Below are 56,945 nucleotides of genomic sequence, written 5' to 3' on the forward strand. Positions count from 1 at the left end.
AGGGCCATGTGGAGAGCCAGGCCGACAGGGGCGCTGGCCGACCCGTTCATCATGGCGTCATCGCCCTTGACCAGCGTGGAGATCACGAGCAACGGCGTGTTGGCGGGCTTGCCGATGCTGGTGGTGAACCACATCGTGGCGCCAGCGAACAGCATCCCGGCCCCGAGACCGCCGACCGCCGACCGCCGACCGCCGACCGCCGACCGCCGACCGCCGACCGCCGACCGCCGACCGCCCTGCGTACCAGCTCGCCGGCACCGATTCGGATCCGCAGCGCGGAGTGGCTTGCATGCCTGGACATCAAACGCTCCTCGTCGTCTGTACCGGCCCGGCAGCGTGGTACCGGATCCGGCCCGTGGGCTTCGTGCACCTCACCTCCACGTTGGCTCTCCCGCTGCTCCGCGCGCATGGACACTTTCGGTGAGGCGACAATGTCCACGCTCCCACCGGGGTCGGCGCCTACGGTTGCGGTCACGACGGCATGGTCCCGCGGACGAGGGAGCGGCGATGAGCGAGCAGCAGACGGACGTGGTGGTGATCGGCCTGGGCCCGGGCGGTGAATGCGTCGCCGGTCGCCTCGCGGAGGCCGGGCTCGACGTGGTGGGCGTCGAGGCGGAACTGGTGGGCGGGGAAATTCGTACTGGGGCTGCGTCCCGAGCAAGATGACGATCCGCGCCGGGCACCTTCCCCCAGCCTTCGGCCGGGAGGTGCCCCCATGCCGAAGCGCGGCGCGTGCCCGCCGTGGCCGGGTGCTCGGAGGTGCTGTCCGACTGGGCGCCGGTCGCCGCCCGCATCCGCGACGAGGCTCCGACGACTGGGACGACCAGGTGGCGGTCGACCGGCTCACCGGCAAGCTCGCGAACTCGGCCGAGCCGTATTGCGGACCCCTGTCCGAGTGGAAGATCACGCCGTCGACCCGGCCGCCTCGGGCAGCCACCGCGGCCTCCAGAGCGTCGGCGACCAGCCGGGTACGCGTGTGGTCCGCGATGGTGTCCCGCCGAGTGGTGTAGCAGGGATCTTGGTGCAACTCCCGGGCCATGAAGGAGCCATCGCGCAACTCTCGGAGTAGGAAGGCTCGTTGAGTGAGAGGTGCGCGATGGCCTTGTCCCAGTCTGACTACTCCGCCTCATGGAGTCACTGCGTACGGCGCCCTCGCCCAGCGGATCCTGCAGGAGCTGATCGAGGCCGAGGCCACCGCCCGGATCGGCGCCGAACCCGGCGAGCGCACCGATGCCCGCACCACCTGGCGCAACGGCCACCGCGACAAAACGCTCACCACGCAGGCCGGCGACCTGGAGCTGGCCATCCCCAAGGTCCGCACCGGCAGCTTCTTGCCCAGCCTCCTGGAGCGCCGGCGCCGCATCGACCAGGCCCTCTACGCGGTCATCATGGAGGCCTACGTCCTGGGTGTGTCCACCCGCTCGGTCGACGACCTGGTCAAGGCCCTCGGCGCGGACACCGGCATCTCCAAGAGCGAGGTCTCCCGGATCTGCGCCGACCTGGACGAACAGCTCACCGCCTTCCGCACCCGGCCGCTCGATCACACCCGCTTCCCCTACGTCTACCTGGACGCCACCTACTGCAAGGCGCGGGTGAACCACCAGATCGTCTCCCGGGCAGTTGTCGTCGCGACCGGGATCACCGAGGACGGCGGCCGCGAGGTCCTCGGCGTGATGGTGGGCGACAGCGAGACCGAGGTGTTCTGGGCCGAGTTCCTGCGGTCCCTGCGCGAGCGCGGCCTGACCGGCGTCCGCCTCGTCATCGGCGACCACCCCAGCGGACTGGTCAAGGCGATCCGCAAGGTCATGCTCGGTGCCGCCTACCAGCGCTGCCGCGTTCACTTCCTGAAGAACGCCTTCGCGATCATCCCGAAGGAGGCGGCCGAGATGGTCGCCGCGACCATCCGCACGATCTTCGCCCAGCCGGCCGAGGCCGCGGTCCGAGCCCAGCTGGACACCGTCGCCGACATGCTCGGCAAGCAGTTCCCCAAGGTCAAAGCGATGCTGCTGGAGGCCAAGGACGACCTGACCGCCTTCACGGCCTTCCCCGAGCGACAGTCGAGTCGGCACGGAGCGCAGTGCCGGGATCGCTCCCGGTCCGTCTCTCCGGGCCGCTCGCCGAACCCGCCGTGCGCCTCTCGACGCAACGGGTTCTCCACGAAGACTGCCGTCAATCGGTCTGCGGCGCCCAGGGGGTGGGGATGCGAGCGCCTCGCCATCGGTAGCGGGTCACGGTGACCTTGCCCATGTCGAACAGCTCGATCCCGTCCGCCGCGATCGGCAGCCATCGCCCGGTGGGGGGCGGTGAACCTGCGGCGGACGTCCTTCCACTTCCAGCGGTGGCGGGTGCGGAGCATCCGGAACAGCCGCCACCAGATGAAGCTGGCCAGCGCGCTGAACTGGTTCTTCGCCACCGCGTGCCGGAAGTAGGCGGACCATCCGCGTGTGATCTGGTTGATCCGGATCAGCACGGACCTGAGGTCCTGTTGCGACGTCCTGTGCGTCAGCGCACGGATCTTCGCCTTCAGCTGCCGGACGGGCCGGGCGGCGATGAAGGTGTAGACGTGCCACTTGTCCGTGCCCCTCTTGCGGCGCCACTGGACGTGGAACCCCAGGAAGTCAACGCCGTCGGCCAGGTACACCACCTGGGTCGTTCCAGCCGCCCACGGAGGCGTTCCGGTACACGCTCGCGCGAATACCCGCCGTCAGGGAACCCTGGCTGCGGGCGATCCAGGACCGAGCACGCTGATCCGTCGGGCGGCGCCGGGCGGGGAGGTCAGCTGCCCTGCTGGACCACACCGCGGGTGGAGAAGGTGACGGGGTCGCCGCTGGTGAAGTCACCCGGCGGGATGCCGGGGTGGTGGCCCTCGCCGGGGTGGGGCTGGTCGTCGCGGGCGGCGAGGGCGAGGCGGGAGACGATGCGGTAGCGGTCGCCGCGGTAGAGCGAGTGGGCGTACTCGACCGCTCGGCCGCGGGTGTCGGTGGTGAGGCGTTCGAAGAGCAGGGCGGGGGAGAGTTCGGGGACTTCGAGGAGGTCGGCCTCGGCGCGGGTGACGACGGTGGGTTCGATCGACTGGACCGCCTGGTTGACGTGGACGCCGTGCCGGTCGCGCAGGTGCTCGTAGAGGTCGCCCTGCTCCAGTTCGCCACTGGTCAGGCCAGGGGCGAGGTCGGCCCGGACGTGCAGGTGCTCGATCGCCATCGGGATGCCGTCGACCAGGCGCAGCCGGGCGACGTAGAAGATCTCGGCGGCTGGGGAGACGCGGAGCTTGCGGCTGACGCGGGCGCCGGCCGGCTGGGTGCTGAACTCCAGCAGCCTGCTGGTCCACACCCCGCCGGCGCGCGGGAGGCTGAAGGCGTTCCGGTCGGAGACCAGCTCCTGGGTGATCTTCTCCACGGCCACGAACATGCCCCGCCCGTGCTCGCGGACGAGCATTCCCGCGACGACCAGTTCGTCGACCGCCGCCCGCAGCGTAGGGCGTGAGACCCCGAGCCGGGAGCAGAGGGCACGCTCGGACGGGATGGCGTCGCCGGGGTGTCTCGCCTCGATGAGTTCCAGGATCGCGTCGCGGACCCGCTCGCGCTTCAGCATCGCGCCGGAGGCAGCCGAGTCGATCTCCATGCAGGGCTCTCGTTCGTCGTCGGTACGTTCGCGTTCGCTGGTCAACTATAACTGGTCAGCTGGTCAGGTTGCGCCAACATTGCGCCAGCTCCGAGGTTGTCCGACCCCTCCATCGCACCGACCGGCGAAAAGTCCGTCGCTGCGGGAGGGGTTGACGGCATCAGTGGTCTATGCCACCTTCATCCCGCGCCAACTGGTAAATACTTGACGGCCAATTGGTCAGGTCGAGATCTACCTCTCGTTCTCATGCTCCCCAGAGGTGAACCATGAAGCACCGCCCTCTTGCCCTGCTCGGCGCCGCCCTGCTGAGCGCCGGACTCGTCTCCTGTTCCTCGTCCGGCGCCGACACCGGCCAGAAGGCCGGCGGCCCGACCGTCCTCGACGTCTGGCTGATGCGCGACAGCGCCTCGGAGGCCTTCCAGAAGGAGTTCGAGGCAGGCTTCGAGAAGGACCACCCAGAGATCGACCTCAAGATCCAGATCCAGGAGTGGGAGGGCATCGGGGAGAAGGTCACCGCCGCCCTGGCGAGCAACGACGCCCCCGACGTCATCGAGGTGGGCAACACCCACGTCGCCCAGTACGCCCAGAGCGGCGGCCTGACCGACCTCGGCGGAAAGGTTGCCGACCTCGGCGGCGCGAGCTGGCTCAAGGGCCTCGCGCAGCCCGGCGCCTGGGAGGGCAAGCAGTACGGCATCCCGTACTACGCCGCCAACCGGGTGGTCATCTACCGCACCGACCTGTTCCAGGCCGCGGGCATCGACGCCACCCAGATCAAGACGCGCGAGCAGTGGCTCGCCGCGACCGAGAAGCTCAACAAGGACGGCGTGCAGGGTATCTACCTGCCCGGTCAGAACTGGTTCGCCCTGGCCGGCTTCGTCTGGGACGAGGGCGGCGACCTCGCCGTCCGGGAAGGCGGCAAGTGGAAGGGCGGCCTGGACAGCCCCGAGGCGCTGCGGGCGGTGGAGTTCTACCGACAGCTCCAGGCGCTCGGCAAGGGCCCCAAGGACTCGGACGAGTCCCGGCCGCTGCAGGCCGAGGTGGTGGCCAAGGGGCAGGTCGCCCAGGTGATCGCCACCCCGGGCGGGGCGAGCGTGATCGCGCAGAAGAACCCCGAACTCAAGGGCAAGCTCGGCTTCTTCCCCATCCCTGGCAAAACCGCCGACACTCCGGGCGCCGTCTTCACCGGCGGCTCCGACCTGATCGTGCCCTCCGTCTCCAAGCGCCAGAAGGAGGCGTACACCTTCATCAAGGAGCTCGCTGGTGACGCCTGGCAGAAGAAGCTCGCCCTCGCGATGAGCTACGTCCCGAACAAGACCACCCTGGCCGTTTCCGTCGCCTCCGACCCGGGCGCCGCGGCGATGGCAGTCGGCGCCGCCAACGGACACGCCACGCCCAACACCCCGCAGTGGGCGGCGGTCGAGGCCAAGAACCCGATCAAGGACTACATGACGGCCGTGCTCATCGGACGCGACCCGAAGGCGGAGGCGGCCAAGGCCTCCCAGTCCATCACCACCACTCTCAACAGCGGCTCCTGACTGATGACCACCGAGCACTCCCGGCGCCTGCCCCGCAGGCGCCGCCCCTCCCTCGGCCCGTACCTGCTGATCGCACCGGCGGTCCTGGGCATGCTCTACCTCCTGCTCTACCCCTTCGGCCGGGCCCTGCTGATCTCCTTCCAGGACTTCCGGCTGCGCGAACTGATCAGGGGCGACGCCGAGTTCGTGGGGCTGCGCAACTACCAGACCCTGCTGGCCGACCCGAGGTTCTGGGACGTCGTGCGCCGCACGTTCCTGTTCATGGCCGTCAACGTCGTCCTCATCATGGTCCTCGCCACGCTGGTCGCGCTGATGATCGAACGCCTAGGCAGGATCGGCAGGGCCGTGGTGATCAGCTCGCTGGTGCTGGTGTGGGCGGTCCCCGTGGTGGCCGCCACCACCGTCTTCCAGTGGTTGTTCCAGTCCGAGTTCGGCATCGTCAACGAGATCCTCACCGACCTCGGCTTCACCTCCTTCGAGGGCTACACCTGGTTCGCCAACGGCCACGCAGCCTTCACGATCCTCGTCGTCCTCGTCGTGTGGCAGTCGGTGCCGTTCGCCGCCATCACCCTCTACTCGGCCCTCACCACCGTGCCCGAGGAGCTCTACGAATCCGCGTGCCTCGACGGCGCCGGCGGCCTGAGGATCTTCCGCTCCGTCACCTTCCCGCTGGTGCGGCCGATCTTCATGCTCGTGCTCTCGCTGGAGGTGATCTGGACCTTCAAGGCCTTCGTCCAGATCTGGGTGATGACCCGGGGCGGACCGGGCGACGCGACCACCATCCTGCCGGTGTACGCCGCCCAGACCGCGCTCGCCAACCAGCGCTACGACCTCGGAGCGGCCGCCTCCATGGTCACGGTCCTGCTGATGAGCGGTGTCCTCGTCCTCTACTTCCGCCAAGTGTTCCGCCAGGAAGGGGAGCACCTGTGACCACGACCCGCAGGCCCGCTCCGCGGCGCGCGCTGCGCCGGCTCCCGCTGTACACGGCGGCCGCCCTGACGGTGGCGATCTGCCTCTTCCCCGTCTACTGGATGGTCGCGACCGCGTTCAAACCGTCCCGGGACATCCAGTCCTACGAACCCCGCCTGATCCCGCGGGAGTGGACCTTCGACCACTTCCGTACCGCGATCCAGGCCGACAACTTCGCCCTGTTCTGGCGCAACAGCATCCTGGTCACCCTCGGTGCCGTACTCCTGGCACTGGTGGTCGCGCTCGGCGCCGCGTACGCCGTGGCACGGCTGCGGTGGCGCGGCCGCCGGCAGTTCATGGTGGCGGTGTTCATCGCCCAGATGGCGCCGTGGGAATCGCTGATCATCCCGATCTACATCATCTCCCGCGACACGAACATGCTGGACCGGTTGCCCACGCTCACCCTGGTCTACTTCATGATCACGCTGCCGTTCACCGTGGTCGTGCTCCGGGGCTTCATCGCCGGCATCCCGCCCGAACTGGAGGAGGCGGCGCAGGTCGACGGCTGCACCCGGGTCGGGGCCTTCCGCCGGGTCGCGTTCCCGCTGCTGGCCCCCGGCCTGATGGCCACCTCGCTCTTCGGCTTCATCACCGCCTGGAACGAGTTCACCTACGCCAACTTCCTCATCATCAAGCAGCAGGACAGCCGCACCCTGCCGGTCTGGCTCTCCTCCTTCCAGACCACGTTCGGCACGGACTGGGGGGCCACCATGGCGGCCTCCACCCTCTTCGCGCTGCCCGCGCTGATCGTCTTCCTCGCTCTCCAGCGCCATGTGACCTCCGGCCTCACCGCCGGAGGGGTCAAGGGCTAGACCCGCACTCGACAACCCGCTTTCCGTGCCCCGCCGAACACCGGAGACAGACACCCCGTGGATCCGCTGAGCCCCACGCCCCCACCCCCCGACCTCTCCCTCGTCCCACGCCCGAGCCGGCTCACCCCGCGCCCCGGCCGGTACCGCCTCGACGACACCACCCGGCTGCGCGTCGCCCCCGGCACGGAAGGAGCGGCCGACCTCCTGCGCGGCTACCTCGTTCCCGCCACCGGACTTCGCCTGGAGCACGCCGAGGACGGCGCCTTCGTCCTCGCCCTCGACCCCGCCCTCACCGAACTCGGCGAGGAGGGGTACAGGCTGACCATCGGCCCCGACGGCGTCCTGCTGCGCGCCGCCGGTCCGACCGGACTGCTGCGCAGCGTCCAGACGATCCGCCAACTCCTGCCGTACGAAGGCCTGTCGGCACCGTCCGGGACCGGGGTCGAGCTGCCGGGCCTGGAGATCACGGACGTGCCCGCCCACCCCTGGCGCGGCATGCTGCTCGACGTCGCTCGCCACTTCCAGCCGGTGTCCTACCTGCGCCGCTTCGTCGACCTCCTCGCCCTGCACAAGCTGAACGTCTTCCAGTTGCACCTCACCGACGACCAGGGCTGGCGGATGCCGGTGGACGCCTACCCCCGGCTCACCGGGATCGGCGGTCACCGCAGCCAGTCGATGGTCGGCCCCGCCGGCAGCACCCGCTTCGACGGCCGCCCGCACGGCGGCTCGTACACCCGCGCCGAGCTCACCGACCTCATCGCCTACGCGGCCGCCCGCGGCGTGACCGTGGTCCCGGAGGTCGGGGTGCCGGGGCACGTGAGGTCCGCGCTCGCCGCCCACCCCGAACTGGGCAACCACCCGGACGCGCGCCTCGATGTGTGGACGCACTGGGGGGTGTGCCCGAACGTCCTCGGCGTCGGCGACCACGTCCTCGACTTCTTCCGCACGGTCCTGGACGAGGTGATGGACCTCTTCCCCTCCACCTACGTTCACATCGGGGGCGACGAGGTCCCCACCCAGGAGTGGGAGGCCAGCCCAGCCGCGATCGCCCGGGCCGCGCAGGAAGGGCTGTCGGGCCCGCGGGAACTGCACGGCTGGTTCATGGCCCGGATGGCCGACCACGTCGTACGGGCGGGCCGGCGCCCGATCGCGTGGGCCGAGAACGGCACCACCCTGCCCCTGTCCTGCACGGTGATGAGCTGGCGCACGCCGCAGCACGCCTGGGCGGCCGCCCGGCGGGGGCACGACGTCATCCACACCGACCACCGCTCGACCTACTTCGACTACGCACGCGACCCCGGCCCCGCCGAACCCCCCGGCCAGCCGGGCCACTCCATCGACCTGCGGACCGTGTACGGCGTCGACCTGCTGCCACCGCCCGGCGAACCGCTGCTCGCCGGGAAGGTCCTGGGCACCCAGGGACAGCTGTGGACCGAGTTCGTCCCGACGCCCGAGCACATCGAATACCTCACCTACCCCCGCCTGTGCGCACTCGCCGAGCGGGTGTGGGACTCCACCGACGACTGGCAGGACTTCCGGACCCGGCTGGAGGGGCACCGGGCGCGACTGGCCGCGCTCGGCGTGCCCCAAGACACCCTCCAGGCCCGGATGGCACCCGTCCCCGCGTGACGTCGTCGCGGCTCCATCCCGCACACCCCCACGCACCCTCCCGCAGACGGCGGGAGCGAACGAAAGGCAACTGTCGGAATGAGTACCCGAAGCACCGACCGCAGCACCCGCGTGGCCCTCGCCCTGGCCACCCTGGTGGGCAGCGCGGCCCTGGCCACCATGCCCCTCGACACCGCGTCCGCCTCCGCGGGTGACGGCCTGGCCGTCCAGTACCGCACCAGCGCCGGCGGCGCCACCGCCGACCAGACCGAGCCCTGGCTCAAGCTGCGCAACACCGGCACCACCACCGTCCAGCTGAGCCAGGTCAAGATCCGCTACTACTTCAAGGCGGACTCCCCGACCGCCTCCTACCGGTTCGCCTGTTCCTGGGCGGTCAAGGGCTGCTCGGTCATCACCGGCACCTTCGGCACGCTCGCCAACCCGACCGCGACGGCCGACCGCTACCTGGAGATCGGCTTCACCCCCGGGGCCGGCTCGCTCGCCCCCGGTGCCGACACCGGCGACATGCAGCTGCGCTTCTACCAGTCCAACTGGCGGAGTCTGACCCAGAGCGACGACTACTCCTTCAGCGGGACCCAGACCGGCTACGCGGACTGGATCAAGGTCACCGCGCAGATCGCCGGCGCCACCGTGTGGGGCACGGCCCCCGCCGGGAACGAGCCGACCGACCCGCCGACCCCCACCGACCCGCCGGCCGGCAGCGGCAAGATCCTGTTCGACGACTTCTCCTACACCTCGCACACCGACCCGGCCCTGGCCGGCCACGGCTGGATTGTGCGCTCCAACGCCGGCGGCCCGGGCGTCCCCGGCGCCACCTGGGACCCGTCGAAGGTCACCTTCGTCAACCAGAGCGGCAACACGGTGATGAACCTGGAGACCTCCTCCGCCGGCACCGGTGCCACCACCACCCACACCGAGGTCCTCACCAAGGCCACGAAGTTCAAGAACGGCACCTACGCCGCCCGCGTGAAGTTCTCCGACGCGCCCAAGTACGGCCCCGACGGCGACCGCATCGTCCAGACCTTCTTCACCATCAACGACCTCAAGTCCCCGATGGCCGACGACTACGCCGAGTACGACTTCGAGTACCTGCCCAACGGCGGCTGGGGCGAGCAGGGCAACATCCTCTACACGACCTCCTGGGAGACCTACAACCCCGACCCGTGGCAGGCCGTCAACCAGCACAGCGAGAGCCGTGCGAGCTTCGCGGGCTGGCACGACCTCGTCGTCACCATCGACAACAGCAAGATCGCCTACTACATCGACGGCCAGCACTTCGGCACCCACGACGCCGCGTACCTGCCCGAGCGCCCGATGTCGATCAACTTCAACCAGTGGCTGATCGACCTCAACGGCCAGACCTCCACCACCCCGCGCGCCTACGACCAGCAGGTCGACTACGTCCTCCACGTCAAGGACCAGGTCCTCACCCCGGCCCAGGTCACGGCGAAGCTCGCCGCCCTGCGCAGCGCCGGCACGACCTTCGTCGACGAGGTCCCGGCCTCCTGACCCGCGGGGTCGCGAAGCGGCGGGGCAGGACGGGATCCACGGCGGTCGCCATCCCGCCCCGCCCCGCCCCGCCGGATCCAGGTAGCGCTCAGACCCGGTGGGTGGGGACGCGCCGCGCCTGACGAACAACCTGGACAACCGCTGGCATCGGGTGTGTCCAGCGACTGGTGTATCTCGTGTTGTGTGAGTTAGCGGCGGCCGATGGAGAGTCGGCCGTCGAAGGCGATGTCGAAGGCCTGGAGCGCGGGCTTCCAGCGCATGGTCCAGCGTTTGCGTCCCTGGCCGGTGGGGTCCAGGCTCATGACGGCCATGTAGACGCACTTGAGCGCGGCGGCCTCGTTCGGGAAGTGCCCCCGGGCGCGGACGGCCTTGCGTATGCGGGCGTTCACGCTCTCGATCGCGTTGGTCGTGCAGACGACCCGGCGGATCTCGGCGTCGAACTGGAGGAACGGCACGAACTCGGCCCAGGCGTTCGACCAGAGCCGAACGATCGCCGGATACTTGGCGCCCCATTCCTCCTGGAACTCCAGGAAGCGTTCCTCGGCGGCGTCGGCGGTCGGCGCGGTGTAGATCGGCTTGAGCGCGCGGGAGATCTTGTCCCAGTCCTGGCGGGCCGCGTAGCGGAACGATGCCCGCATGAGGTGGACCACGCAGGTCTGGGTGATGGCCTGCGGCCAGACCGCCCCGATGGCGTCCGGCAGGCCCTTGAGGCCGTCGCAGACGACCATGCACACGTCTTCGACGCCGCGGTTCTTGATCTCGGTCAGGACCTGGAGCCAGTACTTGGCGCCCTCGCCGCCGTCGCCGGCCCACAGTCCGAGGATGTCGCGGGTGCCGTCCACGGTGACGGCCAGAGCGACGTAGATCGGCCGGTTGGCGACCTGCCCGTCGCGGACCTTCACGTGGATGCAGTCGATGAAGATCACCGGGTAGATCGCGTCGAGCGGGCGGTTCTGCCATTCGGCCATCCCGTCCATGACCTTGTCGGTGATGGTGGAGATGGTCGACTTGGACACGCTCGCCCCGTAGACCTCGGCCAGGTGCGCGGAGATGTCACCGTGTGTCAGGCCCCGGGCGGACAGGGAAAGCACCATCTCGTCGACGCCGGTCAACCGCCGCTGGCGCTTCTTGACGATCTGCGGCTCGAAGCTGCCCTCGCGATCTCGGGGCACCTCGATCTCGACCGGTCCGACGTCCGTCAACACGGTCTTCGCCCGCACACCGTTGCGGCTGTTGCCGCTGCCCGCACCGGCCCGGTCGTGCTTCTCATAGCCGAGGTGGTCGGTGATCTCGCCTTCCAGGGCGGACTCCAGCACCCGCTTGGTCAGCTGCTGCAGCAGCCCGCCCTCGCCGGTCAACTGGAGCCCGCTCGCGCGGGCCCGGTCGACCAGCTGCCCGATCAACTGCTCGTCCAGCAGGTCCGCCGACAGCTCGACCGGCCGGACCTCTTCAACCGCCTCAACCGAGGCGATCACGTCGCTCATCAGGTGCTCTTCCTTGATCGGGAGATACACCGGTCACCGTACAGACCCGGATCAGACGCGCAGGGAGAACGGCGTGCGGTTCACCACCGTATTGAAGGCACTGGTCGGATGCGGGGAGGCAGCGCCGGAGGACGCCTGGTTCGAGGAAGAGTCCCAGGTCATCGTGGTCGCGGTGCGTCTGCGGGGTCGGGCGCGTCGCCGCTGCGGGGTCTGCGGCAGGCGCTGCCCCCGCTTCGATGCCGGGGACGGCCGGCGCCGCTGGCGGCACCTGGACGCGGCCGGCCTGAAACTCTTCCTGGAGGCTGACGCTCCGCGGGTGTCGTGCACGCGGCACGGTGTGGTGGTCGCGGCGGTGCCCTGGGCCCGTCACGGAGCCGGGCATACCCGTGACTTCGACCAGCAGGTCGCCTGGCTGGCCACCGAGTGCTCCAAGTCGGCAACCGCGCAGTTGATGCGGGTCGCCTGGCGCACTGTCGGCGCGATCCTGACCCGCTACCGGCGCGACGCCGACGTCGGGATCGACCGCCTCGCCGGGCTGCGGCGGATCGGCGTCGACGAGATCTCCTACCGCAAGGGGCAGAAGTACATGACCGTGGTCGTGGACCACGACACCCGGCACGTGGTGTGGATGGCCGACGGCCACGGCAAGGAGGTCCTGCGCCGCTTCTTCGACGCTCTCGGCGAGCAACGGGCCCATCGGCTGACGCATATCAGCGCGGACGGCGCGGAGTGGATCGCGGACGTCGTGGCCGAGCGCGCCCCGAACGCGATCCGGGCGATGGACCCGTTCCACGTCGTCGCCTGGGCCACCGACGCCCTCGACGAGGAACGCCGCGCGAGCTGGAACCGGGCCCGGCGCCAGGCCGCCGACCCCGACCTGGCCCGCCGGCTGAAGCACTCGCGCCACGCGCTGTGGAAGAACCCGGAAGACCTGACCGAGCGCCAGAGCGCGAAGCTGGCCTGGATCGCCGCCAACGACCCCCGTCTGCACCGCGCCTACCTCTTGAAGGAGGGCCTGCGCATGGTCTACCGGATCGCGAAGGCCGAGGGCATGGCGGCTGCCGTCGCCGCGCTGGACCGCTGGCTGGCCTGGGCCCAGCGCTGCCGCATCCCCGCCTTCCTGGACCTGCGCCGGAAGATCAAACGGCACCGCGAGGCCATCACGGCCGCGATCGCCGAGCAATTGTCCAACGGGCTGATCGAGTCGACCAACACCAAGACCCGTCTGATCATCCGCCGAGGCTTCGGCTTCCGCACCGCCGACGCCGTCATCGCCCTCGTCATGCTCACCCTCGACGGCAACCGACCCACCCTGCCCCGCCGCCAACTCACCTGATCGCGCCCACGGATCCAGCAGAAGAGCCCCTTTTCGCCAGTGGGAACGCCAGATAGGGCGTGAACTCGATCCACGTAGCCCGCAAGGTCCGCACCACCGGGCGGCGAGCGCCCAGGTCGGAGGCGGCGACCTCCTCCAGGGCTTGCTCAGCGTCCTACTCGGTCGGCGCGATGTAGACCGCCTTCAGCGCCGGCGCCAGCATGGAGTGGTCCCGGCTGGAGGCCCGCCACAGCGAGGAGCGGATCAGGTGGATCACGCAAACCGCTCCACGATCCACCGCCTGGGCAGCACGACGAAGCCGCGCATGTCGTCACCGCGCTTGACGATCGCCAGGACCAAGGCGAGGACGGTGAGACCGTACTCGGCGAGGGCGCCGCGAAGCCGCTGCTGTCGCACCGGCAGCTTGGTGACGAGCGGGGGCGCCTGGCGGAGCCCTTGCCGCATGCCACCGAGCGCCGCGGCCGTCACGTTCTGCTGGCGGACAGCCCGTGGCACTGGGTTTGGGCGATCCGCCAGGGACGGACCTCACAGCACCTGCCGGGACGACCTTGAGTGGAATTGTAAGATATTTCCGGCAAATCCTTCCAATGAATTCCCAATTGGCGGCTAGTTGGCATTTAGGAAGTCCGCACCATCGCCTGGGTCCGCCCCCGCCGGAGAGAGGTGTTCGTGCACGTTATATGTGAGCCCCGCGCACCAATTGTGGAGAATCCGTGAACATCGCGAGCGATGCCGAGAGGGCACTCCGACCGGCCGACGAGGCACCCAGCTCGATCCACAAACCCGAAGCCTTGCTGTACTGCAGTTCATTCACAGGCTGCTGCCGCCCGCAGCGCCATAATGCGCGGCCCATTCGCTGGACTGACACCGCAATCCTTCGGGCGGCAGGGTCCTAGGTCAAGCGTTCGCAAGGCTGTCGGCTCTGACTCTCCGGGTGCAGATGTGCACGGTGTGTTAAGTTGATGTTTCGTTAGCGGGTGCCAAATTCCGGTCTCCCGTGCAGCATGTTTCGTTTGCGGCTTCGGGGGGAAGCGCTTTGGCGGAGTTCCATGTTCCTCTTGTCGATCGGGAGCAGGAATCGAAGGAATTCGAGCTTCTGCTGGCCGAGTTGGGTTCCGGGCGCTCGGCGGTGGCCGTCGTCGACGGCCGGCCGGGCATCGGGAAGACCGCCATTCTGGACGCCCTCGATCGAGGGGCGCACTCACAGGGGGCGGCTGTTCTCAGAGCGCGCTGCAGCGCGATCGAGCGGGACTTCCCGTTCGGTGTGGTTCGTCAGCTGTTGGCCCCGGCGCTCGCGGTGCACGATCCCGACGGGATGGACCTGACTGGGCTACTGGAGGAGGCGAGCGGCTTCGGAGGAACCCCGGCGGCGTTCGACGTGCTGGAGGGGCTCTGCGCATCGGTTCTACGCCTGGCGGAGCGTCAGGTGGTTGCGCTCGTGGTGGACGACGTCCAGTGGGCGGACGAGCAGTCTGCGTCCTGGCTGGCCTTTCTGGCTCGCCGGTTGGGAGAGGTCCCCGTTCTCCTGGCGGTCGGATCACGCGGCCTGGCGCCGACCACCGGGTACGACCTCGCCGGTGAGCTGATGCTGCATCCGGCGTGTCGAGTGATCCAGCCCGCCGCCCTGACCGTCGTAGGCGTCTCTCAACTGCTGAACGACGTTCTCGGAGACCGTCCCGACGACCCGTTCAGCACGGCCTGCCACGCGCTGAGCGGGGGGAATCCGGCTGTCCTGGCGCAACTGGTCCGCGAGCTGGCACGAGCCGGGGTGGCGCCACACGCGGCAGAGCTGGCAGGGCTGGCCGCCATCGGATCGCTGGTGCTGCCGGTCGCACTGCGCAATGTGCTGCGCCGGGAGTCGCCAGAGGTCCTTCAGACCCGAATCCGCAGGTAGTGGCCGACGGCCTGTCAGTTGATCTCTTTGGCTGGTCGTCGGCTGGAGTGTGGGGTATGTGGGTAGGCCAATGGCCCGGCTGGCGCGTCGGGTGGGCGGCTTTCCAAGGCGGTGGCGGGTGATTCTGGACCGGTCGGGGCGGTCGGTCAGGCGGACTGGAGGCGGCGGTGGGCTCGGATGCGGGCCAGTGTCTGGCCGATCAGGCTGGCCGCTGCGGCGGTGAACCGGAGCCGACGGCGGCGACCGGTGCTGGTCAACCGGGCGGCGCGGGCGATGAGCAGGCGACGGACGGTGGCGATGCGACGGCGTGCGGTGCCGATGGGTGCGAGCATCTGCAGCCAGGCGGAGAGGTTGTAGGCCAGCAGCGCGCCCCACATCCACATGGCGTTGACGGCGTGGGACGCGGAGGGCAGGTGGTTCAGGCCGGCGCCGTGGGCGGTGTCGCGGAACAGTTCCTCGACCTCGGTGCGGCGACGGAACTCCCACTCCGCGAGCGCGATCTCCTCGTCCAGGTCCAGCACCTCGTTGGTCGTGAAGAACGAGTAGGCGAACGCCTGATCGGCGATGCCGTCCAGCACCAGGGCGAGCTGGTCCCTGCCGACGGTCCGCGAGCGACGCGAGCGCGCGTCGGCCGAGAGGTCGGCCGCGTCGTAGCGGACTCGTCGGGCGATCACCCGGGTGCCTTCCGGCCAGCCGGCCGGTGCGTGGTCCAGCAGGGCGGCCTGCGCGTCGGGATAGTCGAGGGCGTCGATCCAGTCGTCCTCGTGCACGCGGGCGACCGCTCGCCACAGCGCCGTGCTGCGTGGGACGCCGAGCCGGAACAACGCGCCACGGGCCACGATCTTCTCGGCGACCCTGCCCGCGAAGTAGCCGGTGTCCCCCTGGAACAGGACCTGTCCTGTGGCGTTGGCCGCGCGGACGGCGTCCACGGCCCGGTCGATCTGGCCGAGGGCGTGGGTGCGGCCGTCGGAGCGGCCGTCCAGCAGGTCCGCGACCAGTACCACGCCGGCCTGGGCCCAGTGCGCGGCGTGCACCCGTGCGGAGATCTCGCCCTTGTAGGAGCGGACCACCTGTTCCTTGCGGGTGGAGAACACCTCGACGTCCTTCGCGTCCAGGTCGACGGTCACCCGCCCGGACAGGATCCGGGCCCGCTCGGTGACCGGCAGCGCTGCCAGCGCCCGCCCGGTCAGCTTCGCGCACGCGGTCTCCACGCCCTCCCGCTGCGGCTGCCCGAACCGGGCCGCGAGCGTGGCGGCTGTGGTAGCAGCCGGGACCGGTGCGGGCAGCAGCCCTTCGCCGACCGCATCCGCGCGCAGACGGTCGAAGCCGACCAGGTGGTCCTCTCCGGTCAGCTGCACCACCGCGCAGGCCAGCGCGAACTCGCCCCCGGACAGGCCCCGGTCGCGCTCCTTGACCGGGCCGATCCCCGCGTCCAGCGCGGCGGTGACCCCCAGCACCCGGTCCAGCTCGGCAACCAGCAGCAGGCCGCCGTTCTCGGTCAGCGACCCGTCCACCCCGCCCACCTGGGCGTTCAGACGGGTCCAGCGACCACCGGGAGTACGGGAGGCGGTACGGCGACGCGATATCGTCTTCACCAGACAGGTGCACTTTCACGTTCGAGTCGATTAGGCGTAGGAACCTCAATCTTCTCAAACCGAAGGCGCACCTGTCGTCGTATCAGCTACCAGCCTCCGCCACTACCTGCGGATTCGGGTCAGACCGCAGCCCTGATGGGCACACTGGGCGCCGACACCCCCCTGGACATCCTCCAGGCGGCGAGCCGAACGGAACGCTCGTCCATCAACCACGCGGTCACCGTGCTGATCGGCAGCGGACTCCTCCTGGCCGGACCACCACGTCGTTTCCCGCACTCCCTGGTGGCGGAGTCACTGGCCGGAACACTCTCCGCCGACAACCAGGCAGCGGCCCACGCCGCAGCCGCCCACGCACTGTACGAGTCTCAAGCCGACTCAGAGCGGCTCTCCCGGCACATCGCCGCGAGCTCCGGCACCGAAGAGCCCTGGCGGATCGACGCGTTGCGCGTCGGCGCCCGCGGCGCGTCCGAGCGCGGCGAGGTGACGGCCGCTACCCGCCTTCTCCGGCACGCCCTCGGAGAGGCCTCGTCGCAGGACACACGGCAGCAGCTACTCGTGGAGCTGGGGACCACCGAGGCCGCTACCGACACGGCGGCGTGCGTGCGGCATCTCGGCGAGGCCGAACAGCTGATCCGGGACTCGGCGGCACGCGCGGGATTCGTCCCGCTCCTCGCACAGGCGCTCGTCCAACTGCAGCAGCCGCAGCGTGCCCTCGCGCTGCTCGACCGCGCCGTCGCCGAGACACCCGACAACGAACCGCTGCTCACGCGAATCCTCAGCGGGCGTGCCCTGCTCACCGACGCTGGCGCGCCCGAGAGCCTCGACCTCCCCTTCGGGCACGAACACGACAGCGACGCGGCAAGCAGGACACCCGAGAAGAGCGCACTGCTCGCCGCACTCGCGGTGCGTTCCACCGTTGCTCCAGGTGGTGCGGACCGTGCCGCGCTCCTGGCCGGAGAGGCGCTGCAGGGGGCCATTGCGGAGACCGACTTGACCGCGATCAACGCCGTCGCGGCCCTGCTGACCGCGGACCGGCTGGAGGCAGCTCGCTGCTGGTCCGGCGGGCTCCGGGAGAGCAGCGTCGACGGACAGCCCCCCGCGGTGCGCGCGGCGGTCGCGGCGCTGCGCGCCAGGATCCTCCACCGGACCGGGCAGCTCCCTCAGGCCCGTCAGCAGATGGAGTACGCCCTCAGCCTCGCCGACGAGACCCATCCCTACTGGGGCTCTTCGACCGCATGTGTGGGTGCTCTGAGCTGGGCTGATACGCGAAACACGCCGTCTCCTGCGTATGGTTCTTGGTCTCTGAGGTCAAGATCCACATGCAGGAAGACGGCGTGTCTGCGAACAGGATATGGAAGAAGCTGCTGACGGTCGAACGGGCCGTGGTCGAGCAGGTCGAGATCGACCAGGACTCCGGCGTGCTGGTCGCCCGGGTGCGCCCGACGACCCGGGAGCGGGGTCGGTGCGGGGTCTGCCGCCGTCCCGGGCGTGGCTACGACCAGGGGCGGGGGCGGCGGCGCTGGCGGTGCCTGGACGCCGGGACCACCCAGGTGTTCCTGGAGGCCGATGCGCCCCGGGTGGCCTGCCGCGAGCACGGGGTGGTCACGGCCGCCGTGCCCTGGGCCCGGCACGGCGCCGGCCACACCCGTGCCTTCGACCAGCAGGCGGCCTGGATGGCCACGGAGTGCTCCAAGTCCGCGGTCGCGCAGCTGATGCGCACTTCCTGGCGTACGGTCGGAGCGATCGTGGAGCGGTTCGTGGCCGACCGCGATGCCGGTCTCGACCGGCTGGCGGGCCTGCGCCGGATCGGCGTCGACGAGATCTCCTACCGCAAGGGGCAGCGGTACATGACCGTGGTGGTCGACCACCACACCCGGCAGGTGGTGTGGATGGCCGACGGACACGGCCGCGCCGTCCTGGAGGCCTTCTTCACCGCGCTCGGCCCGAAGCGGGCCGCGAGGCTGACGCACGTCTCCGCCGACGGCGCGCAGTGGATCGCGGACACCGTCGCCGCGCACGCACCGCAGGCGGTACGCGCGATGGATCCGTTCCACGTGGTCGCCTGGGCCACCGAGGCGCTGGACGCCGAGCGCCGCGCGGCGTGGAACCGGGCCCGCCGCCAGGCCCGGGACGCCGCCACCGCCCGGGCGTTGAAGGACTCCCGCTTCGCCCTGTGGAAGAACCCGGAGGACCTCACCGACCGCCAGCAGGCCAAACTGACCTGGATCGCCACCTCCGACCCTCGGCTGCACCGCGCCTACCTGCTCAAGGAGGGCCTGCGCACGGTCTTCGCCATCGCTCGCGAGCAGGACGCCGGCGCGGCCGTCGACGCCCTGGACCGGTGGCTGTCGTGGGCGCAGCGCAGCCGCATCGAGGTGTTCGTCGAGCTCGGCCGCAGAGTCCGCCGCCACCGCGAGGCCATCGTCAACGCCCTGGTCGAGAGGCTGTCGAACGGGCTGATCGAGTCCACCAACACCAAAACGAGACTGATCATCCGCCGGGGCTTCGGCTTCCGCACCGCCGACGCGGTCATCGCCCTCGTCATGCTCACCCTCGGCGGCGAACGCCCGACACTGCCAGGACGCCAACCCGCTCCAGCATGATCCACACATCAGGCAGAAGAGCCCCTACTGGCCCTGCATCGCCGCGTCAGCTGTTCACCTGCAGCTGGAGTGCGAGAACGTCGATGCCGCGGAGCTGATCGGTCGTCGGTTCGCCGCAGCGCCGAATCCGGAGAACCGGTTCTGGCCATGCCTCCTGGAGGCCAGGGCATCGCTTCTCGCCGTCCAGGGACGGTGGCAGGAGGCCCTGAGGGACCTCGAGGCGTGCGGCCGTCTGCAGCACGACCGGTGGGGCGACAATCCCGGCCGCATCGCGTGGCGCTCCAAGGCGGCGCTCATCGAGCACCGGCTCGGGCGACCGGAGACGGCCCGGGAGTACGCCGCGCAGGAACTGCGACAGGCCCGAACCTGGGGCGCTCCGGTCACCACCGCGCGGGCACTGCGGGTGTCTGCACTGGTCGGCCCGCCCAGTGCGGCGCAAGCACAGTTGGAGGAGTCGGTCGCACTGCTGGAGAGCGCCTCCGACCCCGTCGAACTCGCTTCTTCTCTCACCGCTCTTGGAAAGCTGCTGTCCCGAAGCGGCGACAAGGAGGTCGGGCGCGAGCACCTGCGTCGCGCGCTGGGCATCGCTCAGGCAGCCTCCGCTGCGCGGACGATGCGGAAGGCGCACCAGGGGCTGCTGGCCGCGGGGGCCCGCCCACGCCGTCTCTCCCAGACCGGTCCCGCCTCACTGACTCCCCGCCAACGACGTGTCGCCGCCATGGCGGCGGAGGGACTGGACAGCGGGGCGATCGCCAGCCGTCTCGGCATCACCCGTCGCACGGTGGAGTTCCACCTGACTCACGTCTACCGGAAGCTGCAGATCAGTGGGCGGAACGATCTCGGCGCGGCGCTGAGCGGAGGATCCGGTGCGCCCGGACTGCGCATGCCCTGAAGCCGCTCGCCGGATCACCGGCCGTTCGGTCCCTCGGCCACCGGCAGGCCACGTCGGCGCAGGACACGACGTTCGATCGGACGGAAGACGACAGCTTCGGCCGCGACACCGACGGCGAGGATGACGAAGGTCACCGCCAGGGTCAGACTCAGGTTCCCCGTCCTTCGTCCGGTATCGAGCAACTGACCGATTCCCGGGAGGGTGCTGGTGATGAGCTCTGCCGTCATGAGCGCTCGCCAGCCGAACGTCCAGCCCTGCTTGAGGGCGGCGACGACGCCCGGCATCGCGGCGGGGAACAGGATGCGACGTGCCAAGGTGAGGCGCGTCGCACCCATCGACCGGCCGGCCCGTACGAACAGCGGGGGGACCTGGTCGAGGGCGGAGACTATCCCGACCGCGATCGACGGGACGGCGCCCAGCAGAGCGACGCAGTAGACGGCGCTCTCCGAAGCGCCGAAGCAGATGACGGCTGCCGGTACCAGTGCGGCGGCAGGCAGCGACTGGATGGCGCCGAGGACGGGGCCGACGGCCCGGCGTAGGACGGTGAACCGGAACAGAAGCAGGGCGACGGGCATTCCGACACCCACCGAGCACAGGAAGGAGAGGAGGCATCGCCGAAGGCTGTGCAGGAGTGCCGGCCCCAGGGTTCCGCTCACCCACGCGTCGGCGATGTCACGCCCGACTGCGGCGGGTGCGGGAAGGACGGCTGACCAGTGCAGCGTGCAGGCCGTCTGCCAGGTGGCGAGCCCAACGATGAGGGTCACCAGCGGTGCGGCCACCTTGACCGACAGGGCCCGAAGGCGAAGCACGGCGGCTCGTGCGATGCGGACAGCCTGAGTGTGGCCGGCCGTGGCGGGGGCGTCGGCCCATGCGGGCGGCCCCGGGGACGGCACCGTGCTCGGGGCGTCCGGCCGGACGACGTCGTCACGGACGGGCATGGCGTCCGGCCTCCTCCTGCAGGCGAGCGGTGATGTCCAGCGTGAGCGTCCTGACGGCCGGATCCTCGGACCGCCGGGGATAGGAGAGGCCCACAGACCACTCCCGAGCGACCCGGCCGGGATGCGAGGACAACTGCACGACACGGCTACCGAGTCCAACGGCCTCGTGGACGTCGTGCGTCACGAACAGAACGGTGAGCCGCTGATCGGTCCAGATGCGGATCAGTTCTGCGTGGAGAAGACTGCGGGTGGTCGCGTCCAGCGCGGTGAAGGGCTCGTCCATGAGGAGGATGTCGGAACCCTGCGCCAGTGCACGGGCCAGTGCCACGCGCTGGCGCATCCCACCGGACAGCTCGTGGACCCGGCGCCCGGACATGCCCTCGAGGCGTACGAGTCGCAGCAGCCTGTCCACCTCGGCCGCCCGATCGACCTTCGCCCTCCCGCGCAGGCGCAGGGCCAGTTCGACGTTCTCGCCGGCGTTCAGCCAAGGGAACAACGCGTGGTCCTGGAAGAGCATCGCCGGACCGGCCCCGTGGACCTGTACCTCGCCCGAGGACGGCCGGTCGAGGCCCGCCACCAGATTGAGCAGCGTCGACTTGCCGGAGCCCGACCGGCCGAGCAGGCAGACGAAGTCCCCTGCAGCGACTCGCAGGTCGAGACCGTCGATCACCGGCGGACCGCAGTCGGCCGATCCGTAGGCCTTCGACACCGCTCGGAGCTCGATCGCGATTCTGCTCGCCGTCATGCCGGAGTGCACCCGTCGCCGGAGCGGACGACGCGGATGGACGACGCGCCCGCCATGCCGGCGGTGAGGGTGGTGCCGTCGGCCGGGTCGATCAGCAGGAACGATCCGGTACGGCGGTTGTCGGTGTAGGTGTCGAGCGCCAGCGGCTCGGCGGTGCGCAGCTTCACGTGGCCGATGTCGTTGACGTTCAACCCCTCGGCGCCGGAGCGCTGCTCCAGCGTGTCGATGTCTATCCGGTAGGAGATCTCCTTGACGAGCGCGCGCACCGTGCGGGTGGTGTGCTTGAGGAGCACCTTGTCCCCGGCGCGCAGCGGGCGTTCGTTGAGGTGGCTGACGGTGGCCTCGATGTCCTTGGTGGGGGCGGGGGTCGCTCCGGCGGTGATGAGGTCGCCGCGGGAGATGTCGAGGTCGTCGGCGAGGCGGACGGTGACCGACTGAAAGGCCCAGGCGAGGTCGGCCGGGCGGCCGAGGGCGTCGATGGCGGCGACGGTGGTGGTGAGCCCGGAGGGCAGCACGGTGACGGGGTCGCCGACGCGCAGCACGCCGGAGGCCAGCTGGCCCGCGTAGCCGCGGTAGTCGGGGTGCTGCTCGGTCTGGGGGCGGATCACGTACTGGACCGGGAAGCGGGCGGGCTCGGCGCTGGGGTCGCTGCCGACCGGGACGGTCTCCAGGTGTTCCAGCAGGGTCGGGCCGCCGTACCAGTCCATGTGCGCGGAGGGTTCGACGACGTTGTCGCCGGCGAGGGCGGAGATCGGCACCGCTACCACGTCGTTGATGCCGAGGGAGGCGGCGTAGGCGGTGAACTCGGCGGCGATGGCGGCGAAGACGGGCTCGGCGTAGTCGACCAGGTCCATCTTGTTGACGGCCAGCACCACGTGCGGCACGCGCAGCAGGGCGGCGACGGCGGCGTGCCGGCGGGTCTGCTCGACGACGCCGTTGCGGGCGTCGACGAGGATGACGGCGAGTTCGGCGGTGGAGGCGCCGGTGACCATGTTGCGGGTGTACTGCACGTGCCCGGGGGTGTCGGCGAGGATGAACCGGCGCCGGGGGGTGGCGAAGTAGCGGTAGGCGACGTCGATGGTGATGCCCTGCTCGCGTTCGGCGCGCAGGCCGTCGGTGAGCAGTGCGAGGTCGGGCGTGTCCTGGCCGCGGCTGCGGGAGGCGTGCTCGACGGCCTCCAGCTGGTCGGCGAGCACCGACTTGGAGTCGTGCAGCAGGCGGCCGACCAGGGTGGACTTGCCGTCGTCGACGGAGCCGGCGGTGGCGAAGCGCAGCAGCGAGGCGGCGGTTGCGTCCTGAGTGATCGTCATGGCTAGAAGTACCCCTCGCGCTTGCGGTCTTCCATCGCGGCCTCGGACAGCTTGTCGTCGGCGCGGGTGGCGCCGCGCTCGGTGAGGCGGCTGGCGGCGATCTCGGCGATCACGGCCTCGATGGTGGTGGCATCGGAGTCGACGGCGCCGGTGCAGGACATGTCGCCGACGGTGCGGTAGCGCACCAGGCGCCGCTCGACGGGCTCGGTGTCCTTGGGGCCGCCCCACTCGCCGGCGGTCAGCCACATGCCGCCGCGGGCGAAGACGTCCCGCTCGTGGGCGTAGTAGATCTCGGGCAGGTCGATGCCCTCGCGCTCGATGTACTGCCAGACGTCCAGCTCGGTCCAGTTGGACAGCGGGAAGACCCGGACGTGCTCGCCGACGGCGTGGCGGCCGTTGTAGAGCGACCACAGCTCGGGGCGCTGGCGGCGCGGGTCCCAGGCGCCGAACTCGTCGCGCAGGGAGAAGACGCGCTCCTTGGCGCGGGCCTTCTCCTCGTCGCGGCGCCCGCCGCCGAACACCGCGTCGAAACGGTTGCTCTCGATGGCGTCGAGCAGCGGCACGGTCTGCAGCGGGTTGCGGGTGCCGTCCGGGCGCTCGCGCAGCCGGCCGTCGTCGATGAAGTCCTGGACGTGGGCGACGTGCAGGCGCAGGTTGTGCTCGGCGACGGTCCGGTCGCGGTAGGCGATGACCTCGGGGAAGTTGTGCCCGGTGTCGACGTGCAGGAGGGAGAAGGGCACCGGTGCGGGGGCGAAGGCTTTGAGCGCCAGGTGCAGCATCAGGATGGAGTCCTTGCCGCCGGAGAACAGGATCACCGGGCGCTCGAACTCCCCCGCGACCTCGCGGAAGATGTGCACCGACTCGGCCTCCAGCGCGTCCAGGTGGGACAGCGCGAAAGGGGAGTCGTCGTGGGTGCGGACCGGGCTGTCGGTCGCGGTGGTCATGCCAGACCCCTCTCGGTCAGGAAGGCGTGCAGCTCGGCGGCGGACTCGGCGACCGCGCGGCCCTGCGTCTGCAGGCGCAACTCCGGTGCGGCCGGGGCCTCGTACGGGTCGTCCACGCCGGTCAGGCCGGAGATCTCGCCGGCCGCCTGCTTGGCGTACAGGCCCTTGACGTCCCGTTCGGCACAGACTTCCATCGGTGTCGCGACATGCACCTCCAGGTACGCGGTTCCTTCCCGCCGATGGTGGTCGCGGACCACCTCGCGGCCGGCGACATGCGGGGCGATCACGGGCACGAGGACCGTCACCCCGTGGGAGGCCAGCAGTTCAGCGACGAAGCCGATCCGGGTCACGTTGGTGTGCCGGTCCTCGCGGGAGAAGCCGAGGCCCTTGGAGAGGAACTGGCGGATCTCGTCGCCGTCCAGGACCTCCACCGCGCGGCCCTCGGCGCGCAGCCGCTCTGCCAGCGCGAAGGCCAGCGTGGTCTTGCCCGCACTGGGCAGCCCGGTCAGCCACACCGTGCCTCCCGGAGCCGGGTTCGGGTAGGCGGTGTGTGTCATCGGTCGCGCTCCTGAGGCGTCGGGGGAACGCGCAGCCCGAGTTCCGTCGCCAGGAAGGCCAGCATGTCGGCGGTGTGCGAGAGCTCGGCCGTCCGCGTTCGCAGACCGTGACCCAGCTCGTCCTCCTCGCGCAGGATGATCCGGGCACCGGAGGACGTCGCCCGCTGCATCGCCGCGCACATCTTGCGGGCGTGGGCCGGGTCGACTCGGTCGTCGCCGTTGAACACCGAGAACAGCACCGCCGGGTAGGCGGTTCCCTGGGTCACCTGGTGGTAGGGCGAGTAGGACAGCAGCCACGACAATTCCTCGGGCACCGAGGCACTGCCGTACTCCGAACTCCACGTGGCACCACGACCCAGCCGCTCGTACCGCACCATGTCCAGCAGCGGGGCGGCACACACCGCGGCCCGGAACAGGCCGGGCTGCTGTACCAGGACCGCCCCGACGGTCAGACCGCCATTGGAGGCGCCGTGCAGACCCAACTGTGCCTTCGTGCACCAGCCCTGTGCGACGAGGTACCGGCCTGCCGCGATCACGTCGTCGAAGGTGTTCTGCTTGTTCTCCCGTCGGCCCGACCGATGCCAGGACACCCCGTTCTCGCCGCCACCGCGGACGCCCGCGATCGCGAAGACGCCACCCGCCTCCACCCAGGCACGGATACCCGGCGCGTACTCCGGTGCCTGGGTGACACCGAAGCCGCCGTAGACACTCAGAACGGTCGGCGCCGACGTACGGGGTCTGCCCACCCGAGACACGATGCGCAGCGGAACGGCCGTGCCGTCCGACGACGTGTACTCGACGTGCGTGGTCATGACGGTCGAGTTGCCGTCGAGCCAGTCGGTGCCCGGTTCGAGCACCGAGGGCCGCGGCCGGCCGGGCACGTAGTGCAGGGTCCGGACCGAGGAGGCGTGGTCGGAGTACTCCAGAGCCGCGATCGGCTCCGTCGTGTTCCGCAGGTTGCGCACGTCCCCGTAGCCGGGCAGCGGAATCTCCTGCACGTGTTCACCGCTGTCCAGTCGGTGCAGAGCGAGACGGGAGGCCGCATGCCGTCGGCGGTGGACGAGCAGGGCTGCAGGAGACCGGTCCGGGGGCTGGAGCACCACGAAGTCCTCCAGGATCTCCTCGGGCGACTCGGGGACGATCTCGCGCCAGGCCGTCGGGTCGGCCACCGACCGCTCGGAGCGCACGTCGGCCACGTGGATGCTGCCGTTCGGCGCGCTGTGCGTGGTGAGGATGTAGATCCCGTCCTCGCGCACCGCCCGGATCTGAGCGTCGGGCAGCGCCACCCGGCGCAGGGCGGGCTCCACCGGGTCCCCGGCCAGGTCAGCGAGCCACGTCCAGCGCCGGTCGGGCCGGTCCGCGTCGGCCGATGTCACGACGAGCCAGCGATCGCCCACCGTCGGGGCGACCGAGTAGGGACCGGCCGCGTGCGGCGCAGCGGGTCGCACGACCGTGTCGGCACTCTGCGGTGTGCCGACCCGATGACGCATCACGGCCCTTTCACTCCCGGGCATCGATGCCGTAGAGGGCAAAGGCTGGCCCACGTAGTAGAAGGTGCTCCCCCCGGGAGCCCAGGCGACGCCCGAGTTCCTGATCCCGGTCAGCGCCTTGTCGACGACCTGGCCGGTCGCGACGTCGATCACGCACAGCATGCCCGTTTCCCTGCCACCGCGGGCGAACTGAAGGGCGAGCAGGTTGCCTTCCACCGACGGGTGCCAGGCCGTGATGACCAGACTCCCGGACGCGTCCAGGGCGGCCGGATCGGCCAGGACGCGCTCGGTGCCCTCCTCGGCCACCATGAGAACGGGATGCTCGTGTCGGCGGTCCAGCCGCCAGAAGAACTCACGGCGGCCACGCGACACGGTGGCCAGGTTCAGCCGCTCCGGCAGCAGATCGGGAAGCACCCGGGCGAAGTGCCGCCGTGAGTCCCAGCGCTGCCGCTCGGCTGCGAAGAGGTCCCGCTGAGCCCGCCGCCAGGCACGTGTGGCCGAGGTTTCGGCATCCTCCAGCCAACGGTAGGGATCGGGGACACGAACGCCGCCGAGGTCTTCGCAAAGGTCCAGGGGCTCTGCGGCGGGGTGGCCGTGAGAGCTGCGGGTCACTCCGCGCCCCGCCCTCCGTCGGTCCACTGGGCCGGGACCCAGATGGGGCGGGTCTCGTCCCCGGTCCGGCGCAGCGTGCAGGACCGGTCCGCCAGGCGGGGGCGCCCGAGGGCGAGCCACTCGGTGACGGCGGTCTCCGCTTCCGCCGCGAGGCGCCCTGACGCGGGGCCGGCCAGTTGCGTGCTGCCGCGCTGGAGCAGGACTGCAGAGGCGTCGTCCTCACTCACGAGGCCGCACGAGACCGTGCCGGAGGAGCTGCCCGGAAGATGGACCTTGGTAGTCCGCGTGTCGCGCGTGGCGAGATGGAACCAGAGGTCGTCGTACCCGCCGACCGCCGGCAGATCGACGGGGACGTGATTGGCCACCGACCGCTCGGCGGTCGGAAGCGCGACGTTGCGGCTCTCCGGCGTGTGGCGGCCGCCCGCGTAGAGAGGGCCGCCCGCCGTGATGAAGTCCGCCATGGAGATCGCCCGGGCCGTGGGGGTGTCCCCGCCGTTCTCGATGCGCATGAGCGGGTGCAGACCCCCGTGTGCGACGGGGGCGAGGATGAAGCCGTCCGGGGCAAGCTGTTCGAACCAGGTCTCGGCGGCCCCGGCGATCCCGCACGTCACGATGACACGGTCGTACGGCGCTCCGTCGGCCCAGCCGAGGTAGCCGTCGCCCGCGACCACACGCACCAGGTCGTCGAAGCCGTTCGCCGCGATGGCCTCGGCGGCTTCGGCGGCCACCTGGGGCGTGGCCTCCACGGTCACGACCGGAGCCTGCGTGATGCGGGAGATCAGGGCCGAGTTGTATCCCGTCCCGGCGCCGATCTCCAGGACCCGAAGACCCGGCCGCAGCTCGAGGAGTTCGAGCATCTCGGCCATGACGGACGGCTGGGAGCTGCTGCTGTGGCCCACGCCGTCCCCGAGACGGTGGGTGGTGACGGTCGAGTCCGAGTAGGCCAGCTCGAGCAGCTCCGGGGGAGCGTCTTCGGTCACCTGCACGCGCCCACTCCCGGCGGCGGGGTAGAAGCCGCTCAGGAAGCGATGCCGGGGCACTTGCAGAAAGGCCTCGGCCACCGCCGCGGACCGCACACAGCCGGCAGCGATGAGCTGTCCGGTCAAGTTCTTCGTGTAGGGGAGAAAGGGAAGCTGCTTCAACGACGTGACGGGCATCAGGGATTCCTCGGGAAGACTCCGGCGGTGGGCGGACAGGGGCTCAGTGGTATCCGTACGTCTCGATCAGGTGGCCGTACCGGGCGTTGAACTTCCTCTCGAGCGCCGGAGTGAAGCTCTCGCGCCAGCCCTCGGTCCGTCCCCGGTGGAAGGTGAAGGACTTCTCGTTGAAGAGCACGTCCGCGATGGCTGCGGTGTCGGATTCGTCCCCGATGAACTCCTGGACACGGCGCACCGCCGCAGCCTGCGAGTCCCGGCTGCCGCCGCCCTTCTCCCCGACCAGTTCCTCGAAGGTGATCTTGCAGACCTGAGGGTGCGCCAGCAGCCACAGAGACTCCTCGAAGTCCCGCAGCCCTGGGAAACGGGGGTCGCCGAGCGCAAAGTCCAGGCGGCCGGCCATGGTGGGAATGGCCGCCAGGATGTCGCTGTAGACGTGGAACTCGGCGAAGAGCCCGTACTTGATGCGATCACCGGCCGCCAGGTAGTTGACCATCGACACCAGGGCATCCCTGGGGTCGCGGTAGTTGAACAGCATGCGCGGCTGCCCCGTCGCCACCCACTCGCGCAGGAAGCGTCCGTCCGCCTTCTCGACGTTGAGCTGGTGCAGGATCCAGCAGATGTTCTCGGGGGTTTCGGCGAAGTCCGAGTTCCGGGTGGCGGCGTACGCCCGGTCGACCAGGTCGGCATCGGGGAGCTCGTGCCCGTACCAGTTGTCCAGGGGCAGACCGAGGCGCCTCTTCCAAGCCCAGCCGACGGCTTGCGCGGCCCGTTCCGCCGCAGCGACGAAGGCGGTCGGATCCGCGGAGGCCTTCAGCCGGTCAATCTCCCCGGTGGTGAAGACGGTCTCCACCATCCGCCAGGCCGTCTCCTCGCTGAAGACGGGGCGAACGTCGTCCGTGATGAGCAGTTGCCCGTACAGGCCGTAGCCCAGAGCGGACATCAGCTCCTTGACCAGGTGGGTGCCGCACTTCTGGAGGGACACCGCCACGACACGAGGCGCCTTCATATCTACTTCTCCTGCGTCTTACCGGGATCGGAAGGTGGACTGTGGTGGTGAGAGGTGATCACCGCAGGCCGATGCACGTGAGCCATCGGCGGGGAATGAGGTCGGCGGCCGTCAGCAGCACCAGCGCCGGCCCCGCGGCACCGTTGAGCAGGGTCGCGGCAGGCTCCGTCGCCGCCGGCCCGAGCAGCTCCGGCAGTCTCCGGGCGAGTCCGGGCAGCAGTCGGTCGCGCAGGGCGCGGGCCTGGGGCAAACGCGCGTGCCGCCAGAAGGCATCCGCGATGGCGCACAGGCCGGCCGCCCCGTGGCAGATGCCCAGGTCGTCTCCCAGCGACGGACCCAGCAGGTAGATCTCCTCGTCGAAGCGATCGCAGAACGCGGCGAAGACACGCAGCGCGCTGCTCTCGGCCTCGGCGTCCCCGGTGACCCGCGCCGTCTCCCACAGCGACCACGCGACGCCGGGAGAGCCGTAGCACCATGACTGGCGCAGGTCGTCGGGACACGGGCGAGGCTCCCCCGGGAGCCGCCCCGCCCTCGGCCAGGTCGGCAGTCCTGTGCTGTCGTCCACGAGTTGTGACAGCAGGAAGCCCTGCGCCCGTTCGAGCGCCGGCCCTACTGGGTGGGGCGAGCCGGGGGCCGTGCCGACGGAGGCCAGGGCCACGGCGATGCCGGACACACCGTGGGCCAGACTGGTGTTCACGCGGCCATGGCACCAGCCGAGTGCCGAGTCGGCCGGATAGCCGGTCACGCGCAGCGACGCCAGCCCGGGGCTCAGGCACAACGCCGACAGGTGGTCGACGTATGGACCCAGCCGCTCCATGCCCGCCCCTGCGGCCCGGAGTGCCAGTAGTGATCCACTCGGGCCGACCGCCAGGTCGTAATCGGCGAACGTCACGTCCGTGGCACGCCAGGGCCGCCCGGCGCCGAAATCGGCCAGCCGCCCGCTCAGACGGGAGAGCAGGGGGCGCAGCGGCTCGTGGGCCTCGGCGGCGACCGCCAGCCCGGCGACGTACCCGGTGAGCCCGCCGAAGAGCGCGGTTCCGCGGACCTCGCGGAGGCCGTGCAGCCAGCGCTCCAGCGCCGACACCGCCCGGTCCCGCTGCCGGTCGGAGCCGAGCTTCAGGAGGGCGGCGGCGAGGAAGGCGGGACCGGGGTCTCCCGGCCAGGCCACTGCACCGAGGCCCAGCGCATCCGCGCAGCTCTGGAGAGCCAGCTCGCCATGGTCCGGCATGGTCCTACTTCCGTTCGGGCAGCAGTCGCCGGCACAGGCCGGGGGAGACGGCCGCGGCGAGTCCGTCGCCGGTCGGGTCCGCAGGGAACCGCATCGTGATCTCAGCGGTCAGCCCCTCTCCGCGCTCGTCTGTGAACGGTGACGCTCCGGGCTGGGGGAGCATCTCCTCGAGGACGAGGTCGCCGGTCGGACTGTCGGCCGCCATCCTGTCCAACAGCCGCGGGGCGAGGACGCTGCAGAGGTCCACGGCCACCGGCTTTCCGCCGAAATACGTCGTGGCGAAGACCCAGCGAGGCACCCCGCGGTCCCGCTGCAGCCGCGCCAGCATGAGCATCTGCAGGGGAACCGAGGCGCCCGGCGGCAGTATCTCGGCGACGGGCACCCGCCACTGGGCGCAGGAGATGACGAGTTCCCCGCCCAGGGTCACCCTCGGGAGGCTGGCCAGCGACGGCAGCGCGGCCAGCACCCCGCCGAGTTTGAAAGGCCTCAGCAGACGCCGCGGACCGGCCGCGAGAAGGAGTCCGCCGAGCGTGTCCCACGGCGGCTCCATCCCCTTCGTGGCATGCAGGACCGGCCACAGCGTGGTCCCCTCTGCCTCGGCGATCGGCCGCCCTCCGTCGCGGCGCATGGTGATGGCGCCCAGTGCGACGTGGCGCATCGCGGCGTGCCGGTCCAGCGGCGCGTAGTAGAGGGTCCGGTCGGTGTCCCCGGTCCACAGGGAGGTGTATTCGGGCCTCCGCACGGCGTTCGCCGAGTGCGTGCCCAGGGACGGCACGCAGATCTCGACGAAGGCCGCTCCCGAACGGTCCTCGAGTCCGCTGAGGAAGGCGCGGTACTCGTCGCCGTCTTCACGGTCCGGGTGGAGCAGGGAGAGCGCGCCGGCGAAACGTGAGTCGATCACGCCGGACGGCATCACCGCGTCCAGGACCACGGACTCCGAGCCTTCGGAGCCCATCGGGCGCAGCATGGCCGTCATCGGCCACACCGGGCTGTGTGCGGGGACGCCCAGCCGGTCGAGCAGACCGGGGGTGAGGTCGATGGTCCCGGGGGAGGCTTCGGCCGACCGCGCGATGTGGTCCACCACGCGCGCGTACGGCGAGTCGCCCAGGTTCGGCTTCGGCCACCTGCCGTGTGTGTGGGCGCCGCCCTCACGGGTCTGCGGTGCGTTCCCGGTCACGTACTCGTGCAGGATGTCGAGCACGGGCCGCGGCTCGTCGCTCAGCAGCGCCAGGACGTTGGAGTCCTGGACACTCGGGCTGGCTTCGTCGTAGAGCAGGTCCGCAAGCCGCGAAGCGTGGGCCAGCAGCTCCTGCAGTCGCCGGGGCCCCGGCTGCAGGGTGAGATCGGCTGCCTGCCGGTACACGTCCGTGAACGCGGGGGATGCGTCGGTGTCCGGTGTCGACTCCGCCGGGCGCACATCGGGGAGGGGCGACCATGCGGGCTTCGATTCCGCAGCCATGCCCTGGGCCTGGAGGACGCCCAGCGTGATCAGGTGCTCGAGGAACTTCGACCAGGCGTCCGCGCTGAGCCGGGTGGTGCCGGTGTCCGGTGGCTGCCGGAGCTCGTGCCAGGGAACAGGGCCGTCCGACAGCCGGGTCAGGGCGGCGGACAGGACCGGAGTGCGGCGGATGCGGAATCGCTCGAGTCGGCCCCTGTCCTGCTGGGTCCAGACGACCAGGGCCTCGACCTCCACACGATGCAGTGGGGCGAGGGAGACCCGAGGGCAGGAGCAGGTCCCGCTGTTGGCACAGTGGGTGCCGTCGTACGCAGCGGCGTCCGCGGCGCCGGACGGAAGTGCGTGGCGCCGCCTCGCCGTGTACAGGTTCTCGACCCGGTGGACGGCCAGGGCATCGGCGACGGTGGTGGTCTTCGTCCTGGTCGCGTGGATCCGCAGCGGGGCGACATGGGTGAGCCAGCCGCGTGGGGTCGTCTTGGTGGCCGCCCTGGTGATCAGGCGCCAGAGGAAGTCCGACCGCTTGCGCAGCTGCTTGCCGTCCCAGTGCTCGCCCTCGGCCAAGCGCCGTCGGATGTCGGCGGTCACGTCGGGGTGGTCCTCGGCGAGGGTCTGCCACAGCACCTGTGTCTTCTGGGCGGTCTCCCAGGGCAGGCGGCCTGTACGCTCCAGCTCCGCATGGACAGCGGCCTGAGCGGACTGCCACTCCCGAACCGCCAGGGCGCCGGCCTGAAGGGTCGTCGCGATCTCCTCGGCCAGCTGCGTGCCTCCGGGCCCGCGCCGGGCGACATCGGCAAGCTCGTCGAGCTGGGCACTTTGCCGATGCCAGTCGACGAGGTCGTGCCCGACTCCGCGGTGCAGGGAGCGCCGAACGCGAAGCGCCTGGGCCCGTTCGGCCTTCGTCAGGTCCTCACGGGGGACGACGGCGTCGCCGATCCGTACCGCGGTCTGCTCGGCCAGGCGGTTGTAGCGATCCCGCGCCAGGTCGGCGCGCGTAATGAGGTCGAGCAGGTCGGAGCTTCCCCCGTCCGTCCAGAGGCAGACGGGGACCGAGGCGATGCGCAGCAGCTCGGTGTGCTGCGGGCTCATCGGGCGGGCCATTCGTGTTCCAGCACCGAGTACGTCGAGGAGTCGAGCCACTGGCCGCGGACGAGCGCGCTGTCGCGCCTGGTGCCCTCGTACCTCATGCCGACCTTGGCCATGACGTGGCCCGAGGCGGGGTTGGTGCTGTCGTGGCAGCCCCAGATGCGGTGGAGGCCGAGTTCGCGGAACCCGAAGTCGATCGTCAGGGTGATGCCCTCCGAGGCGTTTCCCGCCCGCCACAGGTCCCTGCGGACGAGGCCGCCCACCATGGCGCTTCGATACGGACCCAGCTCCAGCGTCGAGACACCGATCACCTCGGCATTCGCCAGGCCTTCCGCTGCGAGGATGTAACGCTCCCTCGGCTCCTGCGCGCTCGCCAGACAGGCATCGGCGATGTACTGACGGATCTGCTCGGTGGTCAGTGGATCCGATCCATACGGGTCCATCGTGGCGGCATCGCCGAGGATGGCCGAGAGCGGCTGCAGGTCTGCCTCCGTGATTTCACGAAGAACCATCGTCTGACCGGAGACCAGAACGGATCGCATGTCTTTTCCCCCAGTTACGACACCGCGGCCGAGAGATATCTCGGCCGCGGTGCTCATTTCGTACGTCAGCAGGCGCCGGCCGGGCTGCCCGAGACGCCGCAGGAGCCGTAGCCGGTCGGGAACTCCTTGTCGGCGCCCTCGATCGCGATCTCGGTGACGTCGATGTCAAGCTCGGCGACGAGCTCAGCGAGCTGCTTCTCCATGATGATTCCCCTCGGATTCGACGGATACCGGATTCCGGAAGCGGAATCCGACTTTCAAGCGGTGTTGCCTCTCGAGATGCAGAACGATCCTCATCCGCATTCGAACACATGTCAAACGATCACCCTTGTGATGCGGCTCACCGAAGGTTCCGCAGTAATCCTTTTTCCACTCCGCAGCAATAGATGCAGAGATCCGTAGTGCGGGGGTTTTCGACTCCGCAGGAATGTGATGAGGTGTCCGCAGGATTAATGAGCATGTCAAGCCCAGGGTGGGCGTGATGTCGCTCCGTCCGGCCTCGCCCCCTGTGGAAGGATCTCGATGAGTGCGGGCGCGGGGCCGGTTCCATTCGGGTCCGCTCCTTCGAGGGAAGGGGAGCCGCAGTCGGGCGGGCTGCCGTGCGGCCCGTGATTCAGGGCATCATTTCGAACAGTGCAGAGGGATTGGGTGATTCGTTTTGCTGAGCTTCACGGCGAACTGCCAGGCCATGCGAAGGGGGGACTCGGTGGTACTCCTCCGCCGCGCGGAGGGCGGGACGGGTCCTGCGAGGGAGGTCGCGATCGCGGCCACCGAAACCGTCGACCTGATTCTCGGCTTCGCGCAGGAAGCGGTGCCGGAGGACGCGATGGTCCGGCGAATGCTCGAGATGCTGCCCGCTGCCACCCCGGACATGTGCCGCGGATTCATTCGCAGACTTCATTCACTGGGGTTCCTGCTGGCCGCCGAAATTGGTCCGAGTCCGCTCGAAACAGTCCCGCAGAAATGGCCTGGGCTGAACACCGCTACCACGGACGAATTCGCGGAGGAGGTCAGGTCGGAGGCGAAGGAAGCGCTCGAGCTGCTTCGCCACCTCCTTCCCCCGGTCGTTCCGGATGCCGAGAAGAGGCTTCACCAGCGCTTCGTCGAGGCCTACGGAGTGGACAGTGCGGTGCCGCTGCCCGACGTACTGGACGATCACCGGGGTCTGGGAATCCCGGATCGACACCTGACGGAGGAACCGCCTGTCCCTGACACGTCGCTGCCGTCCGGGGCGGGCGAGGCCGTTCTCGCGTCCCTGCTGCACGAGTCCCTGGCCGAAGGACGTCGCGAGGTCCTGCTGAACGCCGAGCACGCAGCCGACGTCATGAGCAGCGGGGTCCCGGCAGACACGCGAATCGACCTGCCGTGTTCCGTCTCGGTGTCCCCGCTCGGACTCCGTGCTGACAGCGGGCCGGATCCCCTCCTCCTCGAGCCGGAGTTCGGCACGAGCTCAGGGTGGCGGCATATCACGCCCCAGACCCTCGCCGACCGGGAGACGGCGGTCCTCGTCCCCGTCGCAGCGCCGCGAACGGCCGCCGCTCCCCTCCACGGCCGACGCATCGTCGTGGACATCGCACCCACCCTCCCCGGCGACCTCCCTCTCACCGCGATCGGGCTCAGGGCCGACGCCCATCGGCTGCACGTCGTCGACCTCGAGCACGGAACGGTGCTGATTCCGGTGGCCGCGGATGACACGCCCGAATCGGCTCTCCCGCCAGTCGCGAGGTTGCTTCTCGCCCTCGGCCGACTGACGACCGGAGGACCCCTCGCTTGGTCGTGGGGCGCCCTCTCTGCTCAGCCCTTCCTCCCCCGTGTCCGGTACCGCCGCACCGTTCTCACTCCCGCGCGGTGGCGGGTTCCCGTGCGCCTGACCGCGGCCGCCGCAGAGGCCGGCCCGGCCTGGGCCACCTACCGGGACGCCTGGCAGGCCGGCTACCACGTGCCGGACCTCGTGCGGATACCGGATCCCGCGAGCGGCGGCCGTCGGCGCCTCGAAGTCGCAGTCCGATCCGACGAGTTCCGCGAGCTGATCGCCTCCGGGAAGCACGGGTACGTACTCGAGCCCGTGGGCGACGCCGGACCGGCGGAGGCCTCGCGCTCACCGCACGTCCACTTCCCCGTGGGTGCACCCTCCACATACGGCGAGCAGCGCCACCGGGTCCTGCCACCCATCCCGCGTCCCGTACGGCGATTCACGCCGAGTCGGCACCTCCCGGGCGGTGAATGGCTGTACGCCAAGATCCCCTGCCCCCAGCGCAGCCAGCCGCTGGTCCTCCTGCGCATCCACGACCGCCTCGCGACCGTTCTCACCGACGCCGTGGACCGGTGGTTCTTCGTCCGCTACCTCGACCAGGGCAGCGGACAACTGCGTCTGCGTCTGCACGGACAACCGGAACCCCTCCTGACGCAGGTCGTGCCGGTGCTGCGCGACACCGTGGCTGAACTCCACCGGGCGGGGCTCACCGGCGCCATGAGCCTGGACACCTACGACCAGGAGGTCGACCGCTACGGCGGCGCCGCGCTCATCGCGGACGCCGAGCGCCTCTTCGCCGAGGACAGCCGGTCCGTTCTGGACCTCTGGTGCCGCCACGGAGTGGCCGGGCCCTCCCTGGACAACGCGGTGGAAGGCGTCCTCGACCTGCTCCACGCTTTCGATCCCACACTCCGCTCAGCCTCCTGGATGGGACGCGTCTCAGGCGCACTGACCGAAGGAGGCCCAAGGCTGCAAGCCGACCGTGCGACGGAGGCGCGGACACGGCGCCCCGCGGCACAGCGCTTCGGACGACTTCTCCGGAAGCCCGACGAATTCGATCCAACGCGTCTGGCCAGGATCAACGAGAGCCTGGTCCACATGCACTGCAACCGCCTATTCGGGGTGGACCCTGAAGCCGAACTCCGGCTCACCAACGCCGTCCACCGAAGGCTCCGTCAGGTCCCGAAGACTGCCTGACTGCCCGCCAGCGGCGAGGCGAGCGCCGTCGCGGGCTCGGAGCGACCGATGAGGGTCGCCTGGAGCGCAACGGCTCAAACCCGGCATGGGCACGGCGCGTTGCAGGTAGGCTCAACAGATCATCATTGCTAAGGAAAGGCTGCGCTCACCGTCGCCCCTGGCGTCGAACACCGTCTGAGCCTCGAGCGGAGCAACGGTCAGTTCGGTCGGATGCGCGTCGGCTCCCGTTCCCTGTCCACACCGTGACCCACAGCGGATGATGCCCGTCGGGCGTGCGGTGCCGGGCGCAGGGCGGGCCGAGGTGCCACAGGGTGCACAAGAGTGGGTATCCATGAACATGCCGTACAACGACGACTACGAGCAGCGCACTGACGAGGCGGAACCGGCCTGGCACGCGACCCGGTCGCCGGCCGGCCCGCCGGACGGACACCTGCGGTCCTACGAGGGGGAGACGTACGACCCGTCCCCGACGATCGATCTCGCCATTCCGAGGCCGGACCAGAACCGGGTCCGCCCCGCAGGCCGGCATGCCGCGCCCCGCACCCCCGAAGCGGAGAGTGGTCCTGCTCCAGCCGAGGGCACCGACACCATAGACCAGGCCGCGAAACGCAGCTCCGGCCTCCTGAAGTCCAGCGCTCTGATGGCGGTCGGCACCATCGTCTCCCGGCTGACCGGCTTCCTCCGCACGCTCGCGATGGCGGCGGCGATCGGGGTCGGTACGCTGAACGACACGTACCAGGTCGCCAACGTCCTCCCGACGATGATCTACATCCTGGTCGCCGGCGGCGCACTGAACTCCGTCTTCATCCCTCAGCTGGTCCGTGCGATGAAGGAGGACGAGGACGGCGGCGAGGCCTACGCCAACCGCCTGGTGACCCTCGTTCTGGTGCTCCTGGGCTGCATCACCGTCGCATCCGTGCTCGCGGCCCCGCTCCTCGTGCAGATGATGTCACCGTCCATCGGCGACGATCCGCAGCGACTGGCGGTGGCCACGACTTTCGCCCGCTACTGCCTGCCGACCATGTTCTTCATGGGCGCGCACGTCCTGCTCGGACAGGTCCTCAACGCCCGGGGCCGCTTCGGCGCGATGATGTGGACCCCGGTCCTGAACAACATCGTGATCACCGCGGCCTTCGGCGGCTTCGTCTGGGCCTTCGGCAGCTTCGGCCACTCTGGCGTCACCGCCGACACCATCACCCCCGAAGGCGTGCGGCTTCTGGGCGCTGGCACCCTGCTCGGCCTGGTCGTGCAGGCCCTCGCCATGGGGCCGTACCTCCGCGCGACAGGGTTCAGGATCCGCCCGCGCTTCGACTGGCGAGGACACGGCCTCGGCAAGGCCATCGGCCTAGCGAAGTGGACCGTCCTGTTCGTCCTCGCCAACCACGCCGGTCTCCTCGTCGTCACCCAGCTGGCCACCTGGGCCGGACCGGTCGCTGAGAAACAGGGCCACCCCGGAACCGGCATCACCGCCTACAACTTCGCGCTGCAGCTGTGGCAGATGCCCCAGGCCATCGTCACCGTGTCAGTCATGACCGCGATCCTGCCGCGGATCGCCCGCTCGGCCAACGACGGTGACGTCGGCGCCGTGCGCGACGACATCTCCCACGGCCTGCGCACCTCGGCGGTCGCCATCGTGCCGTGCGCGTTCGCCTTCCTCGCCCTCGGCGTGCCGACAGCGACTTTCCTTTACGCGGGCGCAGGCCCCGGCGCGCAGAACATCGGCTACATCCTCATGGCCTTCGGCCTCGGCCTCATCCCCTACTCGGTGCAGTATGTGGTGCTGCGTGGCTTCTACGCGTTCGAAGACACCCGCACGCCCTTCTACAACACAGTCGTCGTCGCCGTGGTGAACGCCGCCGGATCCGGCATCGCCTTCGCCGTCCTGCCCGCACGCTGGGCCGTCGCCGGAATGGCCGCGGCCTACGGCCTCGCCTACGCGGTCGGCGTCGGAATCGCCTGGCGACGCCTGCGCCGACGTCTGGGCGGGGACCTCGACGGCTCACGGGTCATGCGCACCTACGCCCGGCTCGTCGCCGCCGCCGCTCCCGCGGCAGCCATCGGCGGCGCACTCGCGTTCGTCCTCCTCAACAACCTCGGCAGCGGCGTTCCAGGATCCCTCACCGCCCTTGTCCTGGGCGGCCTCGCGCTCCTGGGCACCTTCCTCGTCCTCGCGCGGATGATGAAGGTCCGGGAGGTCGACGGCCTGATCGGCATGCTCCGCACGAAGCTGGGTCGCTGAGCAACTCGTAACTCACAGGAGCCGCTGTCGTCGTTCCGATCTTGAGGGGCGCCGGTCGAACGGGAGTTGAGTGCGGCGGCCGCCGCGCATGAAAGCAGGGCCTCTTGGTAGCTCGAAGGGTGTCTACGCCAAAGAGCGGTCCAGGAGGCCCTGCTGTCGCAGTCCTGCGACATTGCGGGAGCGGGGTCCACTTCGGTCGCCCTCGCGTGTGACTGCCTGGCACACCGATGCGGAAACGCCGCCGATCGCGGGGTCCGTGCTCGCCGCTACCCGACGAACATGTCCGATGCGGAGCGGGCGCTGGTGCGGCCGCCGCTGCCGGTACCGGGCTGGCTGCGCGGGCGAGGCGGTCAGCCGGAGGCGTACTGCCACCGCGTGTTACTGGACGCGATCCGCTCCTGGTCGACAACGGAACGAGGTGGCGGGCCACGGCCACCGTCACACCGATCGCGCAGGACGTGCCGGAACCGCCCATCGACGTCACAGCGACGGTCCACCGGCCTGGCTGGCTGCTGCGAAGACGAGTCGGCAGACCTACAGGGCCTCCTCGATCGAGGCCGCAGAACGCGATTCCTCCTCGAAGAAATGCGACAGCACGGTTGAGCGCACATCCGAAACTGCAGGACGTCCTTCGTCCGTGAGGCAGCCGCCCGGGCGAACGTCTCACGGCTCGCCCGAGCGGTGTCCGCGGCACCCCGCTGGACGTCAGCCTCGGCAATTTCCAGGACTTCCCGCGCGGCGAGGAAACCCTCGATGACACGACGCACATCGTCCTGATCGTCCACGGCACTGCCTCCGGCGGGACTGTCCCTCCCCTCCCCAATGGCACCCTGCAGTCCCCACCCGCATGAACCACACGGCCCCTGTGGTGCCCAGGCGCCCACAAGTCACCGGCGAGAGGACGGCCCGCCGCGGGCCCGGCTTCAGGACCGGTCGTCGTGGTGACCGGGCTCCTGACGCGGCAGCCCGCCACGACGAGGCCGTCATACCGGCCTGCTGCGCGGCACCCTCCGCAATCGGCAGCACCGTCCGCGGATCCACCCGGTGACGACAGACTCTGATGTTACGTCAGAATTGTTTTGTGTCACATGAGGTAGCTTGCACCGATTCTGGAGGTAGGGATACGTGACCCGGTACAGCGTCGACCCTTCCCAACACGAGCTGATCGTCACCTGGGGAACCGGTGAGGGCGACCTCGCCACCCGCATCGCCACCCTCCCTGCCGACACGGACACCGGCGCGCTGATGCGCCTGGCCCGCGCGCTCACACAGCTGTCAGAGGCCGCGTGGCGCACCTACACCCACCCGGCCAGCGCCGCCGCGTCCCTGGAGCCCGACTCCGAGGGCTGGCGCCGCGCGGAGGAACGCAAGGCGTTCGACGAGGTCCCCGGTGCCATCACCCGGCCCAACCTCCCCCAGGACGGCATGCTCGACGTCGAATACAGCCCCCTGGTCGAGTCCGCTCACCGCGCCGGCCGCGCCCTGCACGCCCTCGGCAACGCGGACCTCACCGACGCCGTCCTCGCCGAAACCCGCACCGAGCTGGCCGCCGTGGAGAACGCCGAACTCGGCGACCTGACCGGCCGCGCCCGCCAGGCCGTACTCCTCAGCCGCGAAGGCGCCTCCCCCGTCCAGGTCGCCGCCGCCGACCGCCTCCTCGAACAGGACCCCTTCGGCCCCGCGGCACTGTTCACCGACATCGATCCCACCGCCGCGGCCGTCGCCGCGGCCCACTGGCTCGCCGCCGCAGCCGAGGTCACCGCCGAAGCCACCGGCCATGCCCCCACCGCCGTACTCTCCGAAGCCGACAACATCGAAGCCCTTCCCCACGAAACCCCCACCCACGTCCTCGAACTCCTCGAAGCCGGCGCCTCCCCGTACGACGCGGTCACCGGCCTCGTACGCCACGCCCTCCACATCGCCGACGGCCTCCTCCCCGACCCCGCCGGCCTGCGCGAACAACTCGAAGACATCGACGACAACCTCGCCCAACACACCGGCCCGGACACCGACCCCGAGGACACCGGCCTGCGCCTGACCCCACTCGACCCCCGGCGGCCCGCCCCCGACCTCCTCGAAGACCTCCTCGCCGGCATCCACGGCTGCTGGCTCCTCCACGAGGAATACGACGAACCCGACGACGAAGACGACTTCGGCGATGACGAGGACCGGGACGACGAGCACACAGGACAGCCCGGCATCGACCGCAGCCGGTTCGCCCGACTCGTCCGCGAAGCCGCAGCCGCCAACCGCGACCGGCTCATCTGACCGTCCGACTCGACCGCACGAGTAGCACCTCCGGCCCGCACACAACCTCCACAAGGACGTCCATACACGGGCCGGCTGACGTGACGCTCCCGACGTCGGCACGCCCACCCACCTCGACCTGGAGCCAGCGGTGGCCCGCCCATCCGGGCCGCATTTTGGTGACACTGTGCAACCAGGCCGAGGCCACGGGACGCCCGACCTTCAGGCCGAACATGCACCAGAGGACGAGAGCCCCGTACCACCCGCTTGGGCTCCCGTCAATAGAAAGGTCGTCCCGGCCTCCTGCTCGCACGTCCCCGCTTCGAGGTCCGAAGCGGGCATGAAGCGGTCCCGAAGCAGGGCCGGTGGTTACGCACGGTAGTAGTTTCCGGGTCCTCACGCCGTCCGTCCGAAATGGCGAGGCCGTCTCCCCATTCATTGGCCCGCCCAGGTGCGGGTCCTCACCGCGAGCCGCAGGTCAGGGGCCTGATTCGGCGTTGGTGATCGCATGGTGGTCGCAGACAACCCGATGGGCGGTCACCCCGCTAGCCTCCGCGAGCCGATCGAGCACCAATCGCCTCAGGAGGAACAGGAAGTGCGCAAGTCAGGACGGCCGGGCCGGGTCTACCGCCGTTGCGGATGCCGGGACGCAACCCGGCGTCAGCTCGGCGCCGGGTGTCCGCGTTTGACTGAGGAGGGGCACGGCACGTGGACGTTCGCCGTCGACATCCCCTCCCTCAGCGGCCGGCGGCGCACCGTGCGCCGCGGCGGGTTCGAGGACGACTTCGCCGCCGAGACGGCGCTGCGGCGCTTCCTCGAAGGGCGCCAGCTGGGGTTCGACGCGGACCCGCACGAGACGGTGGCCGCCTACCTCACCAAGTGGCTCAAGGACATGGAGTTCCTGCTCAAGCCCACCACCTACGCCCGCTACCGCACCTACGTGCTCTGCGAGTTGATACCCGTCTTCGGCAGACTGCGCCTGGAGGACCTCGCCCACGACCACATCTCCGCCTACCCCACGAGCAGCTCGAAGCCGGCCGCGGACGCCAGGCCGTCTACCACTGCCTCGCCACGCTCTCCAGCGCCCTCGGATCCGCCGTGCGCACCCACCGCCTGCCCTTCAACGCCGCCCAGCCCCTGCCCATGCGCAGGCCCCGCCCCGACGAACGCGTCCCCTGGAGCGCCGAGCAGGCCGTCGCCTTCCTGAGTCACTGCCGAAACGTCGACCCCGCCTTCGCCGACCTCTTCGAGGTCATCATCGGCACCGGCCTGCGCAAGGGCGAGGCGCTCGGCCTCCAGCGCCCCTGCGTGCGCCTGGACGACCGCGTCATGTACATCCGCCACACCCTGTCCGCGGTCGACAACCACGAACTCGTCCTGACCCCGCCGAAGACCAGGAAGAGCCGCAACTGGGTGCCCCTGTCCGAGCGGGTCGCCGCCGCCCTCCAGCGCGCCACGGCCCGCAGCACCGCCACTATCAACGGCCACGTCTTCCAGGGCCCCGACGGCCAGCCCCTCCACCCCGCCGCCGTCCGGCGGCGCTTCCACGAACTGCGCGAACAGGCCGCGCTGCCCCACGTCACCATCCACGACCTGCGCCACCTCGCCGCCACCCTCGCCCTGGAGGGCAACGTCTCCATGGCCGTCATCTCCAAGACCCTGCGGCACTCCACCCTGTCGACCACCGCGAACATCTACAGCCACCTGACCTGGGACGTCGCCAGGGCCGCCGTGAACACCATCGAGGCAAGGCTCCACCTCGTCCAAGCCCGCACCCGGCACGACCCGGACGCCCCCGCCCACGACGTCGGCTTGCCGAACCCGCTGGTCAGCCACGCGTCCTGACAGCCCCACCGCTGCAGGCGGCCCGGCGGACGCTCCTGGCCGCTGCGGCCACCAGGGCCGACAAGCAACCGGGATTCCCGGCTCATAGCTGACACTTGATAAACGTGCGGCCCGTCGAAGCAGATGACGCCGCAGGTTCTGTCGGCATGCCTATTTCCCGCGAATCCGGGCCCGCTTCCGCGCCGAAGAGGCGACCAGTCCGCGATCGACGGCACGAGGGTTCCCAGATGAATGAACAGATGCCCCGTCACGACCAGGTCGGAGGGGCCGGCCTGCGGAAACGCGCCCAGCAAGGTGATGTGAACGAGCGTTCACGACCACATTGCGACCACCAAAGGAAAAAGCCACTCCTATCGTTTTGATAGAAGTGGCTTCCGACCTGCGAAAATGGGCTCTTCTGCTCCATCCGTGGGTCGGTCCGGAGTGCCTGACACGGCACACGCCGTCCCCTGTGCAGATCTTGAGGTATCGAGGCTCAGGATCAGACGCGCAGGGAGAACGGCGTGCGGTTCACCACCGTATTGAAGGCACTGGTCGGATGCGGGGAGGCAGCGCCGGAGGACGCCTGGTTCGAGGAAGAGTCCCAGGTCATCGTGGTCGCGGTGCGTCTGCGGGGTCGGGCGCGTCGCCGCTGCGGGGTCTGCGGCAGGCGCTGCCCCCGCTTCGATGCCGGGGACGGCCGGCGCCGCTGGCGGCACCTGGACGCGGCCGGCCTGAAACTCTTCCTGGAGGCTGACGCTCCGCGGGTGTCGTGCACGCGGCACGGTGTGGTGGTCGCGGCGGTGCCCTGGGCCCGTCACGGAGCCGGGCATACCCGTGACTTCGACCAGCAGGTCGCCTGGCTGGCCACCGAGTGCTCCAAGTCGGCAACCGCGCAGTTGATGCGGGTCGCCTGGCGCACTGTCGGCGCGATCCTGACCCGCTACCGGCGCGACGCCGACGTCGGGATCGACCGCCTCGCCGGGCTGCGGCGGATCGGCGTCGACGAGATCTCCTACCGCAAGGGGCAGAAGTACATGACCGTGGTCGTGGACCACGACACCCGGCACGTGGTGTGGATGGCCGACGGCCACGGCAAGGAGGTCCTGCGCCGCTTCTTCGACGCTCTCGGCGAGCAACGGGCCCATCGGCTGACGCATATCAGCGCGGACGGCGCGGAGTGGATCGCGGACGTCGTGGCCGAGCGCGCCCCGAACGCGATCCGGGCGATGGACCCGTTCCACGTCGTCGCCTGGGCCACCGACGCCCTCGACGAGGAACGCCGCGCGAGCTGGAACCGGGCCCGGCGCCAGGCCGCCGACCCCGACCTGGCCCGCCGGCTGAAGCACTCGCGCCACGCGCTGTGGAAGAACCCGGAAGACCTGACCGAGCGCCAGAGCGCGAAGCTGGCCTGGATCGCCGCCAACGACCCCCGTCTGCACCGCGCCTACCTCTTGAAGGAGGGCCTGCGCATGGTCTACCGGATCGCGAAGGCCGAGGGCATGGCGGCTGCCGTCGCCGCGCTGGACCGCTGGCTGGCCTGGGCCCAGCGCTGCCGCATCCCCGCCTTCCTGGACCTGCGCCGGAAGATCAAACGGCACCGCGAGGCCATCACGGCCGCGATCGCCGAGCAATTGTCCAACGGGCTGATCGAGTCGACCAACACCAAGACCCGTCTGATCATCCGCCGAGGCTTCGGCTTCCGCACCGCCGACGCCGTCATCGCCCTCGTCATGCTCACCCTCGACGGCAACCGACCCACCCTGCCCCGCCGCCAACTCACCTGATCACACCCACGGATCCAGCAGAAGAGCCCGAAAATGCTGGTCGGGACGACAGGATTTGAACCTGCGACCCCTTGACCCCCAGCGGTCGAAAACAAGTACGGATATCGCTTTCCTGTCCGATTCGTTCAGGTCTGGGTCCATCTCGTCCACCTCCCATGACGCCTGATCCCACCTCATGACACCCAGTCCGTGAGAGGCGCGTGAGAGGCCGGTGAGCCGCAGTGAGCTTCCTCACTGCGGCTCACCTCGTTCTGAGTCGGTTCCAGTCATCGCCAGACACGCTGGTTCAGGCTGTTGCTTCGGCGAGTGACCTTGGCATCCGGTGGTCATCGGACTTGTGCCAGCGGGTATCCCTGGGCGAGGACAGTCTTGCGGAAGGCGGCGAGCCGGTCGGCGGGGACGGCGATGTGGCGCTCCCCCAGCCGGGTCGCGAAGGTACGCAGGTGCCGGTCCCCGGCCAGGAGGGCCGCCACCGCAGGGTCCGCGCATTCGATCAGGTGGACCGGGCCGGTGTCACGAACCTGGCCAAGGCGGCGGGCCGTGTCCTCCAGGAGCGTCGTGACGGTCTGCGGCAGCGGATACCGACTTGCCGACTCCAGGTAGCGGCGCAGCTCGGTGAGGTCGCGTCCGGCGTCGGCGGCTCGAAGCAGGGAGCGGCGGGTGAGGCTCCAGACGCGGTCGCCGGTCTTGTCCGCGAAGGCGTCCAGGAGCACGGCGTCGGCGGGGGCCAGTCCGTCGAGGGCGGCGATGTCGTGGTTCGGTAGTACGGTGAGCCGGCCGAGCGGGGTTGCCGGTTGAGGCTTGGGGCTTGGGGTGTAGGTGGCCGCTTGGTGGGTGGCGTAGGCGCCGAGTGGGTTGAGGCGCAGGGCGAGCAGGCCGTCGTAGCGGCTGAGTTGTTCGAGGTAGTCGCCGCCCCAGTTGTTCTGGTAGTCGGTGCGGGCTCCGGCGGGCGGGATGTAGTCGATGTCGATCAGACCGAGGACGGCGGCGTATTCGAACAGCACGGCGAGGGTATAGCGCCCTTGGAGCAGCGACCAGTCGTGGTGGCCGTCGTAACCGAGGATTCCGTACTGGGGGTCCTCCAGGTATAGCTTCCACAGGGCGCGTTCGCTGCGGGTGATGACGGGGTCCTGGCCGGCTCGGCGCATCTGGGCGAACAGATCGTCCACGGTGATCCATTGGCCGGTGGTGCGGGCGGTGAGTGCCTGGCCGACGAGTTCGCGACGCGATCGGACGGCGGTGAGCACGTTCGCGGCGCGCTGGCCCTTGATCTCCTCGATCCGGTTGAACTCGTCCAGCAGGGTGTTCTTCAGCCAGCGCTGCCAGAGGGCCACGATGGTCTCGTGTGCGGGCTTGGCGAGTGCGGTGCGGCCGCGCGGGGTCAGCGTGAGCCTGCCTGATGCGAGGGTTGCCAGGCCGCCTGCCTGGAGGAGCAGGGGCCAGGCGAAGGCGGCGATGGCCTCGTGCTCGTAGAAGTCGCCGCCGTCGAGGACCTCGCCGATCGCGGCGACGGCGGCCGCGCTCGGCCTGCGGGTCTTCTCGCTGCAGCGCAGCTTGCCCGTCGCGCACAGCTGGAGCATGGCGGCCAGGTTGGCCTGCGCCTCGTGTTCGGTCACACGGACCCGGCGTTCTTTCTCCTGACGGTCATCGAGCTGGTGATCGATGCTCATACCTGCCCCATCGCCACGGTGTAGTGAAAGCCGTCCGTTCCGCAGGACTGCTCCAGGGTGTGGACGATGTGCCGGGCGTCGTCGTACGGGCCGGAGACGTAGAACGGCTTCCCCTCGCGGCCGAAGACGATCGCGGGCTCATCGCCTCGCACAGACCCGAGGTAAGGGGCGGTATCCGCGAAGCCGGGTGCGGGTGTGAAACCGAGGGAACGCGCGTACGCGACCGCGCCGTGCACGATCGTGCGAGCCTGGTCGAGCTCGATGCTCAGCGGCGGCTGGTCGAAGGCCGAGTAGTACCGGCGCAGATAGGCAAGGAGTGAGCCGGCTCCGACAACCTCCGGCTCGACGGTGTTCTTCACACCCAAGCAGTAGACGTCCACCAGGAACCCGCACACTGTCACTCTGCTGGCTCGCTCCTGACGGGCCACCAGCACCTGCGCGAAACCGCCGGTCGCGGGATCAGCGGTGGCATGCGGGTCGGCCTGCGCCCACGCGGGCGCGGCGGCCAGTCCCAGGCCGGCGCTCCAGCCCGCGTTCACCCAGCATCCGACCACCGGCCGATCGGCCGGGTCCGTCCCTTCCGCCCGGCACTCGGCGGCCTGTCGCAGCAGCGCACTCGCCTGCGCGGGGCGCAGACCGAGCGCCCTGGCGATCTGCTTCGGCCCGCTCCCCGCGGCCCGCAGCTCCAAGACCCTCGCCAGCACATCGTTACTCTCCATCACCCGGGCATTCTCCACCAGCCCCGCACTACCTTGGACCTGGCCCTGGGATGTCGACCCGAACGGCTGGCAGACGCTTCAAGCAACCGCCGGCGCCCCTGATGGCGGTATACCCTGCGCTCCGAGCCCAGCTTCAGCGGTGGAACTGCCATCCGTTCTCCACGAAGGCCCGCCATGTCGCCCGTGGCCCGCAGCCGCAAGCCCGAGAAGAAGAACCAGGGCGCCAGCGGACGATAGGGCAACCCTGGCCGCCGTATCCCAGGGCGGCCGCCGGGCCGCCGAGCACTGCCCCCAGGTGCGCTGACCCATCGCCTGCCCCTCGGACGAATCCGAGGGCCGCAGTCCCAGCGCACCTGCGCCCGGACCGGTCTGCTGGCAGCCCCCGCCAATGACCGCAGGACCTCACTCGGCGAACGGGTCAACCAGGGCCATCGGAGTACGTGCCACCTCCAGTGCGAGCTGTGGGAATCGGGGTCCGGCCGTGTAGTACCTCGCCCGAGTACGCCCGACCGGCTCAAGCACCTGGGTAGCCACCATGTCTCGTAGATCTCGCTGTGCCTGCTGCAGGCTCAGACTCTCGGCGTGCTCGTAGCGCGAGCGCCGCACACGGCCAGCCATCGCCACATCGTGCAGGGCGGAGACCACGCGCTCGTCGACGCCTGCGCCTGCCGCGAAGTCGGCAAGCAGGCCCCAGACCCGCCCAGACCTCTCAAGGCGGGCTCGTACGGTCTGCGCCTGCTGATGGTAGGCGGTCAGGTTGAAGCGAACCCAGCTGGAGACATCCTGGTCGGGCACGTACTCGGAGCCGCGGCGACCCAGCTCCCGGTAGTACTCCCAGGTATTGCCCGGACGCCCCAGCCAGGCCTCGATCGAGGAGAACTCCGGCGCCAGTACCCCCTCCCTGGCGATCATGAGCGTCTGCAGCGAGCGTGACATCCGGCCGTTCCCGTCCGCCCATGGATGAATGGACACCAGATGCAGGTGCGCCATGGCGGCCCGTACCAGCGGGTGGGTGCCATCGTCGGAGTTCAGCCAGTCCACCAGCTCCCCCATCAACGCCGAGACATCCCCCGCGTCGGGGGCGGTGTAGGCGGCAATGCTCGGATCGCGGGCATCGGTGACATACACAGGCCCCCTCCGCCACTGCCCGGCCGGCTTTCGCACAGTATGACGATGCCCCTGCAGCATCCAGTGCAGGGCATTGAGAAGGCCCTTGCCATAGGAGAAGTCCTCGACATCGAAAAGCGTCTGGATGTACGTCATCATCCGCTGGTAGGCGAGCGTCTCCTCGCGGTTCTCCTCCGACACCTCGACGTCGCGCTCACCGTCCAGAAGGTCCTCGACGTCGACCGTGGCGACCTTGAATCCCTCGATGGAGTTGGACGCCGCCACGGCATCGGCCGTCAGGAACTTACGCAGGCCCTCAGTCCACTTCGAGGGAGCCGAACGCACCTGGTGGCGCAGAGCCAGACGCATGCTCTCGACGTCGTGGAGAACTCCTTCGTCGCGAGCAGTGAGGACAGGGGTGGGGAAGAGCATGCAGCAATGATAGAGTGACGCAGTCATTACGTCAAATCGTGAGGCGCCGGACGGTAGCCGTACCCGGCGAGCCAGGCCCGCGCCCGGCCGCGCTGCCGCTCCTCGGCGAACACGTGGAACCGGTGCAACTCGTCCTCACGGCGCGCCAGGACGTCCTTGAAGCGGCGGAACGCCCCACGGCCCGTGATCGCGATCTCCAGGCGATCCGTGAAATCGGCGTCACCGACTGTCGCGATGAACAGCTCCATATCCCGGTAGCCGTCCCGGGAGCCCTCGCACCACACCGGTAGCCACCGCTCGGGGTCTTCGTCATCCTCCGTCTGCTCGTCGGAGTCGGCCTGCTGGGGCCAGCAGTCACCGGTGGTCAGGTCGATCCGGCCACCGCCGAAGCCCGGGTCGCCCTCCAGCAGCCCGGACAACTCCGCCAGATCCACCGGCAGTGGCCTGAGCACCGGCACGGGGCCGGGGCCCAGCGCGGCCTCGAGCTGCCGTGCCAACTCCGCGTCCCCCTCCCAGTCGCGCTCGGTGAGCCCGACGACGCACTGTGCGGCCAGCTCCTCCGCGCCCGGCACCCGCGCGGTCACCGCCTCGCCGACGGCATCCCCCACCTGCTGCAGAACCTCGGCCAGCAGTTGCTCCGACAGCAGCGCGACCAGCGCTGCCCAGTCGCCGGCATGCCGCGCCGCGCGCAGCTGCCGCAGACTCTCCTCGCTCCACGTACCCCTCATGGACAGCACGGTAGCCGCATACCCGATCCGGCGAACGCCAGGTCCGCGGTCAGGGAACAGGCCCTCAGGCGTCTGCTCGCGGGCATGCCCGATGTGGTGGGATGGGCGCATGGGCACGAACACGGTCTCCCCGGAAGGGCTCGCCACACTGGTGGACAGGTTGCGGTGGGACAAGCGCCGCCATCCTTACCACGGGCGGGGCGAGTACCAGGCAACCGCCCACCAAGCACTGGAGACCGCGACCACGCTGGTCGAGGCCGGCCACGCCCAAACGGTCGTGCGGACGCTGCGCACCGCCGTGGACCGGGTCACCCGCACGCTGATGTACCTGGACGACTCCTCCGGCATCGTCGGCGACGCGCTGCAGGAACTGACCGACCTGTACGCCCGCGCCCTCGAACTCGCTCCGCCCGCCAGCCCGAAGACCCTCGCCTCGTGGCTGGTGGCGGCACAGTTCGACGGGCCCGGCTGGCCCCGCATCCACCTGCGCGCCTTCGCCCCAGCCCTCGGCGAGAAAGGAATCGCCGACATCGCCGCCCAGGTCGAGGCCCGCGCCGCCAGTGCCGCACCGGACTCCTGGAGCGCCCAGTTCTCCGTCCGCGACTTCCGGGAACAGCTCGCTGAACTCACCGGCGACGTTGACCACTACGTCGCAGTCCTCGCCGAGGACTTGAAGAGCCCCGAGCAGTACCGAAAGATCACCCTGGCACTGGTGGCCGCCGGCCGCACCGCGGAGGCCGCGGCCTGGGCCCGGCGCGGACTGGCCCACCACCCCGGCAACCCCTACAGCGAACGCCTTCGTGACCTGCTGGTCGACCTCCTCCTCGACGACGACCAACCGGCCGATGCGCTCGAGGTGCGCATCGCCGAGTTCAACCGACACCCGGTCGCCGCCACCTACCGGGCCCTCGCCGCCACCTGCGAGCGCACCGGCGACACCGCGCCGCTCGCCCCGGCCCTGGATGAACTACGCGCCCGCGCCACCGCCGACCCCAACCGCCTCAGCGAACTCGTCCAGGCCCTCACGCTGGCGGGCCTGGACGACGAGGCCTGGTCCACCGCCGCCGCCCATCCCCACCAGGTCGGCCCGCTTCTGCTGCACAGCCTCGTCGAACAGCGCGAGACCACCCACCCCGCCGACGTGCTGCCCGCCTACCGATACCTCGTCCAGGCCCAGCTCTCCGACACCAGCAAGTACCGCTACGACCGCGCGGTCAAGCTGCTGCGCCGCCTGCGCGCCGCCCACGCCGCAGCCGGCAACCCAGACGGATTCAGCGACTACCTCACCGAACTACGGGACGAGCACAAGCGCAAGACCACCTTCATCGCCAAACTCGACAAGGCCGGCCTGACCCCCTGACCCGCCCAGTGCGGAGACGGTCAAGGCCGGAACGGTTACCAGCGGCGCAACGCCTTCCATCGCTGTTCGAAGGCGGCTACTCCCTGCGGGCCGGGCAACTGCCGGTACGCGGCGGGCGGGTTCAGGCACGAGTCCATGTCGCAGGCCGCGGCCAGCTCCACCGGATCCGGCCGGAGCTGCTCGCACAACTCCACGCGAACGGCGGCGAGTTCACCGCCGATCGCGCCCGACTCTGCGGCTTCACCCGCTCAGCCGGACATGCCGATGTCCATCTTCATCGCGACGTCGAACTTGCCTTGGGCGATGAGGGCGCGTTGCTTGGCGCGCCGCGCCTTGCCCTCCGCGCTGGATCCGGTGCTGATGAAGTCGCGGTGGTCGTCGTAGTCCATCCGGATCGCCGGCCCGGGCCCGTAGCCGAGCCGGGCGGTGCCGACGCCCAGGTAGGCGTCCCGGGCCGGTATGTGGTTGCGCTCGTAGCTGTTGTTGTCGCTGCCGTCGGTCCAGTTGCTCGGCCGCAGGCTGCAGTGCGATCCGCCCCAGCCGACGGGCTGTCGACGCGCGGCCAGGCCCAGCGGGTCGGTGAAGAACAGCGCGTTGGGGACGTAGGCGTGCGGGTTGGGACCGCCGTCCAGGCCGAGCGGGTCGCTGCTCAGGTAGCGGCCGGTCGACGGGTCGTAGTAGCGGAAGTAGTTGTACTCGAGGCCTGACTCCGCATCGTCGTACTGGCCCGGCCTGGGCAGGTCAGACCTGATCGAGGGCCTGGTCCACGTCACGGAACTCAGCGCGCACGAGGTCACCGCACCGGAGGACGTCGTACGCGAGGGCGACAACGTCATCGTCATGCTCATCGATGAAGTCGACTTCGCACGCCGCCGCATCCACCTCTCCATTCGGCAGGCCACGGAAGCGTCTTCCCACGACCCGACCGCCGCCAGCTTCGACACGGCACCGTACGGCACAGGGGGCTGACTGACTGGATTCGCCACGACAGAAGCCTGACGCGCCGTCAGGAGCGCTGCCTCAACGTCGCGCCACGCCTTCGACGAAGGCAGCAGCGGGCGCCTCACCATCGCCCGACTGATCCGGCCTTTGGGTAGCCGCTGGACCTGTCGGACGCGCACTTGATCGCTCAAAAAGCGTCAAGTGCAAACCGGCCAGCCAGAATCTGTGATCACGGCGAGCAACCATTGATGCCACATAGTGATCGAAAGATAGGATATGCGGGTGGAAAACGCGCATATCGCCACCAGTCCACGACGCCGAGTAGCCCCCGAGCCCGGCGTCGAACCAGGAAACCGTGAGACGAATGTGAGAGGCAGGCCCCAGAGTGCGCCGAAAGCCGCTTCCTCGCGAACGAGAAAACGGCCTCTGACCTGCGACAATGGGGCGAACCCCAGTCGGGACGACAGGATTTGAACCTGCGACCCCTTGACCCCCAGTCAAGTGCGCTACCAAGCTGCGCCACGTCCCGTGGTCTCGGCGCCTTCGGCGGAGCCTGGGGGGCTCAGCGGTTGGGCTTCTCGACCTTGTTGCCGGTGTCCCGGCGACGTGGAAAACAATACAGCACGTCGGGGGGTGCTCGCTGCCAGGTATCGGGGTGGCGGGGTGCGGGGGTCAGGGGGTGGGGTTGCGGGCGTCGTAGCGGAGGAAGGCGGGGCGGCGGGCGGCGAGGAGGAGGATGGCGGCGACGCAGGCCAGGCCACCGCTGACGACGGAGGTGGCGGGGCTGGTGAGGGAGGCGACGGCGCCGGACTCGAAGTCGCCGAGGCGGGGGCCGCCGGCGACGACCACGATGAAGATGCCCTGCAGGCGGCCGCGCATCTCGTCCGGGGCTGCGACCTGCATCATGGTGTTGCGGAAGATCATGCTGACGGTGTCCGCGCAGCCGGCGACGGCGAGCAGGAAGAGGCCGAGCCAGAGGTTGTGGATCAGGCCGAAGGCGGCGATGGCGAGGCCCCAGGCGGCGACGGCGGCCAGGACGGCGGCACCCTGGCGGTTGACCTTGCCGACCCAGCCGGAGAAGAGAGCGCCGACCAGGGCGCCGACGGCGGGGGCGGAGACGAGCAGGCCGACGGTGCGGGCGTCGCCGGCGTAGAAGGTGACCGCGATGGCCGGGAAAAGGGCGCGCGGCATGCCGAAGATCATCGCGGCGAGGTCGGCGAGGAAGCTGGTGCGCAGGTTGGGCTGCTCGCGGAGGAAGCGCAGGCCGTCCAGGACGGAGGCGCGGCCCTTGCGCTCGCCGAGCGGGAGCATGACGGGCAGCCGCCACATCGCGTAGAGGATGGCTCCGAAGGCGACGGTGTCGACGAGGTACGCGGCCTGGGCACCGTAGGCGCCGATCAGGACGCCGCCGAGCATGGGGCCGACGGTGAGGCCGAGGTTCATGCTGACGGTGTTCAGGGCGTTCGCCGCGGGGAGCTGGTGGGCCGGGACGAGCCGCGGGATCATGGCCGAGCGGGCGGGCGAACTGAGCGCGAAGAAGCCGGCCTGGGCCGCCACGGCGGCGTAGAGGACGGCGACCAGGCCGAGGCCGGCGATGGCCTGGGCGGCCAGGACGGCGGAGACGGCGGCGAGGCCGGCGGAGCCGATCAGGCCGAGGCGGCGGCGGTCCGCGGTGTCGGCGATGGCGCCGCCGTAGAGGCCGAAGGCGATCAGCGGGAAGAGGGAGAAGAGTCCGACCAGGCCGGTGGCAAAACTGGAGCCGGTGAGGTCGTAGACCTGAACCGAGACGGCGACGGCTGTCATCTGCTGGCCGATGGAGGCGACCACCTGGCCGAACCAGACCCGCCGGTAGTCGGCGTTGTCGCGCAGCGGGCTGAGGTCGGCGAAGGCCCCGCGGACGAGTCTGCGGTGCCAGGGGAGTGGGCCGTCCGGGAGCGCGGGCAGGGAGGCGGCGGCCGGCGCCAGGGCATCGGACGGCTCGGAGGACGGTGCTGCGCCCGGTTCCGGCGCCCCGGGGGCGGCCGTCGAATTGGCAGGATGATTGGTCGACACAGTCCCCCATACTCACCACGCCCGCCGACCGGTCCGCCACCGGGGCGCCGGCTTCAGGCCTCCGTCTGCCATGACCAGCGTCCGCAAGCGGTGGCCGCGATCGTGCTCATCGCGACCGCCGACCGGTGCCCACCCCCCGCCGACCGGCGCCCGCCCGTGGGGCCGACGCACCCGCGCGGCAGCGTGCCCGAACCGGCGCGCGCCACCACACCCGCCCGGCCCCGCCCCACACCCCCGCGCTAACGCGTGAGGACCTGCTTCTCCCCCGCCTCGACCGCGAAGTCCAGCCGGTTGCCCGGCGGCGGGAACGGGCAGATGAAGTGGTCGGCGAAGGCGCACGGCGGCAGGTACGCGCGGTTGAAGTCGAGCACCGTGCGACCGTCCACGTCGGGCGCCGGCATGGTGATGAACCGGAAGCGGTAGGTGTCCGTCCCGCTGCTCGCGTCGGCGATGACACCGCTGAGGCCGTTGCCCGCGCGGCTCACCGTGAGGGTACGGTGCTCGCCGGCGACGGTGAAGGAGATCTGGCCGGTGACGGCCAGCGGGCGTTCCTTGCCGTCCGCGTTCGCCACCACGACGGCTTGGTCGTCACCGCTCTCGAACGGGGTGAAGACCGCCGGGACGGCCCACTCCGGCGAGTAGGGGTACGCGGAGATCCCGGCGAAGGCCGCCCGGCGCGGCGCGTCCGGGTCGAAGACCCGGAGGGCCAGCTCACCCTCGCGCTCGATCGGGACGAGGAGCAGCTCGCCCCGCGTGGCGGTGTCGGCGGCCGGGTCGGTGTCCGGGCGGAGCAGGACCTCGCCGTCGACCGGTGCGGTGGCGCCGGCGACGGTGATGCCGTCGACGGCGACCGCCCCGAGCCGGACACCCTCCGCGTCGGCCCACCAGCGGCCGGGCAGGCCGGGGATCTCGGTGGGCTCGGGCTCCAGCCAGTGCGTGCCGGTGAGCGCCAGCGGCCCGTGCGGTGAGCTCACGGCGGCTGCCCGACCGTCGCTCCAGTGCTTCCATTCCTCCGCGGCTGTCGCCGTCATCGGCATGCCCTCCCACTTCGGTCCGAGGCCCGCAGGCCTTGCTGACAGGACTTCCCCACAAGCCTTCCCGGAAGGCCCGCCGGCAGGCCTTCCTGGTTCCGTCAAAGGTCCCGCGTCGACACGTGTCCGCACAGACCCGACATCGACGCGTGACGACACCGGCACGGCGAGACAGGCGTACGCCATCGCATCGACTCGTCTCGACGCGTCTCAGCACACCTCATCAGATCAACACCGGCCACGGGGGTGGTTCATCCCTTCAGTTCATCCCTTCAGGGGCCGGAACAGGCCCTCCTGCACGACCGACACCACCAGCCGGCCGCTCCGGTCGTAGATCTGCCCGCGGGCCAGGCCGCGCGCGCCGTGCGCGATCGGGGACTCCTGCTGGTACAGCAGCCAGTCGTCGGTCCGGAACGGGTGGTGGAACCACATCGCGTGGTCGAGCGAGGCCATGTCGAAATGGCGGGTGCCCCAGAGCGGCTCGACGGGGGCGCGGACGGCGTCCAGCAGCGTCATGTCGCTCGCGTAGGTCAGGGCACAGACGTGGATCAGCGGGTCGTCGGGCAGCGAGCCGTTGGTGCGCAGCCAGACGCCGCTGCGCGCCTCGACGCCGTCCAGCTCCTCCTTGCTCCAGCGCAGCCGGTCGACGTACCGGATGTCGAAGGGCTGTCTGCGGCTGATGAACGGCGGCAGCTCACCGAGCCGGGAGCCGACCTCCTCCAGCGCGCTCGGCAGGTCCTCGGGAGCGGCGACGTCCGGCATCGGGTACTGGTGGTCGATGCCGCCCTCCTCCGGGAGGTGGAAGTCCGCGGTGAGCGCGAAGATCGAGCGGCCGCCCTGGATGGCGAGCACCCGGCGGGTGGTGAAGGAGCGGCCGTCCCGGATCCGGTCGACCTGGTAGACGATCGGCACACCGGGCACCCCGGGGCGCAGGAAGTAGGCGTGCAGTGAGTGCACGGGACGGTCACTGTCCACCGTTCGCCCCGCCGCGACCAGTGCCTGGCCGGCGACCTGGCCGCCGAAGGTCCGCTGGAGCGCCTCCTCGGGGCTGCGGCCCCGGAAGATGTTCAGCTCGATCTGCTCAAGGTCCAGCAGTTCGACGAGTTCGTCGACGGGGGTACCCATGCGTGCGCTTCCTCTCCGGGTGGCCGGCCCGGACGGAGGTCTTCCGCCCGTTTGCCGGCGCCCGTTCTCTCGAATTCTCCCGCCCCTTCGAATTCTCCAGCGAGTCCGGGCATTCCCCACACCCGGGGTGTCCGTCGGCGAATCACTCGAACGAGGTGCCGAGCTCCAGAACACCTCTCCGCAGCGCACTTCCGGAACGCGCCTCCGGAACGCGCGAATCTGCGGACCGGACCGGACCGGACCGGACCGCCCTCAGCCCGCGGAGCCGACCGCGAGGCCGCTCTGCCGGACGGTGATGTTGAGCCGCCCGGTCAGCCCCAGCGCCGGGTCCGCCGTACCGGGCAGCGTCCGCACCACACCGTGGTAGGCGAACCGGGACGGGCCGCCGAAGACCAGCAGGTCACCGCTGTGCAGCTCCAGGTCGGTCCACGGGCGGGTCCTGGTTTCGGTGTTGCCGAGGCGGAAGACGCAGGTGTCGCCGAGCGAGAGCGAGACGACGGGCGCGTCCGTCCGCTCGTCGCGGTCCTGGTGCAGGCCCATCTTCGCGCCGTGCGCGTAGTGGTTCACGATGGCGATGTCGGGCTCGTAGCCGGCCGCGCCCGCGATCGTCCCGACCGCGTCGCCGTAGGCCTGCGCGACGGCCCGGCGGGCGAGCTCTCCGAGCTCGGGCGGGAAGGCCTTGACCGGCGCGCCGTCCGCGGCGGTCCGGCGGTAGCCGTAGGGGTACCAGTGCCAGCCGAGGCTCACCATCTGCACGGACATCATGCCGCCGGTGGGTATCCGGACGGTGTGCATCCCGGCGGGCGGCCGGGCCCACTGCCGACAGGCGGTGACGAGACGCAACTGGGCGTCGGCGGCGAGCCAGCCGGGGAGCAGGACCGCACCGGGCGCCGGCTCGGACCTCTCCCGGGCCGCTCCGGCCCCGGTGCCCGCACGCCCGCCCGTTCCCGGCTCGTCGCCGAACAGCTCGCCCTGGATCACACCACCATCCTCGCGCAGCGGTCCGACAACTCGGACGACGCGGGGGCCGGCCGGATCCGAACCGGCCGGCCCGCCGAGCTGTCGCGCCGTCGCGCCGTCGAGCCGGAGGACCGTCGAACCGGAGGCGGCACGCTCACTCGTCCCCGATCATCCCGATCTCCCGAGCGCAGACCGGCCAGGCCTCCCACCCCTGCATCCGGAGGATCTCCTCGGCGACGGCGGTCTGCTGCCGGCGGCTCGCATGGTCGGGCCGGTCGGCGAACCGCAGGCCACCGGCCTCCTCCCAGGTGGGAGGCCAGATCTGCAGGCCGCCGAAGTAGCCGTTGCCGGTGTCGGCGCGCCAGTCTCCGCCGCTCTCGCACTCGGCCAGGTCGTCCCAGACCAGGTCCGCGACGGTCACCGCGGCCCGCGCCCGCCCGTCCGGCAGCACCACGGCGGTCGCGAGCACCGCGACGACCGCGGCTGCGACAGCGACAGCGGCTCCGGCCGCGCCACCACCCCGCACCGACCCACCCCCGGTAGGGACGAACGATTCACGGCTGATCCTACGAATCGAAGGCATAGCAGCCGACCCTAGGCGCGCGCCGCCCCGACACACTTCGACACACCGGACACGCCGACGGCCGCTCCCCCGCGCAGCGGAGAAGCGGCCGTTCCGGATCCCTCAGGACCCGGTGGATCCACGGAACCCACGGGTCCCTGGAGGTCCGACCAGGCGAACAGGATCAGACGGTCAGGGTCTGGCCCGGGAAGATCAGGTCGGGGTTGCCACCGATGACCTTGGTGTTCTTGCTGTACAGGTCG

46 protein-coding genes, 1 tRNA gene and 7 pseudogenes (2 of these 54 only partly in view) are annotated in these 56,945 nt (G+C 70.3%); 22 read left to right on the forward strand and 32 right to left on the reverse strand.

All coding sequences use genetic code 11. The features are described 5' to 3' along the window. A protein-coding gene (locus tag ACF9IK_RS09325; protein ID WP_395298792.1) for a hypothetical protein crosses the window boundary here: on the reverse strand, positions 1-155 show its beginning. Its footprint begins 280 nt before the window's first position; the window shows 155 of its 435 coding nt (coding positions 1-155); its start codon is at positions 153-155; the stop codon falls past the left edge of the window. Positions 156-507: 352 nt separating this feature from the next. Between ACF9IK_RS09325 and ACF9IK_RS09330 the strand changes: the two genes are divergently transcribed. Then, positions 508-666: a hypothetical protein gene (locus ACF9IK_RS09330; protein ID WP_395298793.1), complete on the forward strand. Its 159-nt coding sequence runs from the start codon at positions 508-510 to the stop codon at positions 664-666. Positions 667-850: 184 nt separating this feature from the next. On the opposite strand, the pseudogene ACF9IK_RS09335 reads toward ACF9IK_RS09330, so the two are convergent. Continuing rightward, positions 851-991, reverse strand: a pseudogene (locus ACF9IK_RS09335) (IS3-like element ISRhosp1 family transposase); the annotation flags it as partial. A 105-nt stretch (positions 992-1,096) separates the two neighbouring features. Between ACF9IK_RS09335 and ACF9IK_RS09340 the strand changes: the two are divergent. Both ACF9IK_RS09340 and ACF9IK_RS09345 read left to right on the forward strand, forming a co-directional pair. Continuing rightward, a pseudogene (locus ACF9IK_RS09340) lies at positions 1,097-2,048 on the forward strand (IS256 family transposase); the annotation flags it as partial. Positions 2,049-2,303: 255 nt separating this feature from the next. Further along, complete coding sequence (locus ACF9IK_RS09345; RefSeq protein ID WP_395293779.1) at positions 2,304-2,429, forward strand: hypothetical protein; 126 nt, start codon at positions 2,304-2,306, stop codon at positions 2,427-2,429. Here ACF9IK_RS09345 and ACF9IK_RS09350 read toward each other — a convergent pair. Continuing rightward, positions 2,369-2,644: pseudogene (locus ACF9IK_RS09350) on the reverse strand (group II intron maturase-specific domain-containing protein); the annotation flags it as partial. The gene ACF9IK_RS09345 and the pseudogene ACF9IK_RS09350 sit on opposite strands and share 61 nt — an antisense overlap. Positions 2,645-2,775: 131 nt before the next feature. Beyond that, complete coding sequence (locus ACF9IK_RS09355; protein WP_395293780.1) at positions 2,776-3,621, reverse strand: GntR family transcriptional regulator; 846 nt, start codon at positions 3,619-3,621, stop codon at positions 2,776-2,778. Positions 3,622-3,887: 266 nt separating this feature from the next. On the opposite strand from ACF9IK_RS09355, the gene ACF9IK_RS09360 reads away from it, so the two are divergent. The 5 genes from ACF9IK_RS09360 (at position 3,888) to ACF9IK_RS09380 (ending at position 10,075) form a co-directional block, all read left to right on the forward strand. Next, positions 3,888-5,156, forward strand: coding sequence for an extracellular solute-binding protein (locus tag ACF9IK_RS09360; RefSeq protein WP_395293781.1), 1,269 nt, complete (start codon positions 3,888-3,890; stop codon positions 5,154-5,156). 3 nt (positions 5,157-5,159) lie between these two features. Next, on the forward strand, positions 5,160-6,086 hold the full coding sequence (locus ACF9IK_RS09365) for a carbohydrate ABC transporter permease (RefSeq protein WP_395293782.1): 927 nt from the start codon (positions 5,160-5,162) through the stop codon (positions 6,084-6,086). Then, positions 6,083-6,937 (forward strand): carbohydrate ABC transporter permease, encoded by an 855-nt coding sequence (locus ACF9IK_RS09370; protein ID WP_395293783.1) that lies wholly within the window; start codon positions 6,083-6,085, stop codon positions 6,935-6,937. The genes ACF9IK_RS09365 and ACF9IK_RS09370 overlap by 4 nt, the downstream gene beginning before the upstream one ends. 57 nt (positions 6,938-6,994) lie before the next feature. Further along, positions 6,995-8,566 (forward strand): beta-N-acetylhexosaminidase, encoded by a 1,572-nt coding sequence (locus ACF9IK_RS09375; protein ID WP_395293784.1) that lies wholly within the window; start codon positions 6,995-6,997, stop codon positions 8,564-8,566. Positions 8,567-8,644: 78 nt separating this feature from the next. After that, positions 8,645-10,075 (forward strand): cellulose binding domain-containing protein, encoded by a 1,431-nt coding sequence (locus ACF9IK_RS09380; RefSeq protein WP_395293785.1) that lies wholly within the window; start codon positions 8,645-8,647, stop codon positions 10,073-10,075. 188 nt (positions 10,076-10,263) lie between these two features. Here ACF9IK_RS09380 and ACF9IK_RS09385 read toward each other — a convergent pair whose 3' ends face one another. Further along, positions 10,264-11,550, reverse strand: a complete 1,287-nt coding sequence (locus tag ACF9IK_RS09385; RefSeq protein ID WP_395298522.1) for an IS256 family transposase — start codon at positions 11,548-11,550, stop codon at positions 10,264-10,266. Between the two features lie 82 nt (positions 11,551-11,632). Here ACF9IK_RS09385 and ACF9IK_RS09390 point away from each other — a divergent pair, with 82 nt between their 5' ends. Continuing rightward, positions 11,633-12,895 carry an ISL3 family transposase gene (locus tag ACF9IK_RS09390; RefSeq protein ID WP_395292190.1) on the forward strand — a complete coding sequence of 421 codons (1,263 nt, stop codon included), beginning with the start codon at positions 11,633-11,635 and terminating at the stop codon, positions 12,893-12,895. Between the two features lie 28 nt (positions 12,896-12,923). Here the strand turns inward: ACF9IK_RS09390 and ACF9IK_RS37030 are convergent. Both ACF9IK_RS37030 and ACF9IK_RS09395 read right to left on the reverse strand, forming a co-directional pair. Beyond that, a pseudogene (locus ACF9IK_RS37030) lies at positions 12,924-13,154 on the reverse strand (transposase); the annotation flags it as partial. 2 nt (positions 13,155-13,156) lie between these two features. Further along, positions 13,157-13,282, reverse strand: a pseudogene (locus tag ACF9IK_RS09395) (IS5 family transposase); the annotation flags it as partial. Positions 13,283-13,931: 649 nt separating this feature from the next. Between ACF9IK_RS09395 and ACF9IK_RS09400 the strand changes: the two are divergent. Continuing rightward, complete coding sequence (locus tag ACF9IK_RS09400) at positions 13,932-14,789, forward strand: AAA family ATPase (protein WP_395293786.1); 858 nt, start codon at positions 13,932-13,934, stop codon at positions 14,787-14,789. Between the two features lie 146 nt (positions 14,790-14,935). Here ACF9IK_RS09400 and ACF9IK_RS09405 read toward each other — a convergent pair whose 3' ends face one another. Continuing rightward, positions 14,936-16,384, reverse strand: coding sequence for an IS1380 family transposase (locus ACF9IK_RS09405; RefSeq protein WP_395292307.1), 1,449 nt, complete (start codon positions 16,382-16,384; stop codon positions 14,936-14,938). Between the two features lie 135 nt (positions 16,385-16,519). On the opposite strand from ACF9IK_RS09405, the gene ACF9IK_RS09410 reads away from it, so the two are divergent. From ACF9IK_RS09410 to ACF9IK_RS09420, 3 genes are all read left to right on the forward strand, one after another. Next, the gene (locus tag ACF9IK_RS09410) at positions 16,520-17,752 is read left to right on the forward strand and encodes a hypothetical protein (protein WP_395293787.1); all 1,233 of its coding nucleotides are present in this window, start codon (positions 16,520-16,522) and stop codon (positions 17,750-17,752) included. Continuing rightward, entirely contained in the window at positions 17,719-18,987 is a 1,269-nt protein-coding gene (locus tag ACF9IK_RS09415; RefSeq protein WP_395292264.1) for an ISL3 family transposase, read from the forward strand. The genes ACF9IK_RS09410 and ACF9IK_RS09415 overlap by 34 nt, the downstream gene beginning before the upstream one ends. A gap of 403 nt (positions 18,988-19,390) precedes the next feature. Next, entirely contained in the window at positions 19,391-19,879 is a 489-nt protein-coding gene (locus ACF9IK_RS09420) for a helix-turn-helix transcriptional regulator (protein WP_395293788.1), read from the forward strand. A gap of 14 nt (positions 19,880-19,893) precedes the next feature. Here the strand turns inward: ACF9IK_RS09420 and ACF9IK_RS09425 are convergent, their stop codons facing one another. From ACF9IK_RS09425 to ACF9IK_RS09480, 12 genes are all read right to left on the reverse strand, one after another. Further along, positions 19,894-20,658 carry an ABC transporter permease gene (locus ACF9IK_RS09425; RefSeq protein WP_395293789.1) on the reverse strand — a complete coding sequence of 255 codons (765 nt, stop codon included), beginning with the start codon at positions 20,656-20,658 and terminating at the stop codon, positions 19,894-19,896. 145 nt (positions 20,659-20,803) lie between these two features. Continuing rightward, positions 20,804-21,562 (reverse strand): ABC transporter ATP-binding protein, encoded by a 759-nt coding sequence (locus ACF9IK_RS09430; RefSeq protein ID WP_395293790.1) that lies wholly within the window; start codon positions 21,560-21,562, stop codon positions 20,804-20,806. Beyond that, positions 21,559-22,872 carry a sulfate adenylyltransferase subunit 1 gene (locus ACF9IK_RS09435; RefSeq protein WP_395293791.1) on the reverse strand — a complete coding sequence of 438 codons (1,314 nt, stop codon included), beginning with the start codon at positions 22,870-22,872 and terminating at the stop codon, positions 21,559-21,561. Before ACF9IK_RS09435 ends, ACF9IK_RS09430 begins: the two co-directional genes overlap by 4 nt. Before the next feature lie 2 nt (positions 22,873-22,874). Next, positions 22,875-23,816 (reverse strand): sulfate adenylyltransferase subunit CysD, encoded by a 942-nt coding sequence (gene cysD / locus ACF9IK_RS09440; RefSeq protein ID WP_395293792.1) that lies wholly within the window; start codon positions 23,814-23,816, stop codon positions 22,875-22,877. After that, complete coding sequence (cysC, locus tag ACF9IK_RS09445; RefSeq protein WP_395293793.1) at positions 23,813-24,373, reverse strand: adenylyl-sulfate kinase; 561 nt, start codon at positions 24,371-24,373, stop codon at positions 23,813-23,815. Before cysC ends, cysD begins: the two co-directional genes overlap by 4 nt. After that, entirely contained in the window at positions 24,370-26,502 is a 2,133-nt protein-coding gene (locus ACF9IK_RS09450) for a prolyl oligopeptidase family serine peptidase (RefSeq protein WP_395293794.1), read from the reverse strand. The genes cysC and ACF9IK_RS09450 overlap by 4 nt, the downstream gene beginning before the upstream one ends. Next, entirely contained in the window at positions 26,472-27,632 is a 1,161-nt protein-coding gene (locus tag ACF9IK_RS09455; protein WP_395293795.1) for a protein-L-isoaspartate O-methyltransferase family protein, read from the reverse strand. The genes ACF9IK_RS09450 and ACF9IK_RS09455 overlap by 31 nt, the downstream gene beginning before the upstream one ends. 43 nt (positions 27,633-27,675) lie before the next feature. Next, entirely contained in the window at positions 27,676-28,638 is a 963-nt protein-coding gene (locus ACF9IK_RS09460; protein WP_395293796.1) for a hypothetical protein, read from the reverse strand. A 58-nt stretch (positions 28,639-28,696) separates the two neighbouring features. Then, on the reverse strand, positions 28,697-29,866 hold the full coding sequence (locus ACF9IK_RS09465; protein WP_395293797.1) for a lanthionine synthetase LanC family protein: 1,170 nt from the start codon (positions 29,864-29,866) through the stop codon (positions 28,697-28,699). Positions 29,867-29,870: 4 nt separating this feature from the next. After that, positions 29,871-32,408 carry a hypothetical protein gene (locus ACF9IK_RS09470; RefSeq protein WP_395293798.1) on the reverse strand — a complete coding sequence of 846 codons (2,538 nt, stop codon included), beginning with the start codon at positions 32,406-32,408 and terminating at the stop codon, positions 29,871-29,873. Then, positions 32,405-32,947 (reverse strand): GNAT family N-acetyltransferase, encoded by a 543-nt coding sequence (locus tag ACF9IK_RS09475; RefSeq protein WP_395293799.1) that lies wholly within the window; start codon positions 32,945-32,947, stop codon positions 32,405-32,407. The genes ACF9IK_RS09470 and ACF9IK_RS09475 overlap by 4 nt, the downstream gene beginning before the upstream one ends. A 65-nt stretch (positions 32,948-33,012) precedes the next feature. Continuing rightward, positions 33,013-33,150, reverse strand: coding sequence for a hypothetical protein (locus tag ACF9IK_RS09480; protein ID WP_395293800.1), 138 nt, complete (start codon positions 33,148-33,150; stop codon positions 33,013-33,015). 455 nt (positions 33,151-33,605) lie between these two features. Between ACF9IK_RS09480 and ACF9IK_RS09485 the strand changes: the two genes are divergently transcribed. From ACF9IK_RS09485 to ACF9IK_RS09510, 6 genes are all read left to right on the forward strand, one after another. Next, on the forward strand, positions 33,606-35,897 hold the full coding sequence (locus ACF9IK_RS09485) for a lantibiotic dehydratase (RefSeq protein WP_395293801.1): 2,292 nt from the start codon (positions 33,606-33,608) through the stop codon (positions 35,895-35,897). Positions 35,898-36,153: 256 nt separating this feature from the next. Beyond that, positions 36,154-38,136 carry a murein biosynthesis integral membrane protein MurJ gene (gene murJ / locus ACF9IK_RS09490; protein WP_395293802.1) on the forward strand — a complete coding sequence of 661 codons (1,983 nt, stop codon included), beginning with the start codon at positions 36,154-36,156 and terminating at the stop codon, positions 38,134-38,136. A 1,125-nt stretch (positions 38,137-39,261) separates the two neighbouring features. Beyond that, positions 39,262-40,404, forward strand: coding sequence for a hypothetical protein (locus ACF9IK_RS09495; protein WP_395293803.1), 1,143 nt, complete (start codon positions 39,262-39,264; stop codon positions 40,402-40,404). Positions 40,405-41,068: 664 nt separating this feature from the next. Continuing rightward, positions 41,069-41,590, forward strand: coding sequence for a hypothetical protein (locus tag ACF9IK_RS09500; protein WP_395293804.1), 522 nt, complete (start codon positions 41,069-41,071; stop codon positions 41,588-41,590). After that, the gene (locus ACF9IK_RS09505) at positions 41,527-42,228 is read left to right on the forward strand and encodes a tyrosine-type recombinase/integrase (protein WP_395293805.1); all 702 of its coding nucleotides are present in this window, start codon (positions 41,527-41,529) and stop codon (positions 42,226-42,228) included. Before ACF9IK_RS09500 ends, ACF9IK_RS09505 begins: the two co-directional genes overlap by 64 nt. Positions 42,229-42,731: 503 nt before the next feature. Continuing rightward, positions 42,732-43,994, forward strand: a complete 1,263-nt coding sequence (locus ACF9IK_RS09510; protein ID WP_395292190.1) for an ISL3 family transposase — start codon at positions 42,732-42,734, stop codon at positions 43,992-43,994. Positions 43,995-44,320: 326 nt separating this feature from the next. Here the strand turns inward: ACF9IK_RS09510 and ACF9IK_RS09515 are convergent, their stop codons facing one another. From ACF9IK_RS09515 to ACF9IK_RS09530, 4 genes are all read right to left on the reverse strand, one after another. Continuing rightward, entirely contained in the window at positions 44,321-45,664 is a 1,344-nt protein-coding gene (locus ACF9IK_RS09515; RefSeq protein WP_395293806.1) for a helicase-associated domain-containing protein, read from the reverse strand. Further along, positions 45,661-46,383 carry a hypothetical protein gene (locus tag ACF9IK_RS09520; protein ID WP_395293807.1) on the reverse strand — a complete coding sequence of 241 codons (723 nt, stop codon included), beginning with the start codon at positions 46,381-46,383 and terminating at the stop codon, positions 45,661-45,663. The genes ACF9IK_RS09515 and ACF9IK_RS09520 overlap by 4 nt, the downstream gene beginning before the upstream one ends. 402 nt (positions 46,384-46,785) lie before the next feature. Then, complete coding sequence (locus ACF9IK_RS09525) at positions 46,786-47,922, reverse strand: Fic family protein (protein WP_395293808.1); 1,137 nt, start codon at positions 47,920-47,922, stop codon at positions 46,786-46,788. Positions 47,923-47,948: 26 nt separating this feature from the next. Continuing rightward, positions 47,949-48,650, reverse strand: coding sequence for a UPF0158 family protein (locus ACF9IK_RS09530; RefSeq protein ID WP_395298523.1), 702 nt, complete (start codon positions 48,648-48,650; stop codon positions 47,949-47,951). 109 nt (positions 48,651-48,759) lie between these two features. Here ACF9IK_RS09530 and ACF9IK_RS09535 point away from each other — a divergent pair, with 109 nt between their 5' ends. After that, entirely contained in the window at positions 48,760-50,010 is a 1,251-nt protein-coding gene (locus ACF9IK_RS09535; protein ID WP_395293809.1) for a DUF6880 family protein, read from the forward strand. 562 nt (positions 50,011-50,572) lie between these two features. On the opposite strand, the pseudogene ACF9IK_RS09540 reads toward ACF9IK_RS09535, so the two are convergent. Continuing rightward, positions 50,573-50,741: pseudogene (locus ACF9IK_RS09540) on the reverse strand (RHS repeat-associated core domain-containing protein); the annotation flags it as partial. Between ACF9IK_RS09540 and ACF9IK_RS09545 the strand changes: the two are divergent. Together ACF9IK_RS09545 and ACF9IK_RS09550 are read left to right on the forward strand one after the other, a co-directional pair. Continuing rightward, positions 50,701-50,844: pseudogene (locus ACF9IK_RS09545) on the forward strand (hypothetical protein); the annotation flags it as partial. The pseudogenes ACF9IK_RS09540 and ACF9IK_RS09545 sit on opposite strands and share 41 nt — an antisense overlap. Before the next feature lie 6 nt (positions 50,845-50,850). Further along, on the forward strand, positions 50,851-50,979 hold the full coding sequence (locus tag ACF9IK_RS09550) for a hypothetical protein (RefSeq protein WP_395298794.1): 129 nt from the start codon (positions 50,851-50,853) through the stop codon (positions 50,977-50,979). Between the two features lie 428 nt (positions 50,980-51,407). Here ACF9IK_RS09550 and ACF9IK_RS09555 read toward each other — a convergent pair. The 7 genes from ACF9IK_RS09555 to ACF9IK_RS09585 all read right to left on the reverse strand — a co-directional run. Next, a tRNA-Pro gene (locus ACF9IK_RS09555) sits at positions 51,408-51,481 on the reverse strand. Positions 51,482-51,624: 143 nt separating this feature from the next. Beyond that, the gene (locus ACF9IK_RS09560; protein ID WP_395293810.1) at positions 51,625-53,004 is read right to left on the reverse strand and encodes an MFS transporter; all 1,380 of its coding nucleotides are present in this window, start codon (positions 53,002-53,004) and stop codon (positions 51,625-51,627) included. 239 nt (positions 53,005-53,243) lie between these two features. Continuing rightward, positions 53,244-54,035 carry a DUF1684 domain-containing protein gene (locus ACF9IK_RS09565; protein ID WP_395293811.1) on the reverse strand — a complete coding sequence of 264 codons (792 nt, stop codon included), beginning with the start codon at positions 54,033-54,035 and terminating at the stop codon, positions 53,244-53,246. Between the two features lie 264 nt (positions 54,036-54,299). Further along, entirely contained in the window at positions 54,300-55,160 is an 861-nt protein-coding gene (locus tag ACF9IK_RS09570) for an acyl-CoA thioesterase (RefSeq protein ID WP_395293812.1), read from the reverse strand. A 252-nt stretch (positions 55,161-55,412) separates the two neighbouring features. After that, the gene (locus tag ACF9IK_RS09575) at positions 55,413-56,126 is read right to left on the reverse strand and encodes an alpha-ketoglutarate-dependent dioxygenase AlkB family protein (RefSeq protein WP_395298524.1); all 714 of its coding nucleotides are present in this window, start codon (positions 56,124-56,126) and stop codon (positions 55,413-55,415) included. 148 nt (positions 56,127-56,274) lie between these two features. After that, the gene (locus ACF9IK_RS09580; protein ID WP_395293813.1) at positions 56,275-56,589 is read right to left on the reverse strand and encodes a transglycosylase family protein; all 315 of its coding nucleotides are present in this window, start codon (positions 56,587-56,589) and stop codon (positions 56,275-56,277) included. 277 nt (positions 56,590-56,866) lie between these two features. Further along, positions 56,867-56,945, reverse strand: the final stretch of a protein-coding gene (locus ACF9IK_RS09585) for a transglycosylase family protein (protein ID WP_395293814.1). It continues 710 nt past the right edge of the window; 79 of the gene's 789 nt are visible here — the last part of the coding sequence; its start codon lies off the right edge, out of view — the gene reads right to left on this strand; its stop codon occupies positions 56,867-56,869.

The sequence above is a fragment of the Kitasatospora hibisci genome (assembly GCF_043950205.1).
Taxonomy (GTDB): domain Bacteria; phylum Actinomycetota; class Actinomycetes; order Streptomycetales; family Streptomycetaceae; genus Kitasatospora; species Kitasatospora hibisci.

What these genes read in the sequence shown, in the direction of transcription:
- ACF9IK_RS09330 (WP_395298793.1), top strand. Translation starts at nt 508, where the DNA reads ATGAGCGAGCAGCAGACGGACGTGGTGGTGATCGGCCTGGGCCCGGGC.
- ACF9IK_RS09355 (WP_395293780.1), bottom strand. Translation starts at nt 3,621, where the DNA reads ATGGAGATCGACTCGGCTGCCTCCGGCGCGATGCTGAAGCGCGAGCGG.
- ACF9IK_RS09360 (WP_395293781.1), top strand. Translation starts at nt 3,888, where the DNA reads ATGAAGCACCGCCCTCTTGCCCTGCTCGGCGCCGCCCTGCTGAGCGCC.
- ACF9IK_RS09365 (WP_395293782.1), top strand. Translation starts at nt 5,160, where the DNA reads ATGACCACCGAGCACTCCCGGCGCCTGCCCCGCAGGCGCCGCCCCTCC.
- ACF9IK_RS09380 (WP_395293785.1), top strand. Translation starts at nt 8,645, where the DNA reads ATGAGTACCCGAAGCACCGACCGCAGCACCCGCGTGGCCCTCGCCCTG.
- ACF9IK_RS09410 (WP_395293787.1), top strand. Translation starts at nt 16,520, where the DNA reads ATGGGCACACTGGGCGCCGACACCCCCCTGGACATCCTCCAGGCGGCG.
- ACF9IK_RS09430 (WP_395293790.1), bottom strand. Translation starts at nt 21,562, where the DNA reads ATGACGGCGAGCAGAATCGCGATCGAGCTCCGAGCGGTGTCGAAGGCC.
- ACF9IK_RS09435 (WP_395293791.1), bottom strand. Translation starts at nt 22,872, where the DNA reads ATGACGATCACTCAGGACGCAACCGCCGCCTCGCTGCTGCGCTTCGCC.
- cysD (WP_395293792.1), bottom strand. Translation starts at nt 23,816, where the DNA reads ATGACCACCGCGACCGACAGCCCGGTCCGCACCCACGACGACTCCCCT.
- cysC (WP_395293793.1), bottom strand. Translation starts at nt 24,373, where the DNA reads ATGACACACACCGCCTACCCGAACCCGGCTCCGGGAGGCACGGTGTGG.
- ACF9IK_RS09455 (WP_395293795.1), bottom strand. Translation starts at nt 27,632, where the DNA reads ATGCCCGTCACGTCGTTGAAGCAGCTTCCCTTTCTCCCCTACACGAAG.
- ACF9IK_RS09460 (WP_395293796.1), bottom strand. Translation starts at nt 28,638, where the DNA reads ATGAAGGCGCCTCGTGTCGTGGCGGTGTCCCTCCAGAAGTGCGGCACC.
- ACF9IK_RS09465 (WP_395293797.1), bottom strand. Translation starts at nt 29,866, where the DNA reads ATGCCGGACCATGGCGAGCTGGCTCTCCAGAGCTGCGCGGATGCGCTG.
- ACF9IK_RS09470 (WP_395293798.1), bottom strand. Translation starts at nt 32,408, where the DNA reads ATGAGCCCGCAGCACACCGAGCTGCTGCGCATCGCCTCGGTCCCCGTC.
- ACF9IK_RS09475 (WP_395293799.1), bottom strand. Translation starts at nt 32,947, where the DNA reads ATGCGATCCGTTCTGGTCTCCGGTCAGACGATGGTTCTTCGTGAAATC.
- ACF9IK_RS09480 (WP_395293800.1), bottom strand. Translation starts at nt 33,150, where the DNA reads ATGGAGAAGCAGCTCGCTGAGCTCGTCGCCGAGCTTGACATCGACGTC.
- murJ (WP_395293802.1), top strand. Translation starts at nt 36,154, where the DNA reads ATGATGCCCGTCGGGCGTGCGGTGCCGGGCGCAGGGCGGGCCGAGGTG.
- ACF9IK_RS09505 (WP_395293805.1), top strand. Translation starts at nt 41,527, where the DNA reads ATGCGCAGGCCCCGCCCCGACGAACGCGTCCCCTGGAGCGCCGAGCAG.
- ACF9IK_RS09515 (WP_395293806.1), bottom strand. Translation starts at nt 45,664, where the DNA reads ATGAGCATCGATCACCAGCTCGATGACCGTCAGGAGAAAGAACGCCGG.
- ACF9IK_RS09520 (WP_395293807.1), bottom strand. Translation starts at nt 46,383, where the DNA reads ATGGAGAGTAACGATGTGCTGGCGAGGGTCTTGGAGCTGCGGGCCGCG.
- ACF9IK_RS09525 (WP_395293808.1), bottom strand. Translation starts at nt 47,922, where the DNA reads ATGCTCTTCCCCACCCCTGTCCTCACTGCTCGCGACGAAGGAGTTCTC.
- ACF9IK_RS09530 (WP_395298523.1), bottom strand. Translation starts at nt 48,650, where the DNA reads ATGAGGGGTACGTGGAGCGAGGAGAGTCTGCGGCAGCTGCGCGCGGCG.
- ACF9IK_RS09535 (WP_395293809.1), top strand. Translation starts at nt 48,760, where the DNA reads ATGGGCACGAACACGGTCTCCCCGGAAGGGCTCGCCACACTGGTGGAC.
- ACF9IK_RS09550 (WP_395298794.1), top strand. Translation starts at nt 50,851, where the DNA reads ATGCTCATCGATGAAGTCGACTTCGCACGCCGCCGCATCCACCTCTCC.
- ACF9IK_RS09565 (WP_395293811.1), bottom strand. Translation starts at nt 54,035, where the DNA reads ATGACGGCGACAGCCGCGGAGGAATGGAAGCACTGGAGCGACGGTCGG.
- ACF9IK_RS09570 (WP_395293812.1), bottom strand. Translation starts at nt 55,160, where the DNA reads ATGGGTACCCCCGTCGACGAACTCGTCGAACTGCTGGACCTTGAGCAG.